Origin of the sequence: Streptomyces sp. NBC_00536, from assembly GCF_036346295.1 — a bacterium.
In the GTDB taxonomy this organism is placed as follows: Bacteria; Actinomycetota; Actinomycetes; order Streptomycetales; family Streptomycetaceae; genus Streptomyces.
The window spans coordinates 631609-689279 of the sequence record NZ_CP107819.1 but is presented as its reverse complement, the minus strand read 5'-3'; the positions used below and the strand labels follow the sequence as shown (position 1 = coordinate 689279).

37 protein-coding genes and 2 pseudogenes (2 of these 39 only partly in view) are annotated in these 57671 nt (G+C 74.1%); 14 read left to right on the top strand and 25 right to left on the bottom strand.

Annotated elements, in window-relative coordinates; genetic code table 11:
* From OHS33_RS02955 to OHS33_RS02945, 3 genes are all read right to left on the bottom strand, one after another.
* Positions 1-643 carry the start of a M1 family metallopeptidase gene (locus OHS33_RS02955; protein WP_330328799.1) on the bottom strand. It extends 773 nt beyond the left edge of the window, so only the first 643 of its 1416 coding nucleotides appear in the window; the start codon lies at positions 641-643; the stop codon falls past the left edge of the window.
* 36 nt (positions 644-679) lie between these two features.
* Positions 680-4642: a Pls/PosA family non-ribosomal peptide synthetase gene (locus tag OHS33_RS02950; protein WP_330328798.1), complete on the bottom strand. Its 3963-nt coding sequence runs from the start codon at positions 4640-4642 to the stop codon at positions 680-682.
* A gap of 200 nt (positions 4643-4842) precedes the next feature.
* Positions 4843-6534: an ABC transporter family substrate-binding protein gene (locus OHS33_RS02945; protein ID WP_330328797.1), complete on the bottom strand. Its 1692-nt coding sequence runs from the start codon at positions 6532-6534 to the stop codon at positions 4843-4845.
* 297 nt (positions 6535-6831) lie between these two features.
* Between OHS33_RS02945 and OHS33_RS02940 the strand changes: the two genes are divergently transcribed.
* The 3 genes from OHS33_RS02940 to OHS33_RS02930 are packed head-to-tail and all read left to right on the top strand — an operon-like array spanning position 6832 to position 10923.
* Positions 6832-7815: an ABC transporter permease gene (locus OHS33_RS02940; protein ID WP_330334882.1), complete on the top strand. Its 984-nt coding sequence runs from the start codon at positions 6832-6834 to the stop codon at positions 7813-7815.
* Positions 7816-7840: 25 nt separating this feature from the next.
* Positions 7841-8791, top strand: a complete 951-nt coding sequence (locus OHS33_RS02935; RefSeq protein WP_330328796.1) for an ABC transporter permease — start codon at positions 7841-7843, stop codon at positions 8789-8791.
* The gene (locus OHS33_RS02930; RefSeq protein WP_330328795.1) at positions 8788-10923 is read left to right on the top strand and encodes an ABC transporter ATP-binding protein; all 2136 of its coding nucleotides are present in this window, start codon (positions 8788-8790) and stop codon (positions 10921-10923) included. The genes OHS33_RS02935 and OHS33_RS02930 overlap by 4 nt, the downstream gene beginning before the upstream one ends.
* A gap of 60 nt (positions 10924-10983) precedes the next feature.
* Here the strand turns inward: OHS33_RS02930 and OHS33_RS02925 are convergent, their stop codons facing one another.
* Positions 10984-12777, bottom strand: coding sequence for a serine/threonine-protein kinase (locus tag OHS33_RS02925; RefSeq protein WP_330328794.1), 1794 nt, complete (start codon positions 12775-12777; stop codon positions 10984-10986).
* A gap of 168 nt (positions 12778-12945) precedes the next feature.
* Between OHS33_RS02925 and OHS33_RS02920 the strand changes: the two genes are divergently transcribed.
* The 4 genes from OHS33_RS02920 (at position 12946) to OHS33_RS02905 (ending at position 17723) form a co-directional block, all read left to right on the top strand.
* Positions 12946-13896 carry a GDSL-type esterase/lipase family protein gene (locus OHS33_RS02920; protein ID WP_330328793.1) on the top strand — a complete coding sequence of 317 codons (951 nt, stop codon included), beginning with the start codon at positions 12946-12948 and terminating at the stop codon, positions 13894-13896.
* Between the two features lie 82 nt (positions 13897-13978).
* Positions 13979-15583 (top strand): outer membrane protein assembly factor BamB family protein, encoded by a 1605-nt coding sequence (locus tag OHS33_RS02915; RefSeq protein WP_330328792.1) that lies wholly within the window; start codon positions 13979-13981, stop codon positions 15581-15583.
* Positions 15584-15716: 133 nt separating this feature from the next.
* On the top strand, positions 15717-16808 hold the full coding sequence (locus OHS33_RS02910; protein WP_330328791.1) for a hypothetical protein: 1092 nt from the start codon (positions 15717-15719) through the stop codon (positions 16806-16808).
* 306 nt (positions 16809-17114) lie between these two features.
* Positions 17115-17723 (top strand): response regulator transcription factor, encoded by a 609-nt coding sequence (locus tag OHS33_RS02905; RefSeq protein ID WP_330328790.1) that lies wholly within the window; start codon positions 17115-17117, stop codon positions 17721-17723.
* A gap of 35 nt (positions 17724-17758) precedes the next feature.
* Here OHS33_RS02905 and OHS33_RS02900 read toward each other — a convergent pair whose 3' ends face one another.
* The 8 genes from OHS33_RS02900 to OHS33_RS02865 form a co-directional block, all read right to left on the bottom strand.
* Positions 17759-22591: an ATP-binding cassette domain-containing protein gene (locus OHS33_RS02900; protein ID WP_330328789.1), complete on the bottom strand. Its 4833-nt coding sequence runs from the start codon at positions 22589-22591 to the stop codon at positions 17759-17761.
* 71 nt (positions 22592-22662) lie between these two features.
* Positions 22663-22806 (bottom strand): SapB/AmfS family lanthipeptide, encoded by a 144-nt coding sequence (locus tag OHS33_RS02895; RefSeq protein ID WP_330328788.1) that lies wholly within the window; start codon positions 22804-22806, stop codon positions 22663-22665.
* On the bottom strand, positions 22803-25475 hold the full coding sequence (gene lanKC / locus OHS33_RS02890) for a class III lanthionine synthetase LanKC (protein WP_330328787.1): 2673 nt from the start codon (positions 25473-25475) through the stop codon (positions 22803-22805). The genes OHS33_RS02895 and lanKC overlap by 4 nt, the downstream gene beginning before the upstream one ends.
* Before the next feature lie 191 nt (positions 25476-25666).
* Positions 25667-26674 carry an ABC transporter substrate-binding protein gene (locus tag OHS33_RS02885; protein WP_443065195.1) on the bottom strand — a complete coding sequence of 336 codons (1008 nt, stop codon included), beginning with the start codon at positions 26672-26674 and terminating at the stop codon, positions 25667-25669.
* Complete coding sequence (locus OHS33_RS02880; RefSeq protein WP_330328786.1) at positions 26667-28712, bottom strand: ABC transporter permease subunit; 2046 nt, start codon at positions 28710-28712, stop codon at positions 26667-26669. The genes OHS33_RS02885 and OHS33_RS02880 overlap by 8 nt, the downstream gene beginning before the upstream one ends.
* Before the next feature lie 55 nt (positions 28713-28767).
* Positions 28768-29874, bottom strand: coding sequence for a quaternary amine ABC transporter ATP-binding protein (locus OHS33_RS02875; protein WP_330328785.1), 1107 nt, complete (start codon positions 29872-29874; stop codon positions 28768-28770).
* Positions 29871-31484: a GMC family oxidoreductase gene (locus OHS33_RS02870; protein WP_330328784.1), complete on the bottom strand. Its 1614-nt coding sequence runs from the start codon at positions 31482-31484 to the stop codon at positions 29871-29873. The genes OHS33_RS02875 and OHS33_RS02870 overlap by 4 nt, the downstream gene beginning before the upstream one ends.
* On the bottom strand, positions 31481-32983 hold the full coding sequence (locus OHS33_RS02865; RefSeq protein ID WP_330328783.1) for an aldehyde dehydrogenase family protein: 1503 nt from the start codon (positions 32981-32983) through the stop codon (positions 31481-31483). Before OHS33_RS02865 ends, OHS33_RS02870 begins: the two co-directional genes overlap by 4 nt.
* A 252-nt stretch (positions 32984-33235) precedes the next feature.
* Here OHS33_RS02865 and OHS33_RS02860 point away from each other — a divergent pair, with 252 nt between their 5' ends.
* Positions 33236-34747 (top strand): glutamate synthase subunit beta, encoded by a 1512-nt coding sequence (locus OHS33_RS02860; protein ID WP_330328782.1) that lies wholly within the window; start codon positions 33236-33238, stop codon positions 34745-34747.
* 20 nt (positions 34748-34767) lie between these two features.
* Here the strand turns inward: OHS33_RS02860 and OHS33_RS02855 are convergent, their stop codons facing one another.
* The 9 genes and pseudogenes from OHS33_RS02855 to OHS33_RS02815 form a co-directional block, all read right to left on the bottom strand.
* Complete coding sequence (locus OHS33_RS02855) at positions 34768-35598, bottom strand: PaaX family transcriptional regulator (protein WP_330328781.1); 831 nt, start codon at positions 35596-35598, stop codon at positions 34768-34770.
* 64 nt (positions 35599-35662) lie between these two features.
* On the bottom strand, positions 35663-36403 hold the full coding sequence (locus tag OHS33_RS02850; protein WP_330334880.1) for a maleate cis-trans isomerase family protein: 741 nt from the start codon (positions 36401-36403) through the stop codon (positions 35663-35665).
* Positions 36404-36501: 98 nt separating this feature from the next.
* On the bottom strand, positions 36502-37404 hold the full coding sequence (locus OHS33_RS02845) for a fumarylacetoacetate hydrolase family protein (protein ID WP_330328780.1): 903 nt from the start codon (positions 37402-37404) through the stop codon (positions 36502-36504).
* Between the two features lie 38 nt (positions 37405-37442).
* Positions 37443-38555 carry a cupin domain-containing protein gene (locus OHS33_RS02840; RefSeq protein ID WP_330328779.1) on the bottom strand — a complete coding sequence of 371 codons (1113 nt, stop codon included), beginning with the start codon at positions 38553-38555 and terminating at the stop codon, positions 37443-37445.
* Positions 38552-39586, bottom strand: coding sequence for a carbon-nitrogen hydrolase family protein (locus OHS33_RS02835; RefSeq protein ID WP_330328778.1), 1035 nt, complete (start codon positions 39584-39586; stop codon positions 38552-38554). Before OHS33_RS02835 ends, OHS33_RS02840 begins: the two co-directional genes overlap by 4 nt.
* Before the next feature lie 23 nt (positions 39587-39609).
* Positions 39610-41925, bottom strand: coding sequence for an oxidoreductase (locus OHS33_RS02830; RefSeq protein WP_330328777.1), 2316 nt, complete (start codon positions 41923-41925; stop codon positions 39610-39612).
* Positions 41916-42269, bottom strand: a pseudogene (locus OHS33_RS02825) (acyl-CoA thioesterase); the annotation flags it as partial. The gene OHS33_RS02830 and the pseudogene OHS33_RS02825, both read right to left, overlap by 10 nt.
* 93 nt (positions 42270-42362) lie before the next feature.
* Positions 42363-44039: pseudogene (locus OHS33_RS02820) on the bottom strand (AMP-binding protein); the annotation flags it as partial.
* 148 nt (positions 44040-44187) lie between these two features.
* Positions 44188-44670 carry an ATP-binding protein gene (locus OHS33_RS02815; RefSeq protein WP_330328776.1) on the bottom strand — a complete coding sequence of 161 codons (483 nt, stop codon included), beginning with the start codon at positions 44668-44670 and terminating at the stop codon, positions 44188-44190.
* A gap of 221 nt (positions 44671-44891) precedes the next feature.
* Between OHS33_RS02815 and OHS33_RS02810 the strand changes: the two genes are divergently transcribed.
* Together OHS33_RS02810 and OHS33_RS02805 are read left to right on the top strand one after the other, a co-directional pair.
* On the top strand, positions 44892-45851 hold the full coding sequence (locus OHS33_RS02810) for an alpha/beta hydrolase (RefSeq protein ID WP_330328775.1): 960 nt from the start codon (positions 44892-44894) through the stop codon (positions 45849-45851).
* A gap of 148 nt (positions 45852-45999) precedes the next feature.
* Positions 46000-46716 carry a phosphatase PAP2 family protein gene (locus OHS33_RS02805; protein ID WP_330328774.1) on the top strand — a complete coding sequence of 239 codons (717 nt, stop codon included), beginning with the start codon at positions 46000-46002 and terminating at the stop codon, positions 46714-46716.
* Between the two features lie 17 nt (positions 46717-46733).
* Here OHS33_RS02805 and OHS33_RS02800 read toward each other — a convergent pair whose 3' ends face one another.
* Positions 46734-47741 carry a LacI family DNA-binding transcriptional regulator gene (locus OHS33_RS02800; RefSeq protein ID WP_330328773.1) on the bottom strand — a complete coding sequence of 336 codons (1008 nt, stop codon included), beginning with the start codon at positions 47739-47741 and terminating at the stop codon, positions 46734-46736.
* Positions 47742-47879: 138 nt separating this feature from the next.
* On the bottom strand, positions 47880-49415 hold the full coding sequence (locus tag OHS33_RS02795; protein ID WP_330328772.1) for a carboxylesterase/lipase family protein: 1536 nt from the start codon (positions 49413-49415) through the stop codon (positions 47880-47882).
* 130 nt (positions 49416-49545) lie between these two features.
* Between OHS33_RS02795 and OHS33_RS02790 the strand changes: the two genes are divergently transcribed.
* Positions 49546-50655, top strand: a complete 1110-nt coding sequence (locus OHS33_RS02790) for a protein kinase family protein (protein ID WP_330328771.1) — start codon at positions 49546-49548, stop codon at positions 50653-50655.
* Between the two features lie 44 nt (positions 50656-50699).
* On the opposite strand, the gene OHS33_RS02785 is transcribed toward OHS33_RS02790, so the two are convergent.
* Positions 50700-51416, bottom strand: coding sequence for a phosphatase PAP2 family protein (locus OHS33_RS02785; protein WP_330328770.1), 717 nt, complete (start codon positions 51414-51416; stop codon positions 50700-50702).
* A gap of 610 nt (positions 51417-52026) precedes the next feature.
* On the opposite strand from OHS33_RS02785, the gene OHS33_RS02780 reads away from it, so the two are divergent.
* The 3 genes from OHS33_RS02780 (at position 52027) to OHS33_RS02770 (ending at position 55986) form a co-directional block, all read left to right on the top strand.
* Positions 52027-53292 (top strand): MFS transporter, encoded by a 1266-nt coding sequence (locus OHS33_RS02780; RefSeq protein WP_330328769.1) that lies wholly within the window; start codon positions 52027-52029, stop codon positions 53290-53292.
* A gap of 51 nt (positions 53293-53343) precedes the next feature.
* Positions 53344-54270, top strand: a complete 927-nt coding sequence (gene surE, locus OHS33_RS02775) for a 5'/3'-nucleotidase SurE (protein ID WP_330328768.1) — start codon at positions 53344-53346, stop codon at positions 54268-54270.
* A 93-nt stretch (positions 54271-54363) separates the two neighbouring features.
* Positions 54364-55986, top strand: a complete 1623-nt coding sequence (locus OHS33_RS02770) for a carboxylesterase/lipase family protein (protein WP_330328767.1) — start codon at positions 54364-54366, stop codon at positions 55984-55986.
* 6 nt (positions 55987-55992) lie between these two features.
* Here OHS33_RS02770 and OHS33_RS02765 read toward each other — a convergent pair whose 3' ends face one another.
* Positions 55993-57671: the 3' portion of an ATP-binding protein gene (locus OHS33_RS02765; protein WP_330328766.1), read on the bottom strand. Its footprint extends 1234 nt past the window's final position; 1679 of the gene's 2913 nt are visible here — the last part of the coding sequence; the start codon falls outside the window, past its right edge — the gene reads right to left on this strand; it ends in the stop codon at positions 55993-55995.

Sequence of the window (57671 nt, the reverse complement as noted above, 5' to 3'; positions counted from 1 at the left end):
GCCCCGGGTCGCCCAGCAGCACCGTCTGGTACATGCCGATGGACAGGCCGACCAGGTAGCTGGAGGTGGGCGCGGACTGCTCGTACACCCAGGTGGTGGTGGAGGCCTTGGTGGTCCGCGTGAGCAGTCTGCCGACGGCCACCACGGTGTAGGCGGACGGGACGTTGACCGAGATCTGGTAGGAGGCCTTGTCAGCGGGCCGGTCGTTGCAGGGGTACCAGGAGGGCGCGCCGACCGGCTGGCTGGCCACCAGCGCGCCGTCGGTCAGTTCCTCCCAGCCGATGCCGCCCCACGGGCTGCGGACCGGCTTCGGATTGCCGACCCAGTGCACCTCCACCGTGAAGGCGGTGCCGGCGGGCAGCGGCTTGACGGGGCGGACGAGGAGCTTCCCGGCCCGGTGCGTGGAGTGCGACGCCCGGCCGTTGACCATCACCCGCCCTATTTTGAACTCGGCCAGGTTCAGGTGGAACTCGGCGAGCGGAGCACGGCCGGCGATCGCACTGATCCGGGCCGTCCCGGCCAGCCGGTTGGGGCGGGGACGGTACTCCAGGGCGAGTTCGTACCGGTGCACACGGTAGCGGGGGTCACCGTTGGCCGGAAAATACGGGTCCGATGCCGATGCCGATGCCGTCTGGCCGCTCATTGACGCTTCCGTTCCCTGCGCTGTGCCGGGGCCCTCTCAGGTCCGCCACGCCTCGATCGGATTCCCCAGCCAGCGGGTGCCGGCGGGTACGGATTCACCGGCCATCACGAGCGAGGCGGGACCCAGGGTGCTGTGGGCGCCGATCGTGCTCCCGGGCAGGACGATTCCGCCCGGGCCCAGGGTGGCGCCCTCATGGAGGACCACAGTATCCGTCCTCAAGATCCGGTCGTGGAAGAGGTGTGTCTGCAACACGCAGCCCCGGTTCACGCTGACCGCGTCACCCAGCTCGACCAGGTCCGTCTCGGGCAGCCAGTAGCTCTCGCACCACACGCCCCGCCCCACGCGTGCCCCGAGCCCGCGCAGCCACAGCGCCAGCAGGGGCGTACCGGGCACCGCTCCGACGAGCCAGGGCACGGCCAGGACCTCCACGAAGGTGTCGGCCAGCTCGTTGCGCCACACGAAGCCGCTCCACAGCGGGTGCTCCCCGGCCCGGTGGCGGCCCACCAGCAGCCACTTCGCGGCCACCGTGACCCCGCAGGCGGCGGCGCCCGCGGCGAGCAGGACGGCTCCGGACAGCAGCGCGGTCCACCCGGTGCCCAGCGCCCCCGGGGCGCTCAGCGCGCAGAACGCGGCCACGGTCAGCACGGCCAGCGCGGCCGAGCAGAACACCGGGAGGAGCCGGCACAGCTCGACCAGGCCGCGCGCCCACAGCAGCCGCGCGGGCGGATCGTAGGTCCGGCTCTGATCGGCGTCCGCGGTGGACCGCGGCAGCCGGACCGGCGGCAGGCCCAGGTAGGAACTGCCCTTCTTGGCCTTCTTCGGGGTCGCCGACAGGACGCCGACCAGCCCGCCGTCCGGCACGGTCCGGCCGGGCGCGGTCATCCCGGAGTTGCCGAGGAACGCCCGCCGTCCGATCGCCGAGTGCCCGATCCGCATCCAGCCGCCGCCCAGTTCGTACGGCGCGGTCAGGGTGTCGTCGGCCAGGAACGCGCCTTCGCCGACGGTGGTGAGGCTCGGCAGCGCGAGCACGGTCGACACCTCGGCGCCCCGGCCGATCTTCATGCCGAGCAGCCGCAGCCACACCGGCGTGATCAGCCCGGCGTACAGCGGGAAGAGGGTCTCCCGGGACAGGTCCATCAGCTGGGTGACCGTCCACGCCTGCCAGCCGACCCTGCTGTGCGTGGGATGGACACCGGTCCGCAGCCCCAGGCTGAGCAGGCGTACGGAGACCAGCAGCAGAGTTGCGTACGCGCACCCGAAGGCCAGCGCCCCGGGCACCACGGCGAACAGGGCTCCGCGCAGCGCGGCCACCGCCCCCGCGTCGGCGGGCACGAACCGGCTCGCCACCAGCAGCGCGGGCAGCGTGGCGAGCACCGGCAGGGCGGTGAGGCAGAACCCGGCCGCGCCGTACGCGGCGCGCCAGCGGACCGGGCGCGGCGGGCGCTCCCCGGGCCAGTTGCGCTTGGCCTTGCCGAGCTTGACGGCGGGCGCCCCGGCCCAGCGCTGGCCGGTGGTGACCTGCCCGGCGACCGCGGACCCGGGGGCGACCTCGGCCCGCTTGCCGACCCGCGCGCCGGGGAAGAGCAGGCTGCGGGTACCGACCACGGCGCCCGCACCGACCTTGATCGGGCCGATCACCAGCTCGTCGCCGTCCAGCCAGTGCCCGCCGAGGTCCACCTCGGATTCGACGGCGCAGCCCCGGCCGAGCTTGAGCATGCCCGTCACCGGGGGCAGGGAGTGCAGGTCCACCTCGGGGCCGACCTTGGCGCCGAGCGCCCGCGCGTACCGCTCCAGCCAGGAACCGCTGAGCGAGGTCGCACCGGCGTACTCGGCCAGCCGCTCGGCCGTCCACAGCCGCAGGTGCACGCTGCCGCCGCGCGGGTATCGCCCGGCCTTCACCCCGCGCAGCAGCAGCCGCGCGCCGCCCGCCGCGATCGCGAGCCGCCCGGGCGGGCTGAACAGCAGGACGGCGCCGGCGCCGACGAGCCACCACGACGCGGTGGGCGCCCACGGGTACGGCCCGAACCAGTGCAGTACGTTGCCCAGCGCCAGCAGCGACACGGTCCAGCGCAGCCCGACCAGGGTGAACAGGGGGAGCAGCAGGACCGACTGCACCAGCTGGGACCGGAGCGGGACGGGCGAGACGGTCCGGGCCGCGCCGTCCTCCCGTACGGACTTCTCCAGCCGCCGGGCCAGTTTGCGCAGGGTGGGCTGCTGGTAGATGTCGAGGACGGCCGCCCGCGGGTAGCGGGTGCGCAGCCGGGTGGTGAGCTGGGCGGCGGCGAGACTGTTGCCGCCGATCGCGAAGAAGTCGTCGGCGCCGCCGGTGACGGTCACGCCGAGGGTCTCGCTCCACTGCTCGGCGAGCCAGGCCTCGGTCCCGTACAGCTGCTCGGCCGGGCCGGTGGTCTCCAGGTCGGGCAGCGGCCAGGGCAGCGCGTCGCGGTCCACCTTGCCGGAGGTCCGGGTCGGCAGCTCCTCGACCGGCGCGAGCAGCGGCACAAGGGCGGCGGGCAGTTCGGCGCGCAGCCGTTCGACGGCCGCCGCGCGGTCCCAGCCCTCCTGGGTGACGAGGTAGCCGACGAGCAGCTGGTTGCCGCTGCGGGCCGTACGGACGGCGGCGGCCGCTCCGGCCACCCCGGGCAGTGCCTGGAGCGCCGCGTCCACCTCGCCCAGCTCGATCCGGCGGCCGCCGAGCTTGATCTGCTCGTCGCCGCGGCCGAGGAAGACCAGCCCTTCGGGTTCGGCGCGGACCAGGTCGCCGCTGCGGTAGGCGCGCTCCCAGCCGAGGGATTCCAGCGGGGCGTACTTCTCGGCGTCCTTCTGCGGGTCGAGGTAGCGCGCCAGGCCGACGCCGCCGATCACGAGCTGGCCGCTGCCGCCCATCGGGACGGGTTCGCCGGACTCGTCCACGACGGCCAGTTCCCAGCCGTTCAGCGGGAGGCCGATCCGGATCGGTTCCGCGCCGGTGAGCAGGGAGGCGCAGGCGACGACGGTGGCCTCGGTGGGACCGTACGTGTTCCAGACCTCGCGCCCCTCGGTGACCAGGCGCTGGGTCAGCTCGGGCGGGCAGGCCTCGCCGCCGAAGATCAGCAGCCGGACCTCGTCGAGGGCCTCGGGCTCCCAGAGCGCGGCCAGCGTCGGCACGGTGGAGACCACGGTGATCTCCTGCTCCATCAGCCAGGGGCCGAGGTCGGCGCCGCTGCGCACCTGGGAACGGGGTACGGGCACCAGGCAGGCGCCGTGGCGCCAGGCCAGCCACATCTCCTCGCAGGAGGCGTCGAAGGCGACGGACAGCCCCGCCATCACGCGGTCGCCCGGCCCGATGGGCTCCTCGGCGAGGAACAGCGCGGCTTCGGCGTCCACGAAGGCGGCGGCGCTGCGGTGGCTGACGGCGACGCCCTTGGGCTTGCCGGTGGAGCCGGAGGTGAAGATGATCCACGCGTCGTGTCCGGGGCCGGGACGCCCGGCCGCCGCCGGTTCCGTCGTGAGGCCGGTGAGGTCGATGCGGCGTCCGGCGCCCAGCACCGCCCGCACTCCGGCCTCGCCGAAGACCAGCTCTGCCCGCTCGTCCGGGTCCTCGGCGTCCACCGGCACGTAGGCGGCGCCCACGGCGAGCACGGCGAGGATGGACACGTACAGCTCGTTGGTCCCGGACGGCACCCGTACGCCGATCCGGTCGCCGAGGCCCACCCCGGCGGCCGCGAGGGCGCGCCGTCGGCGTTCGACCTCGGCGGCCAGCGCCCGGTAGGTCAGCCGTTCGGTGCCGTCGTCCAGGGCGGGCTCGTCGGGGTGCGCGCGGACGGAGGCCTCGAAGACGTCGACGAGGGTGCGCGCCGGGGCGGCGGGCCCGGCGGAGAACCGGGCGGACTTGCCGGTCTCCGGGTGGTCCGCCACCCCCGCGGGCGCCGCATCGCCGTCCTGCGCGGCCGCCCCGTCGTCGCGTACGGTCCCGTCGGCGAGCAGTGTCAGTTCACCGTGCTCAGGTGTGGCTGCCATCGGCCCTCGCGTCTCGGTCCCGGAAAACGTCCGGGTCGCCGGTGGAGCCCAGGTTTGCCAGGGTTGTTCCGGTCCAGCACCAAACAGCCGGTCATTCTACTGCCGCGATCAGGGGTTTTCCCGCCGGAGCCGGGCGTGCGGCGGAAAAGGGACGGCGCGCGGCGGGGAGACCGGGCGGGGCCGCCCGGTCTCCGGCCGCGTCAGTTCTGCCAGCCCACCTTCGTGTAGTCGACGTCCGCGAGGCCGGTCGCGCCGAAGTTGGCGAGGCCCTTGCGGTCCGCGGTGATGTCGGGGCGCTGGTACAGCTCGATGGAGTGGCCGAGCTTGTAGATCTCGGCGTCGGCCTCGTTGTAGAGCTTCAGCGCCTCGGCGCGGTCGGTGGTCTGGCCGGCCTTCTTCAGGAGTTCGTCGATCCGCGGGCTGCCGACCGAGCCGAAGTTCTGGAAGAGGTTGTTGCCCTGCGGCTGCTGGAAGACGGGGATCAGCTTCGAGGTGTAGGCCTCGTCGACGTTGCGGAAGCTGACGAGGTCGAAGTTCCCGGTGTTCACGAACTTGTTGAAGTAGTCGTTCGCCGGGACCTTCTTGATGTCGACCTTCACGCCGACGGCGCCCAGCTGCTGCTGCACCAACTGGGCCTGGTCCTCCTGGGAGGAGGAACCGCCCGCGCTCAGCGTGTACTCCAGGGTCAGCTCCTTGCCGTCCTTGGTGCGCGGCTTGCCCTGGCCGGCGTCCTTCCAGCCCGCTTCGTCGAGGAGCTTGCCGGCCTTCGCCGGGTCGTAGGCGTCGAACTCGCTGGAATTGTCCTTGTACCCCGCCTGGTTCGGCATGAAGAAGTGGTTGTTCAGCGGCTGGAGTTCGAAGGACAGGTCCTTGGCGAAACTGGCGTTGATGCCCTTGCGGTCGATGGCCGCCTGGAGCGCGTTGCGCACCTTGACGTCCTGGAGCGGGCCGCGCGCGGCGTTGAGGGTGATGTGGACCTCGTCCCAGCGGGCGCCGCGCCGGATGTCCGCGGCCGGGTCCTTGACCAGCCGCTTGTAGTCCTCGGGCTGGAGCGCGGTCGTCTCGTCGATCTCCTTGTTGAGGAAGGCCTCGGTGCGCGAGGCGCGGTCCAGGACGCGGAAGACGACCGAGTCCAGCCTGGGCTTCTCCCCCCACCACTGCGGGTCGGGAACCAGGGTGACGGTCTGCGCGGTCTTGTCGTAGGTGCCGATCTTGAAGGCGCCCGCGGTGACCGGGGCCTTCTCCGTCCAGCCCTTGTTGAACTTCTCGGGGGTGTCGATGTAGGCGGCCGGGTACAGCGGGTCGAAGAGCCGCTGCCAGTCGGCGTACGGCGTCGCGAAGGTGATCTTCACCCCGTGTTCGTCGGCGCCCTGCTCGACCTTGGAGATCTGGTCGTAGCCCGAGGTGTCGGCCGCCTCGTACGCCTTGTCGGAGCCGTTCAGCGCCTTCCACAGCGCCTCGAAGTCCTTCCAGCCGAGGGGGGTTCCGTCGGACCAGCGGGCCTTGGGGTTGAGCTGGTACTCCACCACCTGCGGGCTGGTCGAGACGACCTTCGCCGAGGCCAGGAAGGCCGGGTTGGGCACGCCGACGCCCTTGGCGTCCGCGTAGAAGAGGTGCGGCATCACGGCCCGGTCGATCTCGGAGGCGTCGCCCTGCTGCCCGTCCACCTGGTTGACGTTGTACTGCGTGATCCACTGGTCGATGGCGACCTTCAGGGAGCCGCCCTGCTTGAGGGCGCTCACCGGCTGGGCGTTGATGTTCTGCCCGTCGACGGCGGGCGCGGCCTGTTTCTTCGCCGGTGCGCCGCCGTCCGTGCCGGAAGAGTCGCAGGCGGACACCGCCAGAGTGGCCGACAGGGCTGCGGCTATGGCGATGACCGTGGTTCTGCGCATCGGGACACTTCCTCCGGGTCGTGGGGCGGTCTGGATCGGGACGGGACGGGTGGGGCGGGACGGGGCGGGATCCCGGGCTGGGCCGACCGTAGGAGATCTTGCGCTCCGGGGGGAGGCCTGCTGGAATCCCGCTATGTTTTCTTAGCATGTCCGCAACAAACGGCGGTCAAGCTTGGTCAACAAGGCGACGAATTAGCCATGTTGACCTGCCGCGGCCGTGATGTCCGGGCAACCCCCGGCGTCGCGTTCCCCTGACGATCCCCTGTGGATCACGAGCACCTGCGGAGGTTCACCACCGTGGCCGCCTACCTGGCCAAGCGGCTCGGCTACTACGCCGTGCTGCTGCTGGCCGCCGTCTGCCTCTCGTACCTGCTCGCCTCGTACGCCCTCGACCCGCGGGCGTACTACGAAGGCCGCCAGCCCCCCTTGTCGCCCGCCTCGGTGGACCACCACCTCACCGCCCTCGGCGTCAACGACCACACCCCGCTCGTCTCCCGCTTCGCGTCCTGGGCCGGACACGCGCTGCGCGGCGACCTCGGACAGACCATCGACGGGACCCCGGTCGGCGCCGAGTTCGGGCGGCGGATCGGGGTCAGCCTGCGGCTGCTGCTCTTCGGCACCATCGCCGGAACCGTGCTCGGCGTGCTCGCCGGCGCCTGGACCGCCGTACGCCAATACCGCTTCTCCGACCGGGCGATGACCCTCGCCTCCTTCGTGCTGCTCTCAACACCCGTCTTTCTGCTGGCCGTTCTGCTGAAGATCGGCGCGATCTGGTTCAACGCGAAGACCGGCACCGAAGTCATCCGGTTCACCGGCGAGAAGACCCCCGGAGTCGACTCCGGCTTCTGGGCGGTGGCCAAGGACCGCGGCGTCCACCTGCTGCTGCCCACCATCTCGATCGGGCTCGGCGCGCTCGCCGGATACAGCCGCTACCAGCGCTCCACCATGCTGGACGTACTCGGCTCGGACTACCTGCGCACCGCCGCCGCCAAGGGCCTGGGCCGGCGGACGGTCCTGCTCAAACACGGCCTGCGGACCGCCCTGATCCCCATGTCGACCTACTTCAGCTACGGCTTCCTGGCCCTGTTCACCGGCGCCACCTTCACCGAGACGATCTTCGGGTGGCACGGGATGGGCGAGTGGTTCATCTCCTCCATCGGCAAGAACGACGTCAACTCGGTCGTCGCCGTCAATGTGTTCGCCGCCGTGACGGTGCTCCTGTCCGGCTTCCTCGCGGATGTGCTCCACGCCGCGCTCGACCCGCGCATCCGCACCGCCTGATCCACGATCCAGGAGAACGCCGACCATGACCGCCGTCATCGAGAGCAGCGTCCCGGGCGGACCGGGCACGGAGCCCGCCACCCGCCCCGCCGGGCGCGCCACCGTCGTACTGCGCCGGTTCCGGCAGAGCCGCAGCGCGCTCGCGGGCGCCGCGGCCCTGCTGCTGCTCTTCCTGCTCGCCTTCGCCGGACCGCTCCTCAGCCCGTGGGACTACAGCCACATCGACTACACCGCGCTGCGGTCCCCGCCCGGCGCCGACCACTGGTGGGGCACCAACCGGATCGGCCAGGACGTCTTCGCGCAGACCGTGCGCGGACTCCAGAAGTCCCTCGTCATCGGGCTGCTCGTGGCGCTCTTCTCGACGGGGCTCGCCTCACTGGTCGGCGCCTGCGCCGGGTACTTCGGCGGCTGGCCGGACCGGCTGCTGATGTTCTTCGTCGACCTGCTCCTCGTCTTCCCGTCGTTCCTGATCATCGCGATCGTCTCGCCCCGGCTGCGCGGCGGCGGCTGGTTCGCCTTCGTCGGGCTGCTCGCCGTCTTCGGCTGGATGATCACGGCGCGGGTCGTCCGGTCGATGACGCTCTCCCTGAAGGAGCGGGAGTTCGTCAAGGCGGCCGTGTACATGGGCGTGGGACCGCTGCGGATCATCTGGCGGCACGTCCTGCCCAACATCGCCTCGTTCCTCATCATCGACGCGACGATCGCCGTCGGCGGCGCGGTGATGAGCGAGACCGCGCTCTCCTACTTCGGATTCGGCGTGCAGGCACCGGACGTCTCGCTCGGCACGCTGATCGCGAGCACCACCGGGGCGGCGGTCACCTACCCCTGGATGTTCTTCTTCGCCGCCGGACTGCTGATCGTGTTCGTCCTCGCGGTGAACCTCGTGGGGGACGGGCTGCGCGACGCGCTCGACCCCACCACCGGGCGCTCCGCACGCCGTGGCGCACACAAGAACACGAAGGGAGGCGGGAGATGAGTGCCGAGGCGCGCCCCGTGCTGACCGTCACCGGCCTGGAGGTCGACTTCGACGGGGTCCCCGCCGTGCGCGGGGTGAGCTTCTCGCTGGCCCGCGGTGAAGTCCTGGGCCTGGTGGGGGAGTCGGGATCGGGCAAGTCCGCGACCGCGCTCGCGGTGCTCGGCCTGCTCCCGGCCGCCGCCGCCGTACGGGGCTCGGTCCGGCTCGACGGGACCGAGCTGGTCGGCGCCTCCGACGCGGCGCTCACGGCCGTACGCGGGCAACGGATCGGGATGGTGTTCCAGGACCCGCTGTCCGCGTTCACACCGGTCTACCGGATCGGCGACCAGATCGCCGAGGCGGTCCGCGCCCACCAGGACCTCTCGCGCGACCGGGCGCGCGCCCGGGCCGTGGAACTCCTCGACCTCGTCGGGATCCCCGAACCCCGGCTGCGGGCCCAGTCGTTCCCGCACGAGTTCTCGGGCGGCATGCGGCAACGGGCCATGATCGCGATGGCCATGGCCAACGACCCGGACGTGCTGCTCGCCGACGAGCCGACGACGGCCCTGGACGTCACCATCCAGGCCCAGATCCTCGACGTGCTGCGCACCGCGCAGCGGGAGACCGGGGCGGCCCTGGTCCTGGTCAGCCACGACCTGGGCGTGATCGCGGGCATGGCGGACCGGGTCGCGGTCATGTACGCGGGGCGCATCGTCGAGACGGGAACGGCCTCCGAGGTCTTCGGCCGGCCCTCGATGCCCTACACGATGGGGCTGATCGGGGCGGTGCCCCGGCTGGACGGGGGCGGCGGCGCGCTGGTCCCCATCCCCGGATCGCCGCCCGCGGCGGGGCAGGTGGGCGCGGGCTGCGCCTTCGCGCCGCGCTGCCCGATGGCGCGGGAGGACTGCACGCGGGCGGTGCCGCCGCTGACGGCGGTGGACGGCGGGGCGCAGGACGGCGGGGCGAGGGTGGACGGTACGGGGGACGGCGACGCGCGTGCGGACGGCGGCGGGGCGGCGGATGGCGGCCGTGGTCATCTGGCCGCCTGTGTCCGGGCCGGGGAGATCGCCGGGAAGGGCCTCGGCGTGCTCGACGTCTACCCCGTGCCCGAGATCCCCGACGCTCTCGAACGGCCCACCGGGGACCTGGTGTTGAAGGTGGACGGGCTCGTCAAGACCTTCCCCGTGCTCAAGGGGAGCGCCTTCAAGCGGCGGGTCGGGACCGTGTACGCCGTGGACGGGGTCGACCTCGCGGTCCGCGGCGGGGAGACCCTCGCGCTGGTGGGGGAGTCCGGATCGGGGAAGTCCACCACCCTCTTCGAACTGCTCCACTTCGCACGGCCCGAGGGCGGCGCCATCGAACTGTTCGGGAAGGCTCCGGACACCCTGGGCAAGGCCGAACGCAAGGCCCTGCGCGGCCAGGTGCAGATCGTCTTCCAGGACCCGATGGCCAGCCTCGACCCCCGCATGCCGGTCGGCGACATCATCGCCGAGCCGCTGCGCGCCCAGGGCGCCGACCGGCTGACCGCCGCCCGGCGGATCCCCGAACTCCTGGACCAGGTGGGCCTGGAGCGGGCCGCGGCCGAACGCTTCCCGCACGAGTTCTCCGGCGGGCAGCGCCAGCGCATCGGGATCGCCAGGGCGCTCTCGGTCCGGCCGAAGCTCCTCGTGCTCGACGAACCCGTCTCCGCGCTCGACGTGTCCGTCCAGGCCGGGGTGCTGAACCTGCTGCGCGAACTCAAGGCGGAGCTGGGGCTCGCGTACCTCTTCGTCTCGCACGACCTGTCCGTCGTGCGGTACGTCGCCGACCGGGTCAGCGTCGTCTACCTCGGGCGGACCGTCGAAGCCGGATCCGTCCGGGACGTCTTCGAAAGCCCCCGCCACCCGTACACCCAGGCACTGCTCTCGGCGGTACCGCTGCCCGACCCGGAACGCGAACGCGAGCGGCGGCGCGACCGGATCCTGCTCGCGGGCGACCCGCCGAGCCCCACCCGGCGCCATGAGGGCTGCCGGTTCCGGGGGCGCTGCCCCGTGTACGCGCGCCTGGCCCCGGAGCGGCGCGAGCGGTGCGAGAAGGAGGTCCCCGAACCGACCGCCCACGCCGCCGACCACCTGGCCTCGTGCCACTTCCCGCAGGTACGGGAGGTTCTCTAGGGCCAGGGCCAGGGCCAGGGCCAGGGCCAGGGCCAGGGCCAGGGCCCGGGATCCGGTGGCTCAGCTCTGGCGGGACCAGCGCTGGGCCGCCGTCCCGGCGCACGAGCTGGTGTTCAGGCCCCCGGCCATGCCGAGGTCGAGGCAGCCGCCGCCGAGGTCACTGCGCAGGCTGCCGCCCGAGCCCGTACGCCAGGACCGGCCGATGTCCTGGGCGCAGTCGCCCACGAAGACGGCCTGGTTCAGGCCGTTGGAGTACAGGCATCCGCCGCTCTGCCGGTTGACGAGCCGGAAGCTGCCGTCCGGCCTGCTCTGTACGGTCCACCGCGCCGACGCGTCGGAGCAGTCGCCGGAGTCCGATGAGCCGTAGACCTGGGTGATGCACGAGCTGTCGTTGCCGTTCTGGAAGCGGAAGGTGCCGGAGGCGGGGGGTGCGGGCGGGTTGCTCGCGGGAGGGTGCGGGGTGGTGCCGCCGCTGGACGCGGGGGTGGGGGCGGTGGCCGGGCCGCCGGCCGCGCCCGTGGGGCCGCCGCTCCTGCCGTTCGCCGCGGGGGTGCCGGATGCCGGGGACTGCCCCGGGGACGGGGGAGCCGACGCGGAGCCGCTGACCGTGGCCGCGGGCTTGCCGTCGGCGGGCGGCGAGAGCGCGACGGACGGGCCGCTCTGGGGGCCCGCCTGGGGGGAGAAGGCGTACGGCAGGTACTGGATCGCCAGGGTCGTACCGCCCGCGACCACGACGACGGGGAGCACGGCCAGCACGACCCGGGTACGACGGCGCCGCTCGGGCCGCTCCGGCCGCTCGGAGCGGCGTACGTCGGCCGCCGCGGCGGGGTCGGCCCCGGGCGCGGGCTTCGTGTCCGGCTCCGGCTGGGTCTCCGCCTCCGGCTGGGTCTCCGGCTTCAGCTCCGGGTCCGGCTTCGTATCCGGTACGTCGATCCGCTGTACGTCCGCGGCGAAGGCGGCCCGCTCGCGCAGGCACGCGGCGATGGTCCCCGGCCACAGCGGTGCGGTGAACGGGCCCTGGAGCGCGGCGCGTTCCAGGATCTCCGCGGCGGTGGGGCGGCCCTCGGGGTCCTTGTCGAGGCAGGCCTCGACGAGTTCGGCGAGGCCGGGGTCCAGCGCCCGGAGCGGCTCCAGCTCCGGCTGCTCGTGGACGATCCGGTAGAGCACGCCGTGCCCCGACTCCTCGCCGAACGGCGGCCGTCCGGAGGCCGCGTAGGCGATGACCGAGCCTAGCGCGAACACGTCGGTGGCGCCGCTGACCTGCCGCCGGCCGGAAGCCTGCTCGGGCGCCATGTAGGCGGGCGTGCCCACCACCATGCCCGTCCGGGTCAGCTGGCTCTGTTCGGCGGCGCGGGCGATGCCGAAGTCGATGAGGGTGAGCCCCTCCAGGGTCAGCATGACGTTGGACGGCTTCAGGTCCCGGTGCACCATCCCGAGGCCGTGCACCGCCGCCAGGCCCGCCGCGGCCTCCCGCAGCAGCGGCCACAGCGCGTCCGCCGGAAGCGGACCGCCGTGCAGTTCGAGGGCCGCGCCCAGGGTCAGCCCGGGAATGTACGCGGTGGCGAACCACGGCGGCCGCGCGGTCCGGTCGCTCGCGAGCACGGGTGCGGTGGCCCGGCCGGGCAGCCGGGACAGGTTGTCCAGCTCGTGCCCGAAGCGGCGCAGGAAGTCCGCGTCCTCACCGACGACCGAGGCCAGCAGCTGCTTGACGGCGACGTACCGGCCCTCGTGGACCCCCAGGTACACCCGCCCCATGCCACCGGCCCCGAGCCGGCCCGCCAGCGCGATCGTCCCGATCCGCCGCGGGTCCTCCGCCTCCAGCGGCCCGGCCCCGCTCCCGCTCAGCTCCCACACGTCAGCCCCGTCAGAATTGGAATCAGATTTTAGAAACCTACCTGAGGGACCTGAACCGGCAATACTCCAGGGGGTGTTGTCGACCGGCCCGTCAGCGGTTCTGCCAGCTCAGGGGCGGCCGATTAGGGTGAGGTGATCATCCCCGCACGGAAGGCCACACGACCCACAGTGACCGCATCACGCCCCCACTCGCTGTTCTCCTTCGGCACCCTGAAGGACGAGCGGGTACAGACCGCCCTGTTCGGCCGGGCCGTACCCACCTCCCCGGCGTCGCTCGCGGGCCACACGACCCGGCCGCTGCCGATCACCGACGAGTCCGTGATCGCGGCCAGTGGCCTGGACGTCCACCTGACCCTGGAGCGAGCGATCGGGTCCGCGGTCGAGGGCGTCGTCATGCGCCTCACCGACGAGGAACTCGCCGCGGCCGACGCGTACGAGGTCGACGACTACGCCCGCCGCCGCGTGCTCCTGACCTCGGGCGAGAGCACCTGGGCCTACCTGGATGCGAAACCCCTGCGCGCGGCGGAGCGCATCGTGATCGTCGGCGACAGCATCGCCTACGGACGCTGCGACCCGCGGGGCGGATGGGCGGCCCGGCTGGCGGGCGCCCACATCGCGGGCGACGAGGCCGCGCACCGCGTTTTCAACCTGTCCGTCCCCGGCAGCACGCTGGCCGACGTCAGCGAACAGACGCCCGCTCTGCTCGCCGCCCGCAGGCCCGACACCCTGCTCGTCGCCGCCGGGATCAACGACTCGGCCCTGCCGCTCGCCGCCGCGCCGGACCGCGCGGCGGACCACGGCGACGGGACCGCGCGGATCGCGGAGCACCTCGGCTCCCTGGCCGCCACCGCCCTCGGCCACAACGCGCGGCTCGTCGTCGCCGGGCCGACCTGGGTCGACGAGGAGCGCACCCGCGACTACGAGGGGCTGTGCTTCACCCGCGAGCGGGCGCTGGCCCTGCGCGCGGCCGTACGGGCCTGGTGCGAGGAGCAGTACGTCGACTTCATCGACCTGTGGGAGCCGCTGCGCGGGCGCGGCGATCTGCTCGTCGACGGCCTGCACCCCGATACGGTGGGACACCGGGTGCTCCACCGGCACCTGGACGCGCTGAGCAGCTGAACCGCGGTGATGGCGCTGACCGGTTGACGGGTTGACCGGGGGTGCCCTGGTCCGGTGGAACCCCACGGGTCACACTCTTCCCATGAGCAGTCACGAGCCCGGCGGCCCCACCCCACCCCCGTACGGACCCGTTCCGGGGAACCCGTACGCCCAGCCCCAGCCCGAACCCCAGACGCAGCCGCAACCGCTGCCGGGGCCCGGCCAGTTCGGCGGGCCGCCGCCCCCCGCTCCCGGCGGGGGACGGCGGGGCCTCTTCGGCGGCAAGCCCGTCGTGGTGGTCGCGTCGCTGGTGGCGGGCCTGCTGGTGATCGGTGGCGCGGTGTACGCCGTGGCCGTCCGCGATGACGGAAACTCCCCCGGGCCCGTCGCCGACGGCACGCACCCGGCGGTCCCGTCCGGCACCCCCACGGTCGACAAGGGCGACGGCAAGGGCCCCGGCGGCGGGCCCGAGCCCTACGACCCCAACGCCGGTATCCAGCCAGGTGAGGGGCGGGTCTGGGTGCGCGACAACCAGACCCAGTTGCCCGGTTCGGGAGCCCAGCAGTTCGGCCCCTGGCGGGTCGGCGACGTCGTGGTCAAGGCGATGAACAAGGAGGTCACCGGGTACGCGGTGGCCGACGGCAAGGACGTGTGGAAGATCGATCTGGAGACTCCGCTGTGCGGGGTCCCGCAGGCCCCTTCCGCCAACGGGAAGCTGGTCGTCGGCGTCCAGGAGAAGACCAACGCGGAACTGCCCAAGTGCACACACCTCCAGCAGATCGACCTCGTCACCGGCAAGCTCGGCTGGAAGGTGCAGGTGCCGCAGGAGAACGCCTCCGACCACGACCTCGTCTTCGAGATGGCGATCTCGGGCGACACCGTCGCCGTCACCCGGTCCGCCGTGAGGAGCGGCTTCTCGGTCACCGACGGCCACAAGCTCTTCGGCACGCCGAAGACGGGCTGTTCCCCGACCGGGATCGCCGGGGGCTCCCGGCTGATCGCCCTGCGCAACTGCTGGGAGCCCAACCCCGCTGCCGTGATCGAGGAGCTGGACCCGGCGACGGGCGAACCCAGGTGGAGCCACTCGTACGAGAAGGGCTGGACGATCGGCCGCGTCCTGTCGGTGGACCCGCTGGTGGTCGCCGCCAACAACTCCGACAAGAAGGCCTGGAGCATCACCGCCTTCGCCGCGGACGGCCGGATCCGTTCGCAGAGCGAGGCGAAGTTCGGGGTCAGCGGCCGGTGCAACGGCTTCGGTAACTCCGACGACATCCAAGGATGCCCGGGCGCCGTGGCCGACGCCGACACGCTCTACATCGCCGGAGGCAAGACCGGTTCCAGCCTCGGCCTCGACGACACCACCGAGGTCATCGCCGTCGACCTGAACACCGGGCAGGAGAAGTGGCACGCGGCGGCGCCCGACAAGAACCGCGCCATGTGGCCGCTCGCCATCGAGAACGGCAAGGTCGTCGTGTACATCCAGGACGGCTCGGGCCACTCGGGCGCGATGGCGACGCTCGCGCCGACAGGCGGCGCTCCGCAGGTGTTCCTGCAGAGCCCGGCGGCCGCGCGGGGCCCCGAATCCGTCTTCTACGCGCACGGCGTGCGCCCGGCCTGGCTGGGGGGACGGCTGTTCCTGCTCGACGGCCGGGTGAACGGCCCGGAGCCGACGAAGGTGGACCACTCGATCCTGTCCTTGGGCAAGTAGCCCGGCCCGGCCCGGGGCAACGCGGCACCTCCGGGGGCAAATTCAGCCTCGCCGGCGTTTGAGGCGCCCCCGGAGGGAACGGGCCGGACCCCCCTGTGGTGGGCGTGGCACCGCGCACCTATCGTTACTCGGCATGTGGCCAGGACAGCAGTCGCCCGGGGGCGAGCAGGACCCGCAAGAGGACTTCCACAATCCGTACCGGCAGCCGCCGCAGCCGCCGCTCCCACCGCTGCCCCCGCTGCCGCCCGGCGCGGAGCCGTCCGGCGAACAGCCGCCCACCGTACCGGTGTACCCGGTGGGCGGCCCGTACGGAATGCCCCAACAGCCGCAGCAGCAGCCGCCGTCCGGCAAACGCAGCAGGACCGCCGTCATCGCCGTCTGCGCCGCGGCCACCGTGGTGCTCGCCGCCGCCACCTACACCGGTGTGGTCCTGCTGGGGGACGACGGGAAGAAGAACGACCGGGCGGACGACGGCAAGAACCCCTCGCCGTCGGCCTCCGCCCCCGCCTCGCCCTCCGGTTCCGCGGCACCCTCCACCTCCGGATCGGCCTCGGCTTCGGCCTCGCCGTCGAGCGCGGTGCCGCCGACGATCCCGGGCTGGAAAGCGGTCGTGAACCCCGAACACGGCACGGCCTTCGACGTCCCCGCCGACTGGGAGGTCGCGCCGCCCACCGTGTTCAGCGGCTTCTCGGACGACGCGGATCCGGACAAGATCCTCATCGGGCACACGGCGCCCGCCTTCTACAAGTCGAAGTGGTGCAGCCTCGACGGGAACGGCGACGGCCAGATCGACGACTACAAGCTGGCCGCCACTGGGACCAAGGGCGCCGACGGCGCCAAGGACACCAATGAGGTCGCCCTGAAGATGGCCCCGAGCTGGGTCTACGGCGCCTACACCCAGCCGGACAAGACCATCGTCAAGTGGGACAGCCCGGTGGAATACACCACCAAGGCGGGGATCAAGGGCAGTTACGTCAAGGCGCGTTCCGAAGGCGCGAAGAAGCCCAACAAGTGCGCGGGTGACGGCCGGGCGATCGTCTTCGGCTTCAAGAACGTCAAGGGCGATTTCGTCGCCTGGGACCTCTACGGGCGCACCGGAGTGCCCGGCGCCGTCAGCGACGACCTGATGATGAAGATCATGAGTACGGTCCGGCTGGCCCCGCTCGCCCCCGCGGACCCGCCGCCGTCCTCGTCCTCGTCCCCGTCCTCGTCCCCGTCCCCCTGAGCCCGGCGGCCGCCGGCGACGGGGCGCCCGGCCGCACTCGAACGCCTGTCGGCATCGTTCGCGCGGATGGACGGGACCGGGGGAGGGGTGGGATTCGGCCGTATCCGCGAGACGGCGCGAGACGGCGTGGGGCGGACGGGGGTGAGTGGTCAGCGGTGAGGCGTGCGGGAGCACTCGGGAGGCGCCCGTTTACGGCCATGCGCCCCCGCACGCCCCCGGACGTGACGTTCCGGCAGGGTGGTCCCGGGGCAGCCGCAAGGTGCTGATCGGTCCATGCCGCACCCGCCCGTCCCCTGGAGAGTCCCCATGACGAAGGTCCTCGTACTGCACAGCGTCAGCCTCGTAGGGTCGGCCCTGGCCGCTCTCCTGAGATCCGAAGGGCAGTTCGACGTCACGTCCGCGGGGTGGAGGTCGGCGGCGCGCCGGGCCGAGTCCTTACGACCAGACGTGGCGGTCGTCGACTTCGACTGTCCGGGTGCCACGGCCGTCCTCGCGGCTGAGGGGCACACCGACCGGAGGCCACTGGACCCGCCGACCCCGCTGCTCGTCCTGGCCACGGCCGGGACCCCCGGCACGCTCGGCCGCGCCTTCCGGGCGAAGGCCCTCGGGTACGTCGACAAGGACGGCTCGCCGGGGCAGCTCGTCCGCGCCGTCCGCAAGGTCGCCGCGGGCGAACGGTTCATCGACGCCTCGCTCGCCTCGGCCTTCATGGAGGCCGACCCGGTGCCGCTCAGCCCGCGCGAACTCAGCGTCCTGGCCCGCGCCGCGGAGGGCGACTCGATCGCCGAGATCGCCCGCGCCCTGCACCTGGCCAGCGGCACCGTCCGCAACTACATGGCCGCCGTCACCCGCAAGACCGGCGCGCGCAACCGCATCGACGCGATACGCATCTCGCGCAGCGCGGGCTGGGTGTAGCCACTGGCCGCCGGTCGCCGTCGCCGGTCGGCGGCTCAGCGCGACCCGGCCGCGCCGTCCGCGGCGCTCCACATCCCGACGAGGTCCCGGTACAGGGCCGACCGTGCCGGGAGTTCCGCGTGCGTCCCGCACACCGCCCGGGTGCCGTCCAGGACGAGCACCCGGTCGGCGCGGGCGGCCGAGGAGATCCGGTGGGCCACCACCACCAGCGTGCCGGGGCGCGCCGCCAGGGCCCGCTCCGCCCGCTCCTCGGTCTCCGCGTCGAGGTGGCAGGTGGCCTCGTCGAGCAGGAGCAGCGGAGCGGGGGACAGGTGCGCCGCGCCGAGCGCGAGCAGCTGCCGTTCGCCCTGCGAGAGCCGCGCGGGGTCGACCACGGCGTCCAGGCCGCCGAGCCTCCCGAGGAGCGCCTCCAGCCCCAGGGCGGCCACCACCGCCTCCACGCGCGCCGTCGGCACGCCGCCGGGGCCCGGTTCCGGGCACAGGTGGGTGAGGTTCTCGCGTACGGTGCCGGTGAACACGTACGCCTGCTGCGGCAGGAGCGTGCGCCGCGGGTCCGGGCCCCGGCCGCCTGCCGGGCCGTGCGTTCCGGCGGGTGTTCCGGCCACGAGGACCGTGCCCCGGTCGGGCGGCAGCAGGCCCGCCAGGAGGGCGGTGAGCGTGGACTTCCCGATCCCGCTGGGCCCCACCACGGCGAGGTGCTCGCCGGACCGGACGGTCAGGTCGAGCCCGTCCAGCACCGGGTGCGCGTGGGGCCCGTACGCGAAGCCCACGCCGTGGAGTTCGGCGGCCGCGTCCGCCGCGGGCCGCCAGGCCGGGGCCGGGGCACCCGGCTCCGCACCGGAACGGGTCCCCGTCGGCTCCGGTCCGCAGAAGCGGTCCAGCACCACCAGCAGCCGCGTCCCCGCCGAACCGAGCGCCGCCATCAGGGTGTCGAGCGCGGGCAGCAGCGACTGCGTCAGATACGTCAGCGCACCGGCCAGCGCCCCCGCCGTCATTCCGCGGCCGAGCAGCCAGGGCGTGGCGGCGAGCAGGGCGACGACCGGCGCCCGGCCGGCCATGCCGAGGGCCAGCGTCCGTACGGCCCCCCAGCGGGCGAGCCGGGCCGTCAGCCGCTCCTGCGCGGCGATGAGCGGTTCCACCCGCGCCGCGGCATCGGCGGCGCCGCCGCAGGCCACGATGTCGCGCAGCCCGGCCGCCACCTCGCCCACCCGCGCGGCGAGCGCCTCGTCCGTGTCCAGGGCCTCCCGCTGTACGGCCGCCATGGGGCGCAGCGTGGCCAGGAAGACGGCCAGCCCCAGCAGCAGCGGGGGCACGGCCACGAGGAGCAGTACGGGCGCCAGCGCCGCCATGCCGAGCAGCGCGCCGACGGCGGTGAAGAGGAACGAGCGGGCCGTCAGGACCAGTCCGGCGAAGGAGTCGCGGGCCATCTCGGTCTGCTGGGTCAGCCGGGACACCGCGCTCGCGTCGGCGGCCCGCGCGGGATCGGCGACCGCCGCGCTCAGGGCGTGCCGCACGGCCCGGCGGACGAGCCCGTCCCGCAGGGGTTCGACGAGTTCCGCGAGGGCGCCGAACACCCCGCGCAGCGCGACACCGCCGAGCAGCGCCCCGGCTCCCGCGGCCGCCAGCCAGGCGGCGCCGGTGCCGAGGCGCCCGGCGAGGAACCCGTCGTCGAGGGCGCGGGCGACGCCGTAGCCCCCGAGGAAGGTGTGGGCCGACTCCAGCAGCGACCAGAGCGCGAGCGCCCCCAACGCCCGCAGCCGCCCCCGCAGGAACCGCCGCCCCTCACCCCCGACCCGCCGCCACATGCCCCGGCGGCGGGCGGGTTCATGCCCCGCTCCCACGGGGGTCCCGGCCACACGGGGCTCCCCGCGGCCCGCCCCTGGAGCCCCCGGGCGCCCGGCCCCGCCCGGTCGGTGCCCCCTGCGGGGCCCGGCCTCCGGCCCGGCCCCCGGCCCGATCCCGGGTCCGGGCGCCTCCGGGATGGCTGGCGCCGCCTCCGAAGCGGCCGACCCCACCGGCCGACCGGTGCCGACCGGCCGGAGCGCGGCCCGTGGCCCGACGTGGTCCCGGCGAACCCCGTGCCCGGCGGCCCGGCGGCCCGCCCCCGAAGCCCCCGGCCGGACCCCCGTGGGGCCCCCGGCCTCCGGCCCGGCCCCGGCCCCGACCCCGGCCTCCGCCCCGGCCTCCGCCCCGGCCTCCGCCCCGGCCCCGGCCCCGACCCCGGCCCCGGCCCCGGCCCCGACCCCGACCCCGACCCCGGGTCCGGGTCCGGGATCGGGCGCCTCTGGAGCGGCCGACCCCGCTGGCTGACCGACCCCGCTGTCCGACGGGAGCGAGGCCCGTGGCCCGGCGTGGTCCCGGCTTGCTGCCGCTGCCGCGTGCTCGGCCTCGGGCCCGGAGCCGGGCCCGGGTCCCGGCGTCTTCGGATCGGCCGGGCGCGGGGCCCCGCCAGGCCGGAGCGCTGTGCCGGGTCCGGCCCCGCGCCCGGGTCCGGCTTGCGGCCCGGTCCCGGCTTCCCGTCCGGGTCCGGCCTGTGGCTCGGTCTCGGCTTGCGGCCCGGTCCCGGCTTCCGGCCGGGTCCCGGCCTGTGGCCCGGGTCGGGCTTGCGGCCCGGTCTCGGCCTCCTGCCCGGTCCCGGACTGCGGCCCGGGTCCGGCCTCGCGCCCGGGCGCCCCCGGAGCGGCCGGCCCCGCTGGACGGCCGGTCCTGGGCGGCCGGAGTGCTGTGCGGGCTCCGGGCCCGGGCCCGGGGGCGGTCTCGGGCACTCGCGGATCGACCGCTGACACCGTTGGCGTCGCCGGAAGGCCGGTCCAGCTCCGCTCGGGCGCGGTCAGCGGCCCGGGCCCGGGCTGCGGCCCCGGGCCGACCCCGGGTCCGGGCGCTCCCGAAGCGGCCGACTCCGCGGGGCGACCGGTGCTGGTTGGCCCGAGCGCTGGGCGGGCCCCGGGCCCGGGGACGGCCTCGGGCGCTCGCGGATCGATCGCTGACGCCGTCGGTGTCGCCGGAAGGCCGGTCCGGCTCCGCTGGGGCGGGGGCAGCGGCCCGGTACCGGGCCGGGGGCCGGGGGCCGGGGTCTTCGGGGCGGGTCGGGGGGGCGGTGCCGAAGGCTCGGGCGCTGCGAACACCGCGCGGTAGGCGGGGTCGTGCCAGAGGGTGGCGTGGGTGCCGGAGGCCCGGACGCGGCCGTCGTCCAGCCAGACGACCCGGTCGGCGCGGGCCGCCGAGGAGACGCGGTGCGTGACGACCAGGCGGGTGCCGGGGCGGACCCGCTCGGCCAGGGACCGTTCGACCTCGCGTGCGGTGAGCGTGTCCAGGCTGGAGGTCGCGTCGTCGAGGATGAGGAGGCGCCCGGCACGGGCGAAGGCCCTGGCCAGGCCCAGGCGTTGGATCTCGCCCCCGGACATCGGCGCGTCCGCGAGCGGGGTGTCGTAGCCGTCGGGCAGGCGCCGTACGAACGGGTCGGCCCCGGCCGCCCGCGCCGCGGCCCGCACCTCCCCGCGCCCGGGCCGCGGATCCGCGCCGAAGGCGATCGCCCCGGCGACGCTCCGCCCCGGCAGCGCGGGCCGGTCGAAGGCGTGGCCGACGTCCCGCCGCAGCGCCCGTGGGGACAGTTCCGCCAGCGGCACGCCGTCCAGCAGGACCCGCCCGGCGTCCGGGTCGGTGAGGCGCCCCGCCACCGCCGCGAGCAGGGTCTTCCCCGACCCGGACCGGCCCACCACGGCGACCGTCGTACCGCCCGGCACGAGGAGGTCGACCCGGTCCAGTACCGTCCGGCCGTCGCGGACCACGCTGACCCCGCGCAGTTCCAGGGTGCCGGGCCCGCCGGGCGGCAACTCCCGTGTCCCGTACGGTAGATCCGGCAGGGCGAACAGGGCGGCCGTGCGCCGCGCCGCGGCCCGGCCGCGCACCACGGCGGCCAGCCGGCCGGTCACCGCGCCCACCCCGGCCGCGAGCCCGGCGTACCGGACGGCGGCCAGGAGCGCGCCGACGCCCAGCGCCCCCGCCGCGAGCCGCATGCCGCCCACGCCGAGGACCACGTACAGGAGCAGCGGCATGAGGGCCGAGGTGCGGGCGGTGGTCCCGCCGTAGACCCGCCACATCCGCCGCCCCTCGGCGCCCAGGGTGGGCAACTCGCGCAGGATCCTGGCCCGTTCGCGCGGGAGCGTACCGGCGGCGGCGATGGTCCGGGCGCCCGCGAGGGCTTCGACGAGGAGCCCGGCCATCGCCAGCTGGACCTGCTGGTAACGGGTCACGCTGGCCGCCGAATCGCGAGCGAACGAGCGCAACAGGAAGGCCAGCAGCGGGAGTCCGGCCAGGAAGGCGAGGGCGGTCCACACGTCGATGACGAAGAGCGCCACCAGCCCGCCCAGCGGCGGCAGCAGCGAGGCGAGGGCGCCCGCGGCGGCCGCCGGGGCGGTCCCGGCCTCGGTGGCGTGGGCCGTCAGCCGGGCGGCGACGTCGCCGGGGGAGTACCGGCCCGCGTGGTGCGGGGCGGCGGCGAGCAGCCGGGTCAGGCCCAGGCGGCGCAGCCAGGCGGTGGAGCGGCCGTTCACCCGCCCGGTCAGCCGGGTCACGGTGGCGTCCAGCAGCACTTCCGCCGCGATGGCCAGGGCGCACCACAGGGTCCAGGCGGGGCCCGCCGGGTCCCCGCGCAGCAGCAGGTCGAGGGTGTGGCCGAGGACGGCCGGTTCGGCGAGGGCCGCCACGGCGGCGCCGACCGAGCAGGCGCCGACGGCGGCGGTGCGGCCGGCGCTGTCGCGGGCCGCCGCCAGCAGGGCACGGTCACCGCCGCGGGCGAGCGCCGCGTCGTCGGGCGGGCCGTCGGGCGGGCCGTCGGACGGGTCACCGGACGGGTCGGGCGAGTTCATCGATGGCACCGGCTCCGGAAACGGGGTACGGGCCCGGGCGGAGATCCGCCCGGGCCCGGAAGGGGACCTGATCAGTGACAGGTCGTGATGCTCAGGCTGCTGTCCCCGCAGAGCAGCAGGCTGGCCCGGCTGCCGCCACCGCCGCCACCGCCGAAGGTCGCCTCGGTGGACTCTTCCTTGATGGTCTCCATCGACTGCAGGTCGAGAAGCGTCATGTCAGATTCCTCTTCTTCGCTGGGTTGTTCCGATGGGTCACGGCCCCGTGGTGCGGGGCCGGCTCTGGGACCGCCGCGGCATGCCGCAGCGGAGGGAGGAACGGCAGCTGCGCGCGCCCGCCGGGCGCGGCGCTGCCGAGGGCGAGCAGTGCTCCGGCGGTGCCCGTGGACAGGTCCATGGACAGCCGCATCAACTGCTCGCCGGGGAAGGCCAGATGACCTTGGTAGGGCACGGCGTGCCGGGCCAGGGCGTCGATCTGGCGCGCGAGGTCGTCCGCGCGGGTGCCGGGACCCGGGGTGGTGGTCCGTGCCAGGTACAGCACCATCCCGGCGGCGCCGCGGAACAGCCCGGGCTGCGCGTAGAAGGTGGCCTGGGCGGCCCGTACGATCTCCAGCCGGGCCTGCTCGAAGCGCGGCTCGGAGCCGTGCCGCAGCCAGTCGTCCAGCACCATGCCGATGCCGACGCTGCCCTCGCCGAGGTAGGGCATGGTGCGCCACCCCTCGTCCACCTGGAGGGTGCCGAAGGCGCTGGTCACGCACCGGTCGAGATCGCGGTGCAGGGCCTCGCCCGCGCGGAGCAGGTACTCCCGCTCGCCGGTGCGTTCGTAGAGCCGCAGGAACAGCAGGGCCGGGCCGGAGCCGCCGTACAGCAGCCCCGCGCGGCGCGGGGCCGCGCCGTCCCGGGCGGCCAGTTCGGCGCAGCGCACGGCCGCCGCGTGCAGCGCGCCCTCACCGGTCGCCGTGCCCAGCGCGTCCAGGGCCAGGCCCACGCCCGCGAGCCCGCTGTGCAGGTCCGGGCCGGCCTCCTGCCACGGCTGTGCCAGCAGCAGTTCGGCGAGGTCGAGCGCGCGCTCCCGGTGGCCGAGCCGCTCCAGGGTCCAGGCGGTGCCCGCGAGGCCGTCGTAGAAGCCGAGCGGGGTGCCGGAGCCGGGCTCCGCCGTCCGTGCCAGCAGCCACTCCTCGGCCTCCGGCCAGGGTTCGGCGCCGGTCTCGGCCAGCGCGTAGAGGACCCCGGCGGCGCCGTACCCGAAGCCGGTGCCACCGCCCTCGGAGCCGAACTGGGCGATGTCCCCGGGGAAGAGGCGGTCCTCCCGGCCGGGTGTGGCCGAGGCGCGCAGGGCCGCGGTCATCGAGTCCCGGGCGGCGGGCCAGTCCCCGGGCGCGACGGGCAGGTACGGTCCCGCGGGAGCCGGAATCCGGCCGCCGGGCGCCCGGCCGGAGCCGGAGCCGGAACCACCGGAGTCACCGTCATCCGGCCCGGACAGGATCTCCTCGACCGCCTCGTCCAGGAACCGGCGCGGTACCGGGAACTGCTCCGCGGCGATCGCCGCCAGGTGCACGGCCTTCGCCCGGTCCAGGGCGAGCAGGCTCGTCAGCGGCAGGAACAGGGCGAGGCGCAGACAGGCGAGGGCGTAGCGGTCCACCGCGAACCCGCGCCGCCCCGCCGGGGCGACGAACGCCGGGTTGGCGACGGTCTGCCGCAGCCCCTCGTCGACGTGGGCGGCGGCCTCGAAGTCCAGCAGCGCGACGGACGGTTGGCCCGCGGCGTCCTCGGTGACCATGATGTTGAAGAGGTGCAGGTCGTTGAAGACCACCCCGCGGGCGTGCACCGCGGCCACCGCGGCGCTCACCCGCTCGTGGATCGTCAGGGCCCACTCGGTGTAGGCCGCGAGTTCGGTGGGCGCGGGGTCGGCCTCGATCAGCGGGTGCCTGCGGGCGAAGTAGGTGTTGAGGGGCTTGCCCTCCAGGTACTGCAGCGCCAGGAAGTGGTGGTCGCCCACGGTGAAGGAGCCGAGGACGGAGGGGACGCAGTCCAGTCCGGCGAGCCGTTCCAGCGCGGTCCGCTCCCGGTGCAGCCGGGCCACCGCGTCCGCGCCGTCGGCGGCGAGCCCCGCGTACGGCCGGGCCTCCTTGAGCACGACCGGCTCACCGGTGCGGGCGTCCCGGGCGGCGTACACCCCGCCGCCGTTGGAGAAGTGCAGGGCCCGCTCGACGGTGTACGGGATGTCGGCGAGCGTGACGGACGAGCGCGCGTCGAGGTGCGGCTTCAGGAAGGGCGGCAGCTCGACCCACTCCGGGGGCTGGAACACCGGCCCGCGGACATCGGGGACCAGCCGTCCGGCCGGGTCCTCGACGGCCGGGACCAGCTCGCCGTTCCCGTCGTAGCAGTGCCGCAGGGTGAAGCTCCCGTAGCGCAGGTGGACGGGGCCCGTTCCCCAGCGCAGGTCGCTCAGGATGTACGGTCCCGGCTCCCCGGCGAGCAGGGCGTCGAGGTCCTCGGCGATGCGGCGGCACTGCTCCTCGTCGGCGGGGTACACCGTGATGAACTTGCCGCTGGCCGCGCGGTCGGCGTACTTGGCGTTGCGCAGGTGCAGCAGGTAGCGGCTCGGCACGAACTTGAAGGCGATGTCCCGGGCGAGGCAGTGGGCGTACACGCGGTCCAGGACCGGTCCGGCGTTGTCGAGCGTGGCCGACACGTGGATCTTCCAGCCCTGGGAGGGGAGTTGGGCGCCGACCGGGCGCAGGGCGTACCAGTCGCCGCTGCGGTGGGAGCGCCACCCCTCGGGTACGGGGGCGAGCGCGGCCGGGTAGTTCTCCTCGGCGCGCCGGTACGGCGCGTCGTAGAACCAGCGGTCTGCGTCGCAGAATGCGGCGTACCCCTTGTTCACCCGTACTCCCTCGGTCGGTGGCCCGGCTGCTTCACCGTGTCATCCGCGCCGGGTGCCGCGACAGTCACGGCTGTCACCGATGAGGTGTGCAGAACGCACGGGCGCGAGGCCGACCGCCGCTTCGGCCGGTAGCCGCCACCGGGCGCTCCGGCCGGTCCCGTGGGACCGGCCGGAGGAACCGGGCCGCGGGGTCAGCCGACCCAGGGCCGCCAGACGTCCTCGTGGCGCTCCACCCACTTCCGCGCCGCCTGCCCGGGCGTCAGCTTCTCCTCGGCGATCATCAGGGCGACCTCGTTCTGCGCCTCGACGGTCCAGTGGAACTTCTTCAGGAACGCGGCGGCCCGGCCGCCCTCGTCCGCGAACCGCGCGTTGAGGTACTTCCGCAGCGGCGTGTGCGGGTAGGCACAGGCCACCTTCTCCGGATCGGCGTCGCAGCCCTCGGTGTACTCGGGCAGCTTCACTTCCGTCATCGGGACCCGTTCGAACAGCCACTGGGGCTTGTACCAGTAGGTGAGGAAGGGCTTCTTCTCCTGCGCGAACTGCCTGATCTGGGTGATCTGGGCCGCCTCGGAGCCCGCGAAGACCACCTCCAGGTCCAGGCCCAGGTTCTTCACCAGCGCCTTGTCGTTCGTGACGTACGAGGGGGAGCCGTCCAGCAGTTGCCCCTTGCCGCGGCTCTCGGGCGTGCGCAGTTGGTCGGTGTACTTGCCGAGGTTCTTCCAGTCGGTGACGTCCGGGTGCTCCTCGGCGAAGTACGTGGGCACGAACCAGCCGATGTGGCCGGTGACCCCGAGGTCGCCCCCGCTCACGATCGTCTTCTTCTGCTCCACGTACCGCTTCTGCTGTTCGGGGTGGCCCCAGTCCTCCAGGATCGCGTCGACCCGGCCCTGGCTGAGGGCGTCCCAGGCGGGCACCTCGTCGACCTGGACGGTGTCCACCCGGTAACCCAGTTCGTGTTCGAGCAGATAACCCGCCACGGCGGTGTTGGCCTGCGCGCCGACCCAGGACTGGACCGACAGCGTCACGGTCTTCGCGCCCCGGGCGGCGGCGTACGGCGAGGACTGGCGGGTCATGTCCGCGGCCCCGCAGCCGGTGAGCACGGCCAGGGCGGTCCCGGCGGCGAGCGCGGCGAGGGCCGCGCGGCGTGTGGTCGGACGGCGTGTGGCAGAACGGCGTGTGGCAGGACGGGTTTCAGGCATCCCGTGCCTCCTTCGCGGGCTGGGTGAGGCGGTCGAGCACGATGCCGAGGCAGACGATCGCCGCGCCCGCCACGAGCCCGGTGGCCAGGTCGCCCTGGGCGAGCCCGAGCACCACCTCGTAGCCCAGGGCGCCACCGCCGACCAGGCCGCCGATGATGACGACGGCCAGGACCAGGACCACGGCCTGATTGACGGCCAGCAGCAAGGCGGGCCGGGCGAGCGGAAGTTGGACCTGCCGCAGCTGCTGGGCGCCGGTGGCTCCGAGGGAGCGCGCCGACTCCAGCGCGGCCGGATCCACCGCGCGCAGTCCCTGTGTGGTGATGCGGATGACGGCGGGCAGCGCGTACACCACGGCGGCGGCCGCGGCCGGGGCGCGGCCGACCCCGAAGAGGGCGACGACCGGGATGAGGTAGACGAACTGCGGCATGGTCTGGCAGACGTCGAGCACCGGCCGCAGCAGCCGTTCCGCGCGTTCGCTGCGGGCGGCGCCGAGGGAGATCCCGAAGCCGAGTACGAGCGTCACCGCGACCGCGGCGAGCACCTGCGAGAGGGTGTCCAGCGCGGGATCCCACACGCCGAGCACGCCGATGGCGGCCAGGGCGAGGACGGCGGTCAGCGCACTGCGCCAGGTCCCGGCGAGCAGGCCGACCGCGCCGACCAGCAGCAGGAGCAGCCACCAGGGGGACGCCTGGAGTCCGGTCCGCAGCGGGTCGAGGAGCAGCCCGGTGAAGCGGGCGGCCCAGTCGGCGGTGCCGCCGACGACGGGAACCCCGGAGTGGAGGTGGCCGGTCATCCAGGCGACGGCCCGGTTGACCGGGTCCGCGAGGGGCACCGTCCACGAGCCCGGCCACTGCGCCGCGCCCGGTATCCGGCCCAGGGCCGCCACGGCGACGGCCGCGAGGAAGCAGAGCAGCCCCCCGTACCGGCCCGCGAACACACGCCGTGGGAAGGGGAGTTCGGCGGTCGGCGGCGCCGCGCCGCCGAGCCGCCTGCCCGCCGCGTCGGCCGTACGGTCCAGTACGACGGCGAGCAGCACGATCGGGATGCCCGCGGAGAGGGCCGCGCCGACGTCCACGGAGGCCAGGGCCTGGTAGACCCGGTCGCCGAGGCCGCCCGCGCCGATCACCGAGGCGATGACGGCCATGGACAGGCCCATCATGACGGCCTGGTTGACGCCGAGCAGGATCTGCTTGCGGGCCATCGGCAGCCGGGCGGTCAGCAGCCGCTGACGTCCGGTCGCGCCGAGCGAGGCCGCCGCCTCCAGGACGCCCGCGTCGGCCCCGCGCAGCCCGAGCGCGGTGAGCCGGGCCATGGGCGGGGCGGCGTAGACCACGGTGGCGAGCACGGCGGCGGGCACCCCGATGCCGAAGACGAGCACCATCGGCAGCAGGTACGCGAAGGCGGGCAGGATCTGCATGGTGTCCAGTACGGGCCGCAGGGCGCGTTCGGTGCGCGGCGACAGCCCGGCGGCGAGGCCGAGCAGACCGCCGACGGCGACGGAGGCGGCGACGGCCACCACCATCAGGGCCAGGGTCTGCATGGTCGGCACCCACATGCCCAGCAGGCCGCAGGCGGCGAAGGCGGCCATCGAGGTCAGCGCGAGCCGGACCCCGGCGAGGCGCCAGGCGACCAGCCCGGCCAGGGCGGTGACCCCGGTCCATCCGGCGGCGAGCAGCACCACGTACACCGCGCGGACGGACACCACGACGGCATTGCTGACGTGCCCGAAGAAGTAGAGGAACAGCGGGTGGCTGTCCCGGTGGTCGATGATCCAGTCACCGGCCCGCCCGAGCGGCGCGGACAGGTCCACGGCCAGGTTGCCGGGCCAGCTCCCCGCACCGGGGTAGAGCACGCCCAGTGTGGTTAGTACGGCCGCGGCGACGGCGAGGGGCAGGACCCTGCGGCCGACGCGGAGGAGCACCGGGGAGCCGGAGCGCCGCGCGTGCGCCCCCGAGGAGGCGGCGGGCGGGCGCGGATCGCGCACGGGCATGCCGGTGCTGGGCGTGGTGGGCGATGCGGGCGTGGTCGCGGAGGTCATCGGCGCCACCCCTGGGCCCCGGCGGTCCTGATCCGCGGGCACGCGGTGCGGCATCTCACGCGACCGCCTCCCCGCTCGCCCGGCCGGGTATTCCGGCGACGACGGCGAGCAGGGCCGCGTCGTCGACCACGCCCAGGCAACGGCCGCCGTCGACGACCCGGGCCGGGCCGCCGCTGCGGGCCACCGCCTCGATGGCCGCCACGACCGTGGTGGCGGGGGCGAGGCACACGCCCCGCTCGGCCTCGCCCGGGGTCGCGGGACGCATGGCGCTGCGCACGGTGAGCACCTGCTCGCGCGGTACGTCGCGGACGAAGTCCCGCACGTAGTCGTCGGCCGGGGAGCCGACGATCTCCTCCGGGGTCCCGAGCTGCACGATCCGGCCGTCGCGCATCAGGGCGATCCGGTCGCCGAGGCGCAGCGCTTCGGTCAGGTCGTGGGTGATGAAGACCATGGTGCGGCCCTCTTCGTGGTGCAGGCGGCCCACCTCTTCCTGCATCTCCCGCCGGATCAGCGGGTCGAGGGCGCTGAACGGCTCGTCGAACAGGAGGACTTCGGGATCGGCGGCGAGGGCGCGGGCGAGGCCGACGCGCTGCTGCTGGCCGCCGGAGAGTTCGCCGGGGCGGCGTCCCTCCAGGCCTTCGAGACCGACCTTGACGGTCATCTCGGCGGCCTTGGCGCGCCGTTCGGCGCGGCCCGCCCCCTGGATCTCCAGACCGTAGGCGATGTTGTCGAGGACCGTGCGGTGGGGCAGCAGGCCGAAGTGCTGGAAGACCATGGCGGCGCGGTGGCGGCGCAGCTCCCGCAGCCGGGCCCGGTCCATGGCGAGGACGTCCTCGCCGTCGATGGCGAGGGAACCGGCGGTGGGCTCGATCAGCCGGGTCAGGCAGCGTACGAGCGTGGACTTGCCCGATCCGGACAGGCCCATGACGACGAAGGCCTCGCCCTTGTGGACGTCGAAGCTGACGTCCCGGACGGCGGCGGTGCAGCCGGTGCGCTCGCGCAGTTCGGCGGCGGACAGGTCCGCGTGGGCCGGGCCGGGCACCCGGGCGGCCGCGGCCCGCGGGCCGAAGACCTTCCAGAGGCCGTCCACGGCGAAGACGGGCGCGTCGGTGCCCGTCGTGGAAGTGCCCGTCGTGGGTGTGCTCACGGTGGGTGTGGTCATCGGGCCCCGCCTCCCAGCGGCTCGGATCCGGGCAGGTCGGTTCCCGCAGGCTCGGTCGTCGGCAGCTCGGCGGCCAGCAGCTCGGCGGCCTTCTCGCCGACCATGAGCACTCCGATCATCGGATTGACCGCGGGCATCGTCGGGAAGACCGAGGCGTCCGCGATCCGGATGCCGTCCAGGCCCCGCACCCTCAGGTCCGGCCCCACCACCGCCCCGGCGTCGTCCACGGCCCCCATCCGGCAGGTGCCCGCCGGGTGGTAGACGGTGTGCGCGACGGAACGGGCGTACGCGCTCAGCTCCTCGTCGCCGGTGATCTCCGGCCCGGGACACACCTCGCGCGTGAGCCAGCCGGCCAGCGGCTCGGCCGCGGCGATCTCGCGGGCGATCCGGATCCCGTCGACCAGGGTGCGCGCGTCGTAGTCCTCCTCGTCCGTGAAGTACCGGAAGTCCAGGGCGGGTTTCACCTCGGGATCCGCACTGGTGAGGTAAAGGCGGCCACGGCTGCGCGGCTTGGGGATGTTCGGGGTCAACGACACCCCGTGCGCGGGGCGTTCATAGCCGATCCGCTCCGGGTTGTCGGTGAAGGGGATCTGGTAGAAGTGGAACATCAGGTCCGGACCCGGGGATCCGGGGTCGCGGCGCACGAAGAGTCCGGCGTCGCTGTCCATCGCCGAGTTCCCGGGAATCGGGCCGTCCGTCTCCCACACGATCACCGACTCGGGGTGGTCGAGCAGGTTCTCGCCGACTCCGGGCAGGTCGTGCACGGGGGGAATGCCGAGCGCGGTGAGGTCCTCGCGCGGGCCGATCCCGGAGTGCAGCAGCAGCCGCGGCGTGTCGACCGCGCCCGCGCACACGACCACTTCGCGGCGGGCGAGGAGCAGCGAGGCGGCGCCGTCCGCGGACCGCACGCGCACCCCGCGCGCCCGGTTCCCCTCCAGCTCGATCCGGTGCGCCCAGGTCTCCAGCAGCAGGGTCAGGTTCGGCCGGTGGTCCATGACCGGGTGGAGGTAGGCCACCGAGGCGGAGGAGCGCTTGTTGGTCTCCGGGTGGTAGGCGAGGTCGAAGAACCCGACGCCCTCGTGGAACGGCTTGGCGTTGAACCCCTCGACCCGGGGCACGCCCAGCGCCTGCCCGGCCGCGGTCACGAAGTCGCGGGCGATCGCGTTGCGGTCGTCCTCGCCGACGGGCACGACGTTGTTCAGCAGTTTGTCGAAGTACGGGTCCATGGCGGCGGCGTGCCAGCCCTCGGCCCCGGCGTCGGACCATTCGTCCCAGTCCGAAGGCAGCGGCTTGAACGCGATCAGCGTGTTGTGCGAGGAGCAGCCGCCGAGCACGCGGGCGCGGCTGTGCCGGATGTGCGAATTGCCGCGCGGCTGTTCGGTGGTGGGGTAGTCGTAGTCGAGTTCGCCGCCGAGGAGTCCCATCCAGCGGCGCAGGGTGAGCACGTCGGGGCGGCCGACGTCGCTCGGCCCGCCCTCGATCACGGCGACCGTGACGTCCGGGTCCTCGGTGAGCCGGGAGGCGATCACCGAGCCCGCGGTGCCGCCGCCGACGATGACGTAGTCGTACTCCTGGGTGTCGTGCGGGGTGGCCGGGGTGTGCGCCGTCATGCGGTGTTCTCCTCTCGGCCCGCGAACCAGCGGACGGGACGGGGTGCGAGGTTCTGGTAGACGTGCTTGGTCTCGCGGTATTCGGCGAGGCCCGACGGTCCGAGTTCGCGCCCGGTGCCGGACTTCCCGAAGCCGCCCCACTCGGCCTGCGGCAGGTAGGGGTGGTAGTCGTTGATCCAGACCGTGCCGTGGCGCAGGCGGCCCGCCACACGGCGGGCGCGGCCCTGGTCGGCGGTCCAGACGGCGCCCGCGAGTCCGTAGTCGGTGTCGTTGGCGAGGGCCACGGCCTCGTCCTCGGTGAGGAACGTCTCCACGGTCAGCACCGGCCCGAAGACCTCCTCGCGCACGACGCGCATCGTGCGGTCGCAGCGGTCCAGGACGGTCGGGCGGTAGAAGTAGCCCGGCCCGGCGGGGCGTTCGCCGCCCGCGCGCAGCACGGCGCCTTCGGCGAGGGCGGAGGCGACGTAGGACTCGGTGCGCTCGCGCTGGGCCGCGGAGACCAGCGGGCCGCATTCGACGCCCGGCTCGGTGCCGCGGCCGAGGCGGATCTTCTCGGCGCGGCGGGCCAGTTCGGTGACGAACCGGTCGCGCACCGACGCCTCGACGATCAGCCGGGAGCCGGCCGAACAGACCTGGCCGCTGTGCATGAAGGCGGCGTTGAGGGCCTGGTCGACGGCCGTGTCGAAGCCCGCCGCGGTGGCGCAGGCGTCGGCGAAGACCACGTTGGGGTTCTTGCCGCCGAGTTCGAGGGCGAGCTTCTTCACCGTGTCCGCCGCCGCGTGCGCGACCTTCGTACCGCTGTCGAGACCGCCGGTGAAGGAGACGAGGTCGACATCGGGGTGGGCGGCGAGCCGGGCGCCGACGGGGTCGCCGGCGCCGGTCACGATGTTGGCGACCCCCTCCGGCAGTCCTGCCTCCAGCAGCAGCTCGATCAGGACGACCGTGCTGAGCGGGGTCAGCTCGCTCGGCTTGATCACGAAGGTGTTGCCCGCGGCCAGCGCCGGGGCCACCTTCCAGCTCGCCTGGAGCAGCGGATAGTTCCACGGGGTGATCAGCGCGCACACGCCGACCGGCTCGTGGACGACCACGCTGTGGATGTCGGGGGACCCGGCGTCCACGACCCGGCCGCCGCCCTCGCCGATGACGAGGTCGGCGAAGTAACGGAAGGCGTCGCTGACGCAGTCCACGTCCACCCGGCCCTCTTCGAGGGTCTTGCCCGCGTCCAGGCTCTCCAGCAGCGCGATCCGTTCGCGGTCGCGCCGCAGCAGGTCGGCCGTGCGCCGCAGCAGCGCGGCGCGCTCGGCCACCGGGGTGCCCGGCCACTCGCCGCCGTCGAAGGCGGCGCGGGCCGATCCGACGGCCGCGTCCGCGTCGGCGGCGGTGCCCTCGGCGACCACCGCGAGCACGGTGGCGTCGGCGGGGTCCAGGATCTCCCGGGTGGCACCCGTCGAGGACGGCCGCCACCTCCCGGCGGTGTGGATGCTCTGCTGCTCGGACACGACGGGCTGTACCTCCGGAGTTCGCACCGCGGCCTGCCCGCGGTGGTGGTGCGGTGCGGCCCGCCTGCCCCGGGCTCCCGAGGACATGTCCCCCGCGTCACGGAAAGTGACAGGTGTCACGTTCCGCGCGACGGCCCGCGACGCCGCTGCGCTCCGGTCCACGGGGCCGCTTCCGCCACAGGGGTCGCCGGGACGAACCGGGCGTAACCTGGTCGGACCGCCGTATCCGCGCGTGAGTCATGGAGGCGGCGCATGACCGACCCCTTCGGCTTCCTCAGGACGCCCCGGCACCCCGTGCCCGCGCGCCCCGCCGACGAGCGGCTCGGCGACTGGCGGGAGGTCCACGCGGGCCAGGCCTCGCTGCCGCTGGTGTCGGCGCAGGCGAACCGCTGCATGGACTGCGGCATCCCCTTCTGCCACGCGGGCTGCCCGCTGGGCAACCTCATCCCCGAATGGAACGCGTACGCCGCCCACGGCGACTGGCGGGCCGCCTCGGACCGGCTGCACGCGACGAACAACTTCCCCGAGTTCACCGGCCGGCTCTGCCCGGCGCCCTGCGAGGAGGCCTGCGTCCTCGCGATCAACGCCGATCCGGTGACCATCAAGAACGTCGAGGAGACCATCGCCGACCAGGCCTGGGAACACGGCTACACGGCGCCCGTGCCCCCGGAGCGGCTCAGCGGCAAGACCGTCGCCGTGATCGGCTCGGGCCCCGCCGGGCTCGCCGCCGCCCAGCAGCTGACCCGCGCCGGGCACACCGTCGTCGTCTTCGAGCGCGCCGATCGGATCGGCGGGCTGCTCCGCTACGGCATACCGGCGTTCAAGATGGAGAAGTCGCACCTGGACCGCCGCGTCCGGCAGATGCGGGACGAGGGAACCGCCTTCCGTACGGACGCGGACGTCGGCGGCCGGATCGACGCGGCCGGGCTCCGGGCCACGCACGACGCGGTGATCGTCGCGGTCGGCGCGACGGAGCGCCGGGAGCTGCCCGTGCCGGGCCGCGGGCTACGGGGCATCCACCAGGCCATGGACTATCTGACCGGCGCCAACCGGGTCGCGGAGGGCGACCTTCCGGCCCCCGAGGTCAGCGCCGAGGGGCGGCACGTGGTGATCGTCGGCGGCGGGGACACCGGCTCCGACTGCCTGGGCACCGCGCTGCGCCAGCGGGCCCGCTCGGTGGTCCAGCTCGACATCAACCCGCAGCCCGGCCCCACCCGCCCCGACGGCCAGCCCTGGCCCCTGTACCCGAAGGTCTACCGGGTCTCGCACGCCCACGAGGAGGCGCGCACCCGCGACGGCGCCGACCCGAGGGAGTTCTCCAGCGCCACCGTCCATTTCGAAGGGGATGCCGCGGGCCGGGTACGGGCGCTGCACCTGACCGCGGTGGAGCCCGCCGGGCGCCGCTCCCTCCCCGGCACCGAGCGGGTCCTGGAAGCCGGGCTGGTGCTGCTGGCCCTGGGATTCACGGGCCCCGAACGGGCCTGCCCGCTGGGCGACCAGCTCGGCCTCGCCCGCGACGAGCGGGGCAATTTCGCCCGGACCGCCGACTTCGCGGCGCTCGGCTTCCCGGGCCGGTCCCCGGACGGGGTGTTCGTGGCGGGCGACGCCGGGCGCGGCCAGTCCCTGGTGGTGTGGGCCATCGCCGAGGGCCGCTCGGCGGCGGCCGCCACCGACCGCTACCTGACCGGCCGCACCACCCTGCACGCCCCCGTCGGCGCCCAGGACCGCCCGCTGCTCCTGCCCCTCGACGACCGCGCCTGGTGACCCGCGCGCGGGTGGCTGTCTTACGTCCCGTCGGCCGCCGTCACGCCGCGGACGTGCTCCAGGCTCGGACCAGCCAGCACCTCGTGCAGCCGCTGGAAGACCTGCCGGGCCGCGACCGCGTTCCAGTCGGCGGGCAGCAGTTCCGCGGGCAGGCCCGGGTCGAGGTAGGGCAGGCGGCGCCAGGCCGTGAGCATCGGCACGTAGTGGCGGAAGGCCTCGGCGGCGTCGATGCCGTCCTGCCCCGCGAGCCGCGCGGCGACCGGCGCGTAGGCGTCGGTGAACTCCGCGTACTGCGCCTGGATCGCCGGGAAGTCCCACCACGAGCTGACGGCCGCGGGCAGATCGCTGAACGCGGCGTAGTCGGCCGCGGCGAACAGGTGGACGTACTCGCTCAGCCCGAGCCGGACCAGCATGGCGCGCGCGTCCTGGAGCACCCGGCCCGGCGCCAGCCACACGCCGGAGGCGATGTTGCCGAAGCCGAGCCAGGTCAGCCGGGTGCGCAGCTGGTAGCGGTGGGAGCGCTCGGACTCCGGTACGGAGAACACCGCCAGCGCCCACCCGTCCGCCAGGTCCGCCGGTTCGAGGCTGGCGAAGATGCGCCGGTCGCCCGCGTCGAAGACGGGATGGACGGCCGGGCTGAGCCGGTAACCGGTGGCGCCGCGCCGCTCCGGTTCCAGGACGCCCTTCTTCTTCAGCCGCGAGATCGCCGAGCGGACCGCCTGGCTCTCCACGTCCAGCTCCGACATCAGGGTGATCAGGTCGGCGATGGAGATCCAGCCACCGCTGCCGCGCAGAAACGCCCCGTAGACCGTGTTGATCAACGAGCTGGGCCTGAGGGGGCTGTCCGACATGATCGCCTTCCGTTGGATGCGGTGGCGATCCTACCGAGCGGCCGTGCCGCCCACCCGCCGCAGGTCACCCCGCGATCGCCGCCCCCCGGACCAGCGGCGCCTCGGCGTACGCACCGGACAGCAGGTGCCCGGCCCCGGGGGCCACGGCGGGCAGGCCGAGGGCCCGCAGCATCTGGTGCGCGGTGCAGACGGCCGCGGAGACGACCGGCTTGCCGAGCAGTTGCTCCGCCTCCTCGATGGCCCCCAGCGACGGCATCTGCACACAGGCCGAGAGCACGACCGCGTCCGCGTCGGAGTGGTCGAGGGCGCGGGCCAGGCCGGGCAGCTTCGCCGGGTCGTGGGCGGCCACGTCCAGGTTGTTCGGTATCTCCAGCGCCCGGTAGTCCAGCACCTCGATGCCCTCGTGGGTCAGGTAGTCCACGACGGTCCGGGTGAGGGGACGCATGTAGGGGGCGATCAGGGCCACCTTGCGGGCGCCCATGGTGTGCAGCCCCTGGACCAGGGCCCCGGCGCTGGTGACCACGGGCGCGGGGGCGCCGTTCTCCGCGGTGCGCGCGTGCAGGCGCTCCTCGGAGGTCCGGTGGTAGCCCAGGCCCATGCTCATGATGGCCACCAGACAGGCGTAGCCGAGTACGTCGACGCGCGCGTCGGACAGTTCGACGGCGCAGCGGTCGGAGTCGGCGTCCATCGCCCGCAGTTGCTCCGGTGTCACCTCGGTCATCCGCATCCGGCTGGAGTGGAAGGTGAAGCGCTCCGGTGCGACGGCCTGCCGGGCGCGCAGGATCGCCGGGACCTCCGTCTCCATGGTGACGTTCGAACTCGGCACGATCTGGCCGATGCGGTAGGTGGGCTGGTGCGGCACGGGGTCTCCTCGGTGCGGTCCGGCGGCCTTCGGTACGGGGATCAACGGGCGTCCACGACGGGGTTGGTGAGGGTGCCGACGCACTCGACGGTGGCCTCGACGGTGTCGCCGGGGACGAGGAACTCGGGCGGGACCATCCCCGCCCCGACGCCCGAGGGGGAACCGGTCGCGATCACGTCACCGGGCTCCAGGGTCATGCCGGAGCTGATGTCGGCGATGAGCCGGGCGATCGGGAACAGCATGTGGCGGGTGTTGGACTTCTGCTTGGTGACGCCGTTGACGCGCAGTTCGAGGTCCAGGGCCATCGGGTCCGGGATCTCGTCGGCGGTGACCACCACGGGCCCGAAGGGAGCGTAGGAGTCCTGGCCCTTGGAGAAGAACCACTGGCCCGAGCGGCGCTGGTCGCGGGCGCTGATGTCGTTGACGATGCTGTAGCCGAAGACGTGCCCGTACGCCTCCTCCTCGGTCACCCGGAAGGCGGTGCGGCCGATGACGACGGCGAGTTCGCACTCCCAGTCCAGCTGGGCGGTGAGGTCGCCGTTGTGCAGGATGGGCGCCCCGGGCCCGGTGACGGCGGTGGCGGGCTTGCCGAACAGGACGGGTCGCGGCGGCAGTTCCTTGTCGGTGTCCAGGGTGCGGCTGGATTCCGCCACGTGCTCCACGTAGTTCAGACCCACCCCGATGATCTTTCCGGGCCGGTGCGGGGCGCACAGGCGGACCTCGTCGAGCCGGTGGACGGCGTGGCGGGGCAGCGCGCCGTCGAGCAGCCCGCGGACGGTGTCCAGGGCGGCGGGCCCGGCCTGGACGAGCGAGAGCAGGTCGTGCGGGATCCGGACCCCCGCGTGGTCGGCCAGGACGGCCAGGTCGTGGACGGAGCCGTCGCGCTCCGCGCCGAGGCGCGGCGCGGAGCCGGCGGGACCGGTGGTGAAGGTGAGCAGGCGCATGGTGTCTCCGGGGGAAGGGAAGCGAGGGTGAGGGAGCGTCAGGAAGTGCTCTGGTGACCGCCATTGCCGGTGAACGCCTCTTCGCGGTGGAATCCGAGCGAGCGCATCACGGGGAAGTCGTTGAAGGAGAAGAGGCAGGCGTCCTCGGCCGGGTCGAGGTTGTGGTGCTCGTGCCAGGCCCAGGACGGCACGCAGAAGATGTCGCCCTCCTGCCAGGCGAAGCGCTGCCCGGCGATCACCGAGACCCCGCGGCCCTTGGCCACGGTGTAGATCACCGAACCGGTGTGCCGGTGGGCGAGCGTGGCCTGCCCGGGGCGCAGCAGCTGCATGTGGGCGCCCATGGTGGGCATCACCGAGCCGCCGGTGACCGGGTTGGTGTACTCCGCGATGATCCCGTCGTAGGGGGAGCCCTCGGTGGCCTTGGCGAGGCCGCGCAGCGCCTCGTACGTCGCCTCCCATGGGTAGGCCAGCAGGGGGGAGTGGGGCCGGGTCCACCGCTCCACGCCGTAGGGGAGCAGGTTCGCCGCATAGGTCAGCACCGAGGAGTTGATCACCTTTCCGGGCCGCTGGTGGAGCTCGGGGTGGACCTCGTAGAAACCCGCGTCCAGGGCGTTGACCAGCGGGATGTCCAGGCCGTCCTGCCAGATCACCGGCGCGTCGGCCGCGTCGTTGCCGTGTTCGTGCCAGGTGCCGTTCGGGGTGATCGCGAAGTCGCGCGGGCCGACCTTCAGCTTCTGTCCGTCGACGATGGTCCAGGCCCCGGTGCCCTCGTGGACGAAGCGCAGCGCGGCGGCCTGGTGGCGGTGCGCGGTCATGGCCTCGCCGGGGCCCATGATCTGCAAGCCCGTGTAGAGCAGTCCGGCCGCCGCGCTGACGTCCTTGCGGCCGGGATTGACCAGCATGACCACGCGGCGCCCCGCGTCGTCCCCGGAGACCAGGCCGAGGGCCTTGTGGACGAGCGGGCGCAGCTCCTCGTAACGCCACAGCACCGGAACCGACTTGGGCTGCGGGTACCAGGGCTCGATGTCATTGGCGACGGTCCACAGCGCGCCCGCGTCACGGGCTTCCAGCTCGGCGTAGTAGGCGGTGAGTTCCGGGGTGTCGAGGACCCGTGCGCGGCCGAGCGCGGTGTCGTCCTGGGCGGGAGTCATGCGTCCTCCTCGGGAAGGGCGGTCGTCGGGCGGCCGGCCGGGGGGCCGGACAGGGGTGCGGTGAAGGTCACCGGGGGGCGGGGCCGGTTGTCGACTTCGAGGCGGAAGACGTCGAAGCGGTTGTAGTGGCCGGTGATGTCGTGCATCTGCTTGGGCTGGATGCACCGGGCCAGGTCGATCTCCGCGTAGACGATGCCCTCGTCGTCCACGAGCGGCGGGGTGACGGGGCGCCCGTCGGGGCCGAAGATGCCGGACAGCGCACTGCGCGGGCGGCTGAACTGAGCGCGCAGCTCCTCGTCGTCCCCGGCGATCAGATCGATGATCTCCGGGGAGACGGTGGAACAGGCCACCACGGAGAAGACCTTGCCCTCGAAGCTGTGCGCGGCCGTCCGTACGGCGATGGCCTCGGCCATGTCGTAGTCGGCGGGCGCCACGGGCAGGGCGATGTAGCAGGAGGCGTGCACCAGTTCGCCCTGCGCGAGCAGGGTGAACCGGGCCAGGGTGTTGGTGTTCTCTCCGCAGGCCAGGACGCCGAGCGGGCCGACGGGGGTCTTGTGCACGCGCAGCGAACTGCCGTCGCCCCCGGTCCAGGTGAGCTTCTCCGCCCAGGTGGGCACCAACTTGCGGTGCACGCCGAGGAGTTCACCGTCGGGTCCGATGGTCAGCAGGGTGTTGTACAGGACGCCGAGACTGTGCGGGGCGCGCTCGTTGACCCCGATGACCAGGACGACGCCGTACTGCCGGGCCGCCGCGCGCAGGGTGTCGACGTACGGGCCGGGGACGTCGATGGAGGCCCGGTGCAGGCGCTCGAACCAGGGCGAGCCCTGGACCGGGTTCATCGTCCAGTTCCAGTACGGGTATCCGGGGACGAACACCTCCGGGAAGACGACGAGCGTGGCGCCGTTCCCGGCGGCCTCGGCGATCAGCGAGACGGCCTTGTCGACGGTGGCGCCCGGGTCGAGGTAGACCGGGGACGCCTGGACGGCCGCCGCCGTGAAGCGGGGCAGGACGTACGGGGGATGGGTCTCCATGGGATCTCCTGGATCTCCTCGGGTCAACGGGTCAACGGGGCAACGGGGCAACGGGCCGCGGCGGTCGCGCGCGGCCGCCACCGCTGGTGCACCGGAGCCGCGGCCCGCCGCAGCAGTTCGAGGCGGGGCGGCACCCGGTCGGTACGGGCGGCGGGCGGCCGGCCGCTGCCCGCCGCCCAGGACCGGGCCCAGGGCGCGGCGGGCCCGCGGTACCCCTGGGCGGCGGCCGCGTGCAGGGTCCACAGCGGGTCGTGGAGCTGGGCGCGGCCCAGCGCGCACAGGTCCGCCCGGCCCGCCAGGATCACCGAGTTCACGTCGTCGTAGGTGGACAGCGCGCCGACGGCGATGGTCGCCAGCCCGGTGGCGTTGCGGATCAGATCGGCGTACGGCGTCTGGTAGCTGCGGCCGAAGCGGGGCCGCTCGTGGGCCACGACCTCACCGGTCGAGACGTCGATCGCGTCCGCGCCCGCGGCTCCCAGGGCCCGGGCGATGCCCACGGCCTCCGCCTCGCTCAGCCCTCCCTCCGCCCAGTCGGCCGCGGAGATCCGCACCAGCAGGGCCTTCCCGGCGGGCCACACCGCCCGTACCGCGCCCAGCACTTCGAGCGGGAAGCGCAGCCGCCCGGCCGGCCCGTCGCCGTAGGCGTCGGTGCGCCGGTTGGTCAGCGGTGAGAGGAACCCGGACATCAAATGGCCGTGCCCGTACTGGAGTTCCAGTACGTCGAACCCGGCCCGGTCGGCCCGCTCGGCCGCCCGTGTGAAGTCCCGCACGATCAGGTCCATATCGGCCCGGGTGGCCTCCCGCGGCAGCGGGCTCCCCTCGTCCCAGGCCAGCGCGGAGGCGGCCAGCGGCGCCCCGTCGGCCGCGCGGCGGCCCGCATGGGTGAGCTGGACGCCCAGGCAGGCGTCCGACTGCCCGTGCACGAACGCGGTGATCCGCCGCCAGGCGGCCTCCTGCTCGTCGGTCCACAGCCCGGGGCAGCCCGCGTCGGTCCGTCCGTCCGCGCTGACGGCGGTCGCCCCGGCCAGGACCAGGGCCGGGCCGCCGAGCGCCTGGGTGGCGAGGTGGACGAGGTCGAAGTCGCCCGGCACCCCGTCGCGGGCCGTCGACAGGGCGACGGGCGCCGCGACGATCCGGTTGCGCAGCCGCAGACCCCCGAGCGGGAAGGGCCGGAACATCGGCGGCACCGGGGCGGAGGCGTTGACCGCGGTGGTGAACTCCTCGTCCCGCGCGCGCAGACCGTCGTAGGTGACCCGGCGGCTGCGGGTCAGCAGGTTGAAGGCGAACTGGTGCGGGTCCTGGCCGGTGTACCGGTCGATGTGCTCGAACCATTCGAGGCTGGCCTGGGCCGCCCGCTGCGTCGACTCCACGACCGGCCTGCGCTCGTCCTCGTACGCCGCCAGCGCGCCCGGCACGTCGGGGTGTTCGTGCAGGCAGGCGGCCAGCGCGAGGGCGTCCTCCATGGCGAGCTTGGTGCCGGAGCCGATCGAGAAGTGGGCGGTGTGCGCGGCGTCCCCGAGCAGCACGGTGTTGCCGTGGCGCCAGGTCCGGTTGCGCACCGTGGTGAAGCGCAGCCACTTGGAGTTGTTGGGCAGCAGCCGGTGCCCGTCGAGGTGGCCGGCGAGGATCTCCTCGCAGCGGCGGATGCCCTCCTCGTCGCTCGCGCCGGGCGGCAGGTCCCGGCCCTCGGAGCGGTCGAAGCCGCCGCGCCGCCAGGTGTCCTCGTCCATCTCGACGATGAAGGTGGACCGGGTGTCGTCGTACGGGTACGCGTGCACCTGGAGGGTGCCGAAGTCCCGCTCCTCGACGATGAAGGTGAAGGCCTCGAAGACCTTGTCGGTGCCCAGCCACATGTAGCGGCCGGTGCGCTCGTCCAGATCGGTGGCGAAGGTGTCCGCGTAGGCGGCGCGCGTCGCCGACCGTACGCCGTCACAGGCCACCACCAGGTCGTAGTCGGCGGCCAGTTGCTCCGGCGGCGGGGCCTGGGTGCGGTAGCGGACGTCGACCTCCAGGGCGGCGCAGCGGTCCTGGAGGATGCCCAGCAGCCGACGGCGGCCCAGCGCGGCGAAACCGTGGCCGCCGGAGGTGAGGGTGTGCCCGCGGTGGCGGACGTCGATGTCGCTCCAGCGGGCGAACTCCGCCGACATCGCGGCGTGCACGACCGGATCGGCCTGGGCGATGCCGTCGAGGGTCTCGTCGGAGAAGACGACCCCGAAACCGAAGGTGTCGTCGGGGGAGTTGCGCTCCCAGACGGTGATCTCCCAGTGCGGGGAAAGCTGTTTGGCCAGGGCGGCGAAGTACAGGCCGCCGGGCCCGCCTCCGATGACTGCTACGCGCACGGGGCGCCTCCTCGGGTGTGCTCGATCAGTTCGGGGCTCTGCGGTCCCGCCTGGGTGAGGACCGCGCGGACCTCGGCGGGCCAGGGGGTGGCCCCCGTGGCGCGGGCGGCGGAATGGGCGATGACCATGCGGCCGGTGGCGGCCTCCGCGCCCTCCTCCCCGTGGACGGTGAAGGCGTAGTGCAGGGAGCTGGCGCCGACCTTGGTGACGCGCAGCTCCGTCCGCACGGCCTCGCCGAACCAGAGCCGGGCCCGGTAGTCGGCCTCGAAGCGGACCCGGGGCGTGCTGCCGAACAGGTGGGACAGGCCCAGCCGGCGCAGCAGCACGGCCTCGGCCGCCTCGACCCAGCGCACGACCGTGGAATGGTGGTAGTGGCCGGCCGCGTCGGTGTCGGGCCACTCGACGCGGCGTTCGATCACGACGCTGGGCAGGTTCGGGGGCGGCGGGCCGTCCGACTCCCGGGCCCGCAGGCGCAGTTGGCCGCGCTGGAGCTTGCCGGTCCCGGTGCGCGGGAGTTCGGGTACGAACTCCACGGCGCGCGGGTACTTGAAGGGGGCGATGACCGCCTTGACGTGGTCCTGGAGTTCCCGGGCGGTGGCCGCGGTGGCCGGAACCCCGGCGCGCAGGACCACGTACGCCTTGACGAGCATCCCGCGCCGCTCGTCGGGGACTCCGACGACACCGCACTCCACGACGTACGGATGGCCGCCCAGCGCCTTCTCGACCTCCGGTCCCGCGATGTTGTAGCCGGAGGAGACGATCATGTCGTCGCTGCGGGCCACGTACCAGAAATAGCCGTCGGCGTCGCGGACGTAGGTGTCGCCGGTGATGTTCCAGCCGCCCCGGACGTACGCCGACTGGCGCGGATCGTCGAGGTAGCGGCAGCCGGTGGGCCCGGTGACGGCCAGCAGGCCGGGCTGCCCGTCGGGCACGGGCTCGCCGTGCTCGTCGACCACGGCGGCGCGGTAGCCGGGGACGGGGCGGCCCGTCGAGCCGGGCCGGATGTCCTCGTCGGCCGCGGAGATGAAGACGTGCAGCATCTCGGTGGCGCCGATGCCGTCGATGATCCGCAGCCCCGTGGCGGCGTGGAACTCCTCCCACACGGCGGCGGGCAGCGGCTCACCGGCGGACACGCAGCGCCGCAGCCCCGCCAGCCGGTCGGCCGCGCCCTCGGCCAGGATCGCGCGGTAGGCGGTCGGCGCGGTGAACAGGACGCTGACCCCGTGCGCGGCGACGAGGTCGGCGAGCTGCCGGGGCGTGGCCTGCTCGATCAGCAGGGTCGAGGCGCCGACCCGCAGGGGGAAGACCACCAGCCCGCCGAGGCCGAAGGTGAAGGCGAGCGGCGGGGTGCCCGTGAACACGTCGTCGGGGCGGGGCCGCAGCACGTGCCGGGAGAAGGTGTCCGCGTTGGCGAGGACGTCCCGGTGGAAGTGCAGGGTGGCCTTGGGCCGCCCGGTCGTGCCGGAGGTGAAGGCGATCAGCGCGACATCGTCCGCGGCCGTCTCCACCGAGGCGAAGTCGCCGTCCTTGGCGGCGCAGCGGACCGTGAGGTCCTCCGCGCCGGGGCCGCCGTACGGGACCACCAGCGGGGCGGTTCCGGCCTCTGCGGACCCGGCCTCGGGAGTGGCGGCCTCGGGGGCGGCGGCGGCCGAGCGGAGTTCTTCGAGGTACCGGTGGTCGCACAGGGCGATCGCGGGCCGGCTGATCCCGCACAGTTCGGCGAGTTCGGCCGCGCGCAGCAGCGGCACGGTGGTGACGGCCACCCCGCCCGCCTTCAGGACGCCGAACCAGGCGGCGACGAGCCACGGAGTGTTGGGTCCGCGCAGCAGGACGCGGTTGCCGGGCAGCAGGCCCAGGTCCTCGGTGAGCACCTGGGCGACCTGATTGGCGCGCCGGAGCAGTTCGCCGTACGTCCAGCTCTCGGTCGGGGTCAGGAGGCAGGGGCGGTCGGGTCCCCACCGCTCGACGGCGTCGTCGAGCAGGCTGTGGGCGCAGTTGAGCCGGTCCGGATAGGCCAGCTCCGGCAGGTCGAAGTGGAGTCGGGGCCAGAGGGCGAAGGGCGGAAGCCGGTCGCGGCAGAAGGAATCGGCATGTGCCGAGGGGGAGAGCTCCATGGGGCGCCACCTCAATCGGGGAGCAGCGGGGGAGATGGGGCAAGTATCTCGATATTTTGGCGATCGTCAATCATTCGCGATATTTCAGAGACGTGGACGCCCCCGCCGTGCCCCCGCCACGCCCCCGCCGCGGCCTCCCGGGCCGCCGTCAGGCAGCCGGCACGCGGACCCCGACGCGGTTGCCGAACTCGCCTGCGGCAAAAGTGAGTTCACCGCCCGTCTCGGCCGCCATCAGCTCCACCATCAGCAGGCCGCGCCCCGTCTCGGCGTCCGGATCGATCTCCGCGAGGAGGGTGGGGGGAGTGGTGCGGGGGGAGGGGAGCCGGGGCGGGGCGAGCGCTCCGTCGGTGACCTCCAGGTGCAGCCAGCCCGCGCGGAGGGTGACCCCGACCCGCATGCGGCGCGTGGAGGCGGCGTGCAGGACGACATTGCCGGTCAGCTCGCTGACGGCCAGCAGCAGGACGTCGGCGATCCCGGCGGTGACCCGCCAGCCGTCGAGGACGGCCCGGACGCGCGACCGGATCAGCGGGACGGCCGCGGCGGTGGGCTCGGCGGTCCAGCGGGCGAAGGCGCGGACCGCCCCGGGGGTGGTGGCCTGTGCGGCGGCGGGCGAGGGGCTGGCGGTGAGCATGGAGTGCTCCCTGGAGGGAAGGCGACGCCATCCGCGCTACGGCTCGTGTAACGGGTGAGGAACTCACCCGGCCCGTGGGCTTGTGGTCAGCGGAAACGCGTCGCTACAGTCGTGATTACACGTGTAACACGTTAAGCCTCCCCGGTATCCCGCGCAAGCAATTCGGACATACGTTACGAAGCCTTGCCCGTACCGGGGCCGCGCAGATTGGAAGGGCCGCAATGACCGAAGCTCCGCCCGCAGTCGACATGGGCGACATGACCTGGCCGCCCCCGCCCTACCAGGCGCCCGTACCGCCGGTGACGGACGTGCACGGGATCCGCCGCCACGACGGGGTCACCTACGCCACCACGCCCGGGTACCGCCCCCGGCTGCTCGACGTCCAAGTACCCCCGGGCGAGGGCCCGTTCCCGGCGGTCGTGTGGATCCACGGCGGCGGCTGGCTCGACGGCGACCGCCGCTACCCGCCGCCCACCGTGCCCGCCGCCCTGCTGCACGGCGCCGTACTGGGAGCCGGGCTCGCCCTGGTCTCCATCGACTACCGGCACAGCCTGGAGGCCCCCTTCCCGGCGCAGCTGCACGATGTGAAGGCCGCGATCCGCTACGTCCGCAAGTTCGCCGCGGTCCTCGGCATCGACCCGGACCGGATCGGCGTCTGGGGCGAGTCCGCAGGCGGCCACCTGGCCGCCCTCGCGGGCCTCGTCGGCCCGCACAGCGCGGACGGCGAAGCGCTGGAGGGCGCGCACGGCGTGGGCTCCGGGGACACCGCGGTCCGGGCCGTCGTCGACTGGTACGGGGTCTCCGACCTGGTCTCCCTCTCGGCGCACCCGATGCCGGAGATGCCGGTGGCGCCCGGGACCGAGTTCCCCGACCCGTACGTGGCCCTCCTCGGCGCACCCGTCGCCGAGCGCCCCGAGCTGGCCAGGGCCGCCAGCCCCGTCACGCACGCGACCCCGGGCTCGAACCCGCCGCCGTTCCTGCTCGTCCACGGCCGGCAGGACGGCCTGGTCCCCTACAGCCAGAGCGAGCAGCTCGCCGCGGCCCTGGCGGAAGCGGGCGGCGAGGTCACCCTGGAGCCCGTCGAGGGCGCCGACCACATCTTCCTCGGCTCGCCCGACGTCCCGCGCATCGTCGCGGACAGCGTCGCCTTCCTGGCCCGCCACCTCGGTGCCGATGCCTGAGCCCGGTCGGCACTGACATCACCACCGTGCCCGTGGGGGGCCCGGCCCGCACCGCCGGGCCCCCACGGGCACGACGTTCACCCCACCCCCGGCCGTGCAACGGCCGCGTGAGCCCCACCGACGCACCCCACCGACGAATCAGGCAGTCATGTCCCGCACCCCCCTCGCCCCACCGTCCGTGCCCGCCGCTCCCGCGACCCCGGCGGGAGACCGGGCCGCCCGGCGCCGCCCCGGCGTCCTGCTCGTCGGCCTCCTGCTGCTCGCCGTACCGGCGGCGCTCGCCCTCGTCGTACGGCGGCACCCGGCGGCCCCGCCGTTCCAGGGCGCGGACGACCGCTGGCTGTCGTGGATGGGCGGCCCGCACGACGGGCCGTACGCCCTGGTCGCGTCCGCCCTCAACTGGTTCGGCGGCCCGGCCGGGATCGTCGTACCGCTCGCCCTGCTGCTCTTCCTGCTGGTGCGACGGCGGTGGGTGTCGGCGGGGTTCCTGCTCGGCGTCTACCTCTTCGGCAACATGCTCGTCGTCCAGGGGCTGAAGTACCTGGTGGACCGGCCGCGCCCGGCCCACCCGCTGGTCCGGGTCGACCACGGCTCGTTCCCGTCCGGGCACGCGGCGGGCGCGGCGCTGCTCGTCGTGCTCTTCGGCGTCCTGCTGGTGCCTGCCGCGCGGCGTCGGCTCTGGTGGGCCGGGGGAGCGCTGTTCACCCTGGCCATGATGTGGAGCCGGACGTGGCTGCACGCGCACTGGCTCAGCGACACCGTCGCGGGCGCGGCCGCCGGAGCGGGTGCCGCGCTGCTGGCCTGGTGGCTGTGCGGACCCGCCCTCGCGCGCGAAGCCGGGACCGGGGCCGCGTCAGCGGTCTGAGCCACGGGCCGTGCGCCCTACGAGGTCTCGCGGTGCACCAGTACCGCCTCTATCTCGGGCATGGGGGCGGTCGTGCCCGTTTCGATCAGCTCGTGCACGGCGTCCGCGACCCGGGCGGGCGGGACGAGTTCCAGCCGGATCGAGGTCAGCGCGGGCTGCTGGAGCGCGGAGAGGACCAGGTCGTCGGAGCCCACGATCGCCACGTCGTCCGGTACGGCGAACCCCTCGGCCCGCAGCGCGTGCAGCAGCAGCGCGGCGTACTCGTCGTTGTAGGCGAAGACGGCGTCCAGGCCGAGATCCGCCCAGCGCCGGGCAAGTGTCATCGCCGACTCGCGGGTGTACGACAGCTCCACCGGGGTCACCGTGGCCATGTGCCGGGCGGCGACGGACTCGGCGCCCGCCAGCCGCGGTCCGGCGAGCGCGGCGAGGCCGCGCTCCTGCGGCATGACCACGCCGATCCGGGTCCGGCCGCGGGCGATGAGGTGCTCGGCGGCGGTGGCGCCGATCCGCGCGTGGTCGAAGCCGATGGTGTGCACGCCGGGTACGGGCCGCGCCGCGAAGGCGAGCAGCCCCCGCACCCCCGCCCGGGTCAGCAGCTCGGCGGCCTGCGAGGTCAGCGAGTCGCCGTCGAGGGCGATCACGGCGGCCGGGCGCAGCTCGGCCCAGGCGCGGGCGGCGTCGAGGGGGTCGGTGAAGCGCCCCGCGTGCAGGACGGCGGTGTAACCGTGCCGGTCCAGCTCGCTGTGCAGGTCGTCGACCCAGTCGCTGACCAGGCGGCCGACGGCGGAGATGGACGAGGGCATCAGGACGAGGTTGCTGCGCCCGGCGCGCAGCGAGCGCGCCGCGGCGTTCGGTACGTAGCCGAGCTGCCGGGCGGCGTCGAGGACGCGCGCGCGAGTGGCCGCGCTGACCCGGTGGCCCTGGGTGTCGTTGAGTACGAAGGACACGGTGGCGCGCGACACCCCGGCGAGCCGGGCCACGTCGGCGCTGGTGAGGGAGGCGGGGACAGGAGTGTCTCTGGTCATGACGTCCCTCGACGCTCGTTTCGATCGGCCCGGTGCCTTCCCTCCGAAGGTTACACGAGTTAGATCAAGGGAGCGGGGGCCCGCCCAGGCGTGCGCCGCACACCCGGAAGGGCCCCCGCCGAGCGTCCCTGCGTACCCCTACGACGACAGCCTGCGCAGCGCGCCCTCGTGCAGCCGACGGGAGTCCCCGGCCGTGTCGCCGAGGGCGGTGACCACCGAGTCGAAGCGCATCGTGGTGCGGGTGTCCCGCTCGTACGGGCCCCAGTGCGGCATGTCCGGGTGGTTCGGGTCGCCGGTGCGGGCGAAGGCGATCCAGGCCCGGTGCATGGTGTGCGCGAGACCGTCGCGGACGGCGGGCGGCAGCCCGGCCACCAGCGGGGCGTGCGCCCACTGGTCGAAGTTCCCGAAGGCGAAGGGGAGTTCGAGGCAGTGGGCGGCGCCGAGCCGCCCCTCGTGGGCGGCCGAGGGCAGATCGAACTGGTAGACCCACACCGGCCGCCCCGCCGCGGCCCGCGCCTCGGCGAACCGCACCCCGGGCATCCGGAACAGCTCGTCGGTGATGAGGTCCATGAGGACGTCGGCCGGCCGCGCCCCCGGCCGGGCGCGCTCGTACGCCGTGTACGCGCCGGGGGCGGCCCCGGCCCCGAAGGTGTCCGCGATCCGGGCGGTGACCCGCTCCCGGTCGGCGCCCGCGATTCCCTCGTCCAGGGCGAAGCCGAAGTTGGCCTCCTCGCGCGTCCAGCCGATCAGCACCTCGATCCCGGCCGCGGCCCCGTGCGACAGGGCCTCGGCGGGATGGCGCGGGAGGGCGGCGCCGTCGATCACGGGGAGGAACGGCGTGGGCCAGTAACCCCAGCGCGTCGTACGGGCGAAGAGCCCGCCCGCGGCGCCGATCAGCTCGGGCCAGTCCCGGGAGCGCAATGCGGCGAGGCTCTCGGCCCCGGCGAGTTCCAGATAGGCGGCGGTGCGCTCCAAGGAGGCTTCGGGCGTGGGGAAATCGAGCCCGAAGGGCGGGCTCATCAGGATGACCCGCCGGATCAGGCCCGCGGCGTCCGGGTGACCGGCGAGGGCCGCGGTGGACACCGCGCCGCCCGACTGGCCCGCGACGGTGATGGTGTCCGGGTCGCCGCCGAAGGACGCGATGTTCTCGCGCACCCAGCGCAGGGCGGCGAGCTGATCGCTCAGCCAGTGGTTGCCGCCGTCCTCCGCGGAGTACACGTAACCCAGTGGCCCGATGCGGTAGTTGACGCTGACCACGACGAGGTCACCGTCGCGGGCGAAGGTGGCTCCGGAGTAGATGGGCAGCGAGCCGGAGCCGGACACGAAGCCGCCTCCGTGGATCCAGACGAGCACCGGTCTGCGGGCGTCGTCGGCCGCGGGGGTCCAGACGTTGAGGGTGAGGCAGTCCTCGTCGAAGGGCGGTTCGCCGTGTCCGCCGAGGACCGGGTCCCCGCCCTCCCGGTACAACTGCGGAGCGCTGGGGCCGTCGGCCGTCGCGTCCCGGGTGCCGCTCCAGCCGGGGTGCGGCCGTGCGGCCCGCCAGCGCAGCGGGCCGCACGGGGGAGCCGCGTAGGGCACGCCCCGGAAGACGGCGAGCCCGCCCTCCACCGCACCGCGCAGCCGCCCGCCGGGCAGGTCCACCACGGTCTCGTCCGGGCCTGGGATATGAGCCATGAGCCGATCCTTCCTGGGCCGCGCGCCGTACGCGCGCCGACCTGTCGAGAGTATGTCGAAATTTCAACGACCGTCAATGATTCTCGATAGACTGCACCCGGCCACTGAGCGGTGGCGGTCTGTCGGAGAGGTGGGTGCCCTGGTGGAGGTGGTCGTCGAGAGCTTCGACGCGTCGCGTGGTGCGCGGTTGGCGGCCTACGGCGCCGTCTCCACATCGCTGGCGCTGTGCAGTGATCGCGAACTGCGCGACCTCGTGGATGCGGCCACACCGATGGGTTCCGGCATCGGCGGGACCTCGGCGCTGCTGGAGGTCGGCGGAACCCCGGTCTTCGTCAAGCGGCTGCCGCTGACCGATCTGGAAAGGCAGCCGGAGAACGTCCGGTCCACGGCGAACCTCTTCGGGCTGCCCACCTTCTGCCATCCCGGCCTCGGGGTTCCCGGAAGCCCGGGATGGGGGGCCTGGCGGGAGTTGGCCGTGCACACCATGACGACGAACTGGGTGCTCGCACAGGACCATGAGGGCTTTCCGCTGATGTACCACTGGCGGGTGCTGCCGCACCCCGGGCAGGTGCTGCCCGAGGAACTGGCCGACGTGGAGAGGGCCGTCGCCTACTGGGGTGGCGGACCGCAGGTGCGCCACCGGATCGAGGCGCTGCGGGACTCCTCGGCGAGCGTCGCACTGTTCCTGGAGTACATCCCGCAGAACCTGCACGACTGGCTGGACGTCCAGGTCAAAGCCGACGATGGGACGGCCGAGCGGGCATGCGCCATGGTGGCCGAGGAACTTGAGGCCGGAACCTCTTTCATGAACGCCCGCGGGCTCCTGCACTTCGACGGCCACTTCCAGAACGTCCTCACCGACGGCGAGCGTCTGTTCTTCACGGACTTCGGCCTCGCGATCTCCTCCCGCTTCGACCTGTCGAAGGAGGAGGCCGACTTCTTCGCCGCACACCAAACCTATGACCGCTGCTACACCGTCACCCACCTGGTGCAGTGGCTCACCACCGCCCTGTACGGGTACGAGCGGGACGAGCGCAGCGCGTTCGTGCACGCCTGCGCCCGGGGGGAACCTCCGACGGGAATTCCGCCGCAGGTCGCGGCGATCCTCATCCGCCACGCCCCGGTCGCCGCGGTGATGACGGACTACTACCGCGAGTTCCGCTTCGAGAGCAGGCGGACCCCGTATCCCCTGGAGGCGCTCCGCCGGGTCGGCGGGCCGGACGGCTCGTCCACCAGGTGAGGGACGCCTCGACGCCCGCGGGGCCGGGGCGGAGGCCCCGGCCCTCATAGCCAGAGGGTGTTGGCCGCCGCGTGCTCCGCCTCCGCGTCCAGCAGGGGCGCGAACGCGCGCCACAGGAGCAGGCAGGCGCCCGCTCCGGCCAGGGCGCCGCCGACGGTGTCGCTCAGCCACTGCGCGTGCAGCCACGTACGGCTCCACATCATGGCCGCGGTGTACGCGGCGCCGGCCGGCCACCACCAGCGCCGCCCGCCCGGCGGGACCGCCACCACCGCGATCGCGATGACCAGGGCGACCGTGCTGAAGACCTGGCCGGAGGGGTAGGAGCCGTCGTTCACCAGGACCCATGTGTGCGGGGGCCGCGGCCGCCCGGCGAGGCGCTTGAGGGGCAGTGCGACGAGCACGTTGGCCAGGACGGCGGCGGCGAGGACGAAGAGCGCCGACCGCCAGCGCCCGTACACGCAGAGCCCGCCCGTCAGCATCAGCGGGAGGATCAGCCCCAGCGGCCCGCCGAGCCGGTCGAGCGCGAGGGCGAACCCGGTGGCGGCGCCCTCGGGCGAACCGCCCGCCGCACCGGCCCAGGCGTCGTCGAGGCCCTGGAAGAAGGGCCGTGAGTCCACCCGCAGCAGCAGTCCGGTCAGCACGGGGACGAGGAGCAGGACGGCACCCGCGGTGAGGGCGTACCGAGGGGGACCCGCGGGCAGGTGGTGCCGGGGCGGCCGGGTGTGGACGTGTGGCGGCGCGGGGACGGCGGAGCGCGGCATGGCGGGGCCTTTCGGGATCGTTTCCCGGGGCGGTGGGGCGCTCGGGGAGCGGGTGCGCGGACGTGCGGCGGTGACCCGGCGCGGAGGAACCGCGGGGGCCGCGAGAGGGGGAAGCCGGACCGGGCCCGCAGGGGGTGGGGCGGACGTTTCCGGCGGGCGGCGACGGGGGCGGCGACGAGGGCGTCGCGCTGCGGCACGGAGTATTGCGGAAGCGTGACCACCGCCACAAGAGCAAGAGGGTTTTCGGACGCCACCGGCCTGGTCAGTGGCTGCAACAGGTCGGTTACACGTGCCTGAGCGCGCTTCCGGTCGTGGGTCACGATCTGTGTATTGACCGGCGCAAGGTCTTGGCGGGCCCCGGGGATGGGTGCTACACAGTGTCCAGACGCCGAAAGTGACACGTGTAACAACATCGCGTTGAACGCCCTTCGCGTCGCGTACGCCGAGCACGTCGCACCACGGCACGGACCCGGCTGCTCCGCGACAGCACCCGCGGCGACCTCACCCCTCCGCGTGGCCCCGCACCCCGACGGCCCGCCCCCGCCTCACGGCACATCCCCACCCCACCCCACCCCACCCCACCTCCCCGCTCCGTCCCCGAGGAGTCGTCATGGTCACGAACGAGCTCATCGATCCGCCCGTCCCGGCGGATCACGAACCTCCCCACAGACGCGGGCTCCTGCTCCTGCTGCTCGTCGCCAACTCCGCGATGATGGCGGTCTACATGGGCGTCGGCTCGATCCTGCTCCCCACCCAGATCGCCGCGATCGCGGGCGACGACAAGGTCGCCGTCCTCGGCCTGATCGGCGGCATCAGCGCGATCTTCGCGACCGCCTTCAACCCCATCGCCGGAGCCCTCTCCGACCGCAGCGGACGCCGCAGCCCCTGGATCCTGGGCGGCGCCCTCGGCTCGCTCGCCGGCCTGGCCTTCCTCGGCAGCGTCCGTACCGCCCTGCTCGTCGGCATCGGCTGGTGTCTGATCCAGGCGACGATGAACGTCTACCAGGCCGCCGTCACCGCGATCGTGCCCGACCGGGTCGCGGTCTCCCGGCGCGGCACCGCGTCCGCGGTGGTGGGTCTGGGCCTGCCCATAGGCGGCACGGTCGGCGTACTGATCGCCTCCCAGACCGCCGACCACCTGCGCACGGGCTACCTCGTCTTCGGCGGGGTGATCGCCGCGGCCGCGATGCTGCTCACCGCCTTCTGCCGGGACCTGCCGCGCGGCGCGGACCCGGCCGCACCCGCCGAAGACGCTCCGCGTGCCCCCAAGGGCGCCCAGGTCAAGGCGTTCCTCTCGGCGCTCGGGCACCACGACTTCCGGTGGGCCTTCATCGGGCGGGCCCTGATGGTCCTCGGCTACTTCTCGGTCGTCGGCTACCAGCTCTACATCCTGGGCGATCACATCGCACTGCCCGCCGGGCTGACCCCGCCCGCCGCCATGGCGGTGCTCACCCCGGTCTCCATGGTGGCCATGGCACTCTCCACGGTGATCGGCGGGATGCTGTCCGACCGCTGGAACCGCCGCAAGGTGTTCGTCGGAGTGTCCGCGGCCCTCGCCGGGCTGGTGATGGTCGTCCCCGTGGTCAGCCCGACGTGGACCGGGATGCTCGTCTTCAGCGCGCTCAACGGCCTCGCCTTCGGCTGCTTCATGGCCGTCGACACCGCGCTCGTCACCCTGGTCCTGCCCCGGGCCGAGGACGCGGCCCGGGACATGGGAGTCCTCAACATCGCGAACGCCGGGCCGCAGATCATCGCCCCGTTCGTCGCCTCCGCCGTGGTCACCACCCTCGGCGGGTACACCCCGCTGTTCCTGGTCGGCGGCGGCCTTTCGCTGGTCGGAGCCCTCGCCATCCTCCCGATCCGCAGCGTGCGCTGACCCCGCACACCCCTCACTTCACCCCCTCTCCCCTCTCCCAAGGAGTGCTCCGTGCAACGCAAGCGAGTTCTGCCCCTGGCCACCCTGCTGCTCTGCGTACCCGGCCTCGCCGGTACGGTGCCCGCCGCCGCGGCGCAGGACGGCGCGGCATCCGGAGCGGTGTCCGGTCTCGCGCGCCCGCTGCGGATCCTGCTCACCAACGACGACGGCTACAATGCGCCCGGCATCCGGCTGGCGTTCGCCCGCCTGACGGCCGCCGGGCACGACGTCACCATCGTCGCGCCGCTCACCAACCAGAGCGGCGCCGGGACGAAGACGTCGAACGTCCCGTCCGTCACGGTGCGCCACCCGGAGCCCAAGGTGTGGGCCGTGGACGGGACTCCCGGCGACGCGGTGGCCTTCGGGCTCTCCGCGGTGTTCGACGGGAACGCCCCCGACCTGGTGGTGTCCGGCACCAACTTCGGCCCGAACGTGGCCGCCCTCGCCACCCACTCCGGTACGGTCGGCGGCGCCGTCGCCGGGCTGGAGTCCGGTGTCCCCGCCATCGCCCTGAGCACCGGCGGCGTCACCGCGCCCGACCCCGTGACCACGGTCAACGCCATGGGTCCGACCCTGGACTTCGCCGTCAAGCTGATCGACCGGCTGAGTGCGCGGGCCGGGTCCGGGCCGCTGCTGCCCGCGGGCGTCGGCCTCAACGTCAACCACCCCGTCGTCGGTGCCGACGGCAAGGGCACCGCCGCCGGGGTGGCCGCCACCTTCCAGGACCCGCAGCAGCTGCTGAAAGAGGACTTCACCGACGCGGGCGACGGCACCTGGAAGGTCGGCGTGAAGGTGGACCTGCGGACCCCGGCCCGGGGCGGCGACGTCGAGGCCGTGAGCGCCGGGAAGATCGCCGTCAGCCCGATCAACGCCGACTGGAACACCGGGCCCGCCGACTTCGCCGTCACCCGCGCCCTGATGGCCGGGCTGCGCCCGTAGGGCCTGTCGTCAAAGTGCCGCCCGCCCCGGGGTTGGGGCGGGCGCACACCATCCCGCCCCCGGACGGCCCCGAACCAAGGAGAAGGAGTACGGATGCCACACACCACGACCCGGAGCACCCGGTTCGCCCGGCTCATCCCGTCAAAAGCCTTACTCGGTACGGTACTTGCGCTCACCGCCCTGATCGCCGGGGCACTCCCGGCCGCCGCCGCACCCGGCGGGCCGGACCGCCCGGTGGTCGCCGTGGCCCAGGGCGCGCTGCGCGGCCGGGCCCACGACGGCGCGCAGGAGTTCCTCGGCGTGCCCTACGCCGGCGCACCGGTCGGTGAGTTCCGGCTGCGCGCGCCCCGGGAGCCGAGCCCCTGGTCCGGGGTGCGCGAGGCCGACCGGCAGGGACCCGCCTGTCTGCAGTTCTCGCCGTTCGGCCTGCGGGATCCGCTGGCGGTGAGCGAGGACTGCCTCCACCTCGACGTGTACCGGCCGCGGGACGCCCGGCCGGGGGACCGGCTGCCGGTGATCTTCTGGATGCACGGGGGCGCGTACAGCCAGGGCACCGGCACCCAGTTCGGCGGACGCGCGATGGCGGCGCTCACGAACAGCGTCGTCGTCAGCATCAACTACCGCCTGGGTCAGCTGGGTTACCTGGGACTTCCCGAGCTGGCCGGGGAAGGGGCCGAACGCTCCGGCTCCTTCGGCCTGATGGACCAGATCGAGGCGCTGCGCTGGACCCGGCGCAACATCGCCTCCTTCGGCGGGAATCCGGGCAATGTGACGGTCTCCGGCCAGTCGGCGGGCAGCGGTTCGGTGTGCGGGCTGCTGGCCGCCCCGTCCGCGGCGGGACTGTTCCACCGGGCCGTGCTGCAGAGCGGGCCGTGCACCCTGCTCCGTACCCCGGACGCGGAGCGCGCCGCGTCCGAGGCGCGGGCCTTCGCCGCCCGGGCGGGCTGCGCCGACCCGGCCGCGGTCGCCGTATGCCTGCGGGCCGCCGACGGAGCGGCGCTGGTGGACGCGGCCCGTACGCTGCCCACGTCGGGCCCGGCATCGGGCGACGGCCTGCTCCCCCGGGACCCGGCCGGGGCGATCGCCGCCGGGACCTGGAACAAGGTCCCGGTCCTGATCGGGAGCACCCGCTCGGAGGCACGGTTCTTCGTCGCCCTGACCCAGCCCCGGCTCACGGAGGAGGAGTACGAGCGCCAGGTGTCGGCCACCTACGGGGCGGCGGGCCCGGAGGTCCTGGCCCGCTACCCGGTCGCGGCCCACGGATCCCCGTACCTGGCGCTGTCGGCCCTCATGACCGACTCCGCCTTCGCCTGCGAGACCGCGAGGACCGCCCGGCTGTTCGCCCGTCAGGTACCCACCTTCGCCTACGAATTCGACGACCCGGACTCCCCGACGCTGGCGGGAGCCCAGGTGCCGGGGCTGGACGAGTCGAACGCGCACAGCGCCGAGCTGGCCTACCTGTACGACTTCACCATGGGGGACCGCCCGCTGACCGAGGTCCAGCGCGCGCTGGGGACCCGGATGCAGCGGTACTGGGGCGCCTTCGCCCGCTACGGAGCCCCCGTGGTGGCGGGACAGACCCCGTGGCCCGCGACCGGTCCCGCCGGTACGGTGCTGACGCTCGGCCCGGCCGTGACACGGCCGGACCCGGCGTTCGCCGCGGACCACCAGTGCGCGTTCTGGTGGTCCCGACAGGTCCCGCCACTCCAGGGGTAGCGCGGATCAGTCTCCCAGCGCGCGGGGCAGCCCCTGCCGGTCGGTGCCCAGTTTGGTGAACGCCGCGGAGAGCAGCTCGGAGACGGACTGCGCGTCCGTCTTCAGCTCCGCGGCGATCGCCGTGTTGTCGAGACCGAGCGCGGCCTGCCGGGCCGCCGCGCTCTCCGCCACCGTCAGGGTGTCCTGTTCGAAGGTGTGCAGCCGGCGCGGGCGCAGTCCGGCCGACGCGAGCTGGGAGCGGGCCCGCCCCGCGAGTCCGTCCGCCCCGCACGCGACGGCGGTCTCCATGCCCCGGTAGAGCTGCTGGGCCGCGTGGTGGCGGCTGCCGATCGTGTGCAGGGCCGTGCCGTGGTCGATCAGCGCGTGCGCGAGTTCGCAGGCCGCGGGGGACTGTTCGAGGTGGTCCACCGCGTCCTGGAGCAGGGTGGCCGCCCGCGCCGGGTCGACGGTGGTCGCCGCGGCCACCCGCAGCGAGTGGCCGATCATGCTGGAGGTGCCGAACGCGCGGGCGCGCGCCAGCGCCTCGGCGGCGGTGGCCCGGGCCTCCTCGGGCTTGCGGGCCACCTGCCCCAGGGCCAGGTCGAGCTGCCAGGGACTCCACGACGGGTTGCGCGCACCGCGCAGGTCGAGCCGCCTGCCCGCCGAGACGAGGTGCTGCTCCCCTTCCTCGACCCTGCCCCGGGCCAGCAGGAGTTTGCCCCACACGGCTTGCGGGTCGGGGTAGACGACCGCGCGGGGGAAGGGGTCGACCCCGAGCTTGTAGGCCTCGGCGACCCGCTGGGCCTCGGCGGTGTTCCCCCGGGCCAGCAGCGTCTCGATCAGGGTGCCGATCGCGTACCACTGCGCCGGGATGCCCTGGCCGACGCGGTCGGCGATCTGCAGGCCCTGGCGCACGAAGTCCTCGGCCTCGGCGAGCCGCCCGCGCCGGTAGCGGACGTAGCCGAGCAGGGTGTAGACGAAGGACAGGTGCGCGCCGCGCCAGCCCTTCGCCTCGAATTCGACGATGCCGGTGTTGAAGAGTTCTTCGGCGCGGCCGGGCTGGTCGCAGTACATCAGGGTGAGCGCCACGACGGCGGGCACCTCGAACCCGAAGTCCTGGTCGGTCCAGCTGAGCCCGCCGTCGAGGGCCTGTTCGGCGTAGCCGAGGGCGGTGGCGGCCGGTTCGCCGCGCAGTACGGCGTCCCACGCACGCAGTCCCAGGATGTGCCGCTCGGGCAGGCCGCGGCCGGTGAGCCGCTTGGCGAACTGGGAGAGGAGCCGGGAGCGGGCGGGCGAGTTCTCCTCGTCGACCCGGACCGAGTTCCACTTGAACTGCTCGGCCTGCATCCGCAGCCGGGTGCGTGAGCTGGTGGCCCGCCGGGCCTCGTCCGCGAGGAGCGCGGCCGCCTCGGCCAGCTGACCGGTGTGGCCGAGCGCCTGCGCCAGCCGGTAGGTGATCGCCTCGCGCAGGCCCTGTTCGGTCCGGGGCTCCTCCAGCGCGGCTCTGAGCTGGTTGATGGTGGTCGCGGGATCGTGCAGGAGGTTCGCGGAGCCGAGTTCGAACAGCACCTCGGCCCGGTCCTCCACCTCGGGAGGTTCGCGCAGCGCCCGGGCCAGATAGCGCCGGGCGGCGTCGGGAGCACCCGCGGAGAAGCTCTCGCGGGCGGCCTGGCGCAGCTGCTGCACCACCCAGGGATCGCCGTCGG

Bases quoted from the DNA above. Each gene is read 5' to 3' on its own strand.
- OHS33_RS02950 (WP_330328798.1), bottom strand. From the start codon at position 4,642: ATGGCAGCCACACCTGAGCACGGTGAACTGACACTGCTCGCCGACGGG.
- OHS33_RS02945 (WP_330328797.1), bottom strand. From the start codon at position 6,534: ATGCGCAGAACCACGGTCATCGCCATAGCCGCAGCCCTGTCGGCCACT.
- OHS33_RS02935 (WP_330328796.1), top strand. From the start codon at position 7,841: ATGACCGCCGTCATCGAGAGCAGCGTCCCGGGCGGACCGGGCACGGAG.
- OHS33_RS02930 (WP_330328795.1), top strand. From the start codon at position 8,788: ATGAGTGCCGAGGCGCGCCCCGTGCTGACCGTCACCGGCCTGGAGGTC.
- OHS33_RS02915 (WP_330328792.1), top strand. From the start codon at position 13,979: ATGAGCAGTCACGAGCCCGGCGGCCCCACCCCACCCCCGTACGGACCC.
- OHS33_RS02910 (WP_330328791.1), top strand. From the start codon at position 15,717: ATGTGGCCAGGACAGCAGTCGCCCGGGGGCGAGCAGGACCCGCAAGAG.
- OHS33_RS02905 (WP_330328790.1), top strand. From the start codon at position 17,115: ATGACGAAGGTCCTCGTACTGCACAGCGTCAGCCTCGTAGGGTCGGCC.
- OHS33_RS02900 (WP_330328789.1), bottom strand. From the start codon at position 22,591: ATGAACTCGCCCGACCCGTCCGGTGACCCGTCCGACGGCCCGCCCGAC.
- OHS33_RS02895 (WP_330328788.1), bottom strand. From the start codon at position 22,806: ATGACGCTTCTCGACCTGCAGTCGATGGAGACCATCAAGGAAGAGTCC.
- OHS33_RS02885 (WP_443065195.1), bottom strand. From the start codon at position 26,674: ATGCCTGAAACCCGTCCTGCCACACGCCGTTCTGCCACACGCCGTCCG.
- OHS33_RS02880 (WP_330328786.1), bottom strand. From the start codon at position 28,712: ATGACCTCCGCGACCACGCCCGCATCGCCCACCACGCCCAGCACCGGC.
- OHS33_RS02875 (WP_330328785.1), bottom strand. From the start codon at position 29,874: ATGACCACACCCACCGTGAGCACACCCACGACGGGCACTTCCACGACG.
- OHS33_RS02870 (WP_330328784.1), bottom strand. From the start codon at position 31,484: ATGACGGCGCACACCCCGGCCACCCCGCACGACACCCAGGAGTACGAC.
- OHS33_RS02860 (WP_330328782.1), top strand. From the start codon at position 33,236: ATGACCGACCCCTTCGGCTTCCTCAGGACGCCCCGGCACCCCGTGCCC.
- OHS33_RS02855 (WP_330328781.1), bottom strand. From the start codon at position 35,598: ATGTCGGACAGCCCCCTCAGGCCCAGCTCGTTGATCAACACGGTCTAC.
- OHS33_RS02850 (WP_330334880.1), bottom strand. From the start codon at position 36,403: ATGGAGACGGAGGTCCCGGCGATCCTGCGCGCCCGGCAGGCCGTCGCA.
- OHS33_RS02845 (WP_330328780.1), bottom strand. From the start codon at position 37,404: ATGCGCCTGCTCACCTTCACCACCGGTCCCGCCGGCTCCGCGCCGCGC.
- OHS33_RS02840 (WP_330328779.1), bottom strand. From the start codon at position 38,555: ATGACTCCCGCCCAGGACGACACCGCGCTCGGCCGCGCACGGGTCCTC.
- OHS33_RS02835 (WP_330328778.1), bottom strand. From the start codon at position 39,586: ATGGAGACCCATCCCCCGTACGTCCTGCCCCGCTTCACGGCGGCGGCC.
- OHS33_RS02815 (WP_330328776.1), bottom strand. From the start codon at position 44,670: ATGCTCACCGCCAGCCCCTCGCCCGCCGCCGCACAGGCCACCACCCCC.
- OHS33_RS02810 (WP_330328775.1), top strand. From the start codon at position 44,892: ATGACCGAAGCTCCGCCCGCAGTCGACATGGGCGACATGACCTGGCCG.
- OHS33_RS02805 (WP_330328774.1), top strand. From the start codon at position 46,000: ATGTCCCGCACCCCCCTCGCCCCACCGTCCGTGCCCGCCGCTCCCGCG.
- OHS33_RS02800 (WP_330328773.1), bottom strand. From the start codon at position 47,741: ATGACCAGAGACACTCCTGTCCCCGCCTCCCTCACCAGCGCCGACGTG.
- OHS33_RS02795 (WP_330328772.1), bottom strand. From the start codon at position 49,415: ATGGCTCATATCCCAGGCCCGGACGAGACCGTGGTGGACCTGCCCGGC.
- OHS33_RS02785 (WP_330328770.1), bottom strand. From the start codon at position 51,416: ATGCCGCGCTCCGCCGTCCCCGCGCCGCCACACGTCCACACCCGGCCG.
- OHS33_RS02780 (WP_330328769.1), top strand. From the start codon at position 52,027: ATGGTCACGAACGAGCTCATCGATCCGCCCGTCCCGGCGGATCACGAA.
- OHS33_RS02770 (WP_330328767.1), top strand. From the start codon at position 54,364: ATGCCACACACCACGACCCGGAGCACCCGGTTCGCCCGGCTCATCCCG.